Consider the following 57,671-nt stretch of genomic DNA (forward strand, 5'->3'; position numbering starts at 1 on the left):
GGCGCGGGGGACATCTTCGGCGGCAGTGCGATGAGCCAGTTCCTGCGGCTCGGCAAGGCGCCCGAGGCGCTCAGCGTCGAGGAGATGCGGGCGGTGACGCGGTTTGCCTGCTGCGCGGCGAGCCTCTCGACCCAGACGCACGGCGGCATCAACAGCGTCGTGCCGGAGGATGAGGTCCGCGCGATTCTTTAATTACGGAACAGAACAACCGCCCCCGGGACATCAGTCCGGGGGCGGTTTTGCGGTGATCGGGACTCTCAGCGCAGGCGGTCCTCCTCGGTGCAGTAAAAGGCGGTCCAACGGCCCTGATAGACGCGGCAGGGCAGGGTCGGATGGGGTTCGCTGGGCAGCCGGCCCGCCTGCAGGGCCTCGGCGTCCTCGAGGTTGCGGCCGATCCAGACCGGGTCGATGGGGCAGTCGTGGTGGCAGGGCAGGACGGTGTCAAACTCGCCGGCCATCGTCAGCAGCCGGCGCTGGCTCTCGAGGTACAGCGAGACGCTGCGGTGCTTGCCGAAGAGGTAGATCGGCCCTTCCTTCTGCACCGAATCCCCGGCAAACAGCAGCCGCCGGCTGCGGTCCGCAAAGGCCACGCTGCCGTAGGTGTGGCCGGGAATCTCCACCGTTTCCAGCCGGAAACCGCCGCAGCAGAAGGTGTCGCCCTCCCGCAGCGGATGCAGCCGCACCGGGGCCTGGACCAGCGGCCAGTCCTTCTCGTTCAGCCAGGCCTCCTCAAAGTCCGCCAGACCGCCGGCATGGTCGGGGTCGCCGTGGGTCAGCAGAACGGTCAGCGGCGCGTCGGTCACGGCGCGCACCGCCGGCAGCAGATGGCTGTCCGCAAAGCCGGTGTCGAGCAGCAGGGCCCGGTCCTCGCCGGTGATGAGGAACTGACGGACCCGGCCGTCGTCCAGCAGATACAGATGATCCTGAATCTTTTGTGTCATACATACCTTCCTTTCTTAGGAACTGGTTTTTTCGGTTTTTGGAAAAGTTGCCCGCCGGGGCGCGGCTGCGGTATACTGGTAGGCGGGGGCGTCAGGCCGGGCCGCTGTGGGGCAGGCCGTACATCCGGGCGTATTCCCGCACGATGGTGCTGCATACAAAGGAAATCTGGTGGGGATGCCGCCGCTGCTCAAAGTCCGTGTCAAAGCGGATCACCGTGTCCACGCCGGGCGGCGGCGGGGCCGCAGAGCCGGTGATCAGGCAGACCCGCGGCGCCGCCAGCAGCCGGCCGATGTCCTGCTGCGGCAGATAGTCAAAAAAGATGCCGCGGTAGCTCAGCAGAATCACCAGATCCTCCGGCCCGGCGCGGCGAATCCACTCGAGCTGCCGCACATGGGGCACGACGGTGAAGAGGTTGCGCCCCAGCGCGGCCATCTCGTTCTGCATGACGAGGGCGGCGGTCTCGGATTTGAGCATCCCGAACACTCCCACCCGGTCGCGGTCGTGGATGTCCCGGCAGAGGCTGCGGATCGGCTCTTCGGGCAGCGAGCGGACCACCAGGTCCAGGCTGTGCAGGATGTCGTCCCGGTGGGCGGCCATCCGCTCGGCGAAGGAGCCTTCGGGGTCGGCGCTGACCTGGAACCGCACATCGGCCACGAGTTCGCGCAGCTCAAAGAAATCCCGCAGCCCGATGCGGCGGCAGAACCGCGAGATGGACGCATTGCCCACATGGCAGGCCTGCTCGATGTTCTTCATGCTGATCGCCCCGGCGTCCCCGAGATGGTCCATGATGTACTGCGCAATGCGCTGGTCCAGCGAGTCGGGCGGTTCGCTGGCAACGGTGCCCAGCAGCACCGCGAGGAGTTTTCCGTACTGCAAATGCCCATCCCCTTCAAAAGGTAATTCCTGATTGGATTATACACGCAGCGGCCCCGCCCTGACAAGGGCCGCATCCCCGGGAGGAAGGAAGTTATGAAGGAACCAACCCAGAACGAACTGTTTGAACGTCTGCCGGTGCCGGTGGCACTGCGCCGCATGATCGTGCCGGCCGCAGTCAGCCAGATCATCGTGCTGATCTACAACATGGCCGACACCTTTTACATCGGCCGCACCGGCAACCCCTACATGCTGGCCGGTGCGTCGCTGATTCTGCCGGTCTTCAATATGCTGCTCTGCCTGTCGTCGCTGGCGGGCATCGGCGGCGGAACGCTGATCTCCCGCCTGCTGGGCGGCGGCAGCGAACAGGAGGCGCGCCGGGTCAGCGCCTTCAGCATCTGGCTGGCGGTCGCGCTGTCGCTGGCCTTCTCGCTGGGGCTGGGATGCTTCATGGGCCCGGCCCTGCGGTTCCTAGGCGCCGGCGAGACCATCTTCCTCTATGCCCGGCAGTACTCCTTCTGCGTCATCGTGCTCGGGGCGGTGCCCACCGTGCTGTCCAACGTCATGGCGCATCTCGTGCGCAGCGTCGGCCTCTCGCGGGAGGCAGGGCTCGGCATCACACTGGGCGCCGTGCTCAACATCCTGCTGGACCCCGTCTTTATGTACCTGCTGCTGCCGGACGGCCAGCAGGTCCTGGGCGTCGGCATTGCGACGCTGTTCTCCAACTGCGTGGCCTGCGGGTACTTCCTCGTCATCCTGTACCGCATCCGCCGCACCACCGTGCTGACCGCCGACCTGCGCGACGGGCTGCCCTGCCGCGCCAACATCGCGGCGGTGTTCGCGGTGGGCATCCCGTCGGCGGTGGCCAGCCTGCTGTTTGATCTGGACTATGTCGTCATCGACAAGCTGATGGTCGCCTACAGCGAGGTCGCCCTCGCGGCCATCGGCATCGTGCTCAAGGTGGAGCGGCTGCCCCTCAACGTCGGCATCGGCATCTGCCAGGGCATGGTCCCCCTCGTCGCCTACAACTGCGCTTCCGGCAACGAAAAGCGGATGAACCGGGTCATCCGGCTCTCGCTCGGCGTGGGGCTTGCCGTGGCCGCCGCCAGCATCCTGCTGTATGAGATCTTCACCCCCTGGATCATCCGGGTCTTTCTCTCCGACGCGCCGACCATCGCCCTCGCCACCGTCTTTCTGCGGGTGCGCATCCTCGCCACGCCGCTGATGTTCCTCAGCTTCTTCACGGTCTATCTCTTCCAGGGGTTCGGCAACGGGCGGATCTCGCTGCTGCTCGGCGTCGTGCGGTGGGCCGTCTTCAACATCCCGATGCTCTACCTGCTCAACGCCTGGGTCGGCATGTACGGCATCGTCTGGTCCCAGATCGCCGCCGATGTCCTGACCGTCGCGTTCTCCCTCTACATCTACCGCACCAGACGCCCGGCCTTTGCCGGACGGTAAAACCGCAAGGGGCAGCGCCGGAACCTCCCGGCGCTGCCCCTGTTTCCTCCCCGGACAGACCGCTCAGCCCTGCCGGATCTGCCGTACCAGCGTCACGGCTTCGCGGGTCATCTCCTCAATCCTGTCAAACCGGCCTTCCCGGATCAGCGCATCCTTGACCATCCAGCTGCCGCCGCAGCAGAAGATCTTGTCACAGGACAGATACTGCGCCAGATTCTTCTGGTTGATGCCGCCGGTCGGCATGATGCGCACCGAGGTGTAGGCCGCGCACATCGCCTGGATCATCGGCACGCCGCCGCCCGCCTCGGCCGGGAAAAACTTCAGCCGGGTCAGGCCGCGCTTGACGCCCTGGGCCATCTCGGACGGGGTCATGATGCCCGGGCAGACCTCAATGCCCTTGCTGAGGCAGTAGTCCACGATCTCGGGGTCAAAGCCGGGGCTCACAATGATGGAAGCCCCCGCCGCCACGGCGCGGTCCACATTCTCGGTGGTCAGCACGGTGCCCGCGGCAATGACCATCTCGGGATAGGCCTCGTGCATCCGCCGGATGGATTCCTCCGCCGCATCGGTGCGGAACGTCACCTCGGCGCAGGGCAGACCGCCCCGCACCAGCGCCCGGGCCAGCGGCAGGGCGTCGTCGGCGTTGTTCAGAACGACGACCGGCACCACGCCCAGCTCTTCAAAACGATCGGTTACCATGTTCGTTTTCCTCCTTGGCCGCGCCGCGCTCCGCCCGGCAGGCAAAGTACGCTGTGCGGTATTTTTGTACACAGCATACCAGAGGCCGACCGAAAAATCCACGCTTTTCCACAATCTGGAAATCTGCGCGCCGGTTGACAGATGCCCCCGCGCAGAGTACGCTGTAACCGGGGGCCAGCCCCCCTATAAACCAGAAAAGAGGGATTGTTATGCAGCCCGAACAACTCATTGACCGCCTGACCCAGGCCATGCTGGAATTTGACCGCGGGGACCCCAAACGCATCCAGCATTTCCTCAAGGTCCACCGCTTTGCCCAGCTCATCGCCCGGCAGGAGGGACTGGACGACCACACCCGTCTGGTGCTGGAATGTGCCGCCGTCGTCCATGACATCGGCATCCACCCGGCGGAACAGAAGTACGGCCGCTGTGACGGCAAGCTCCAGGAACAGGAGGGCCCGGCCTGTGCCCGCCCCCTGCTGGAAGCGCTCGGCCTGCCCGCGGCGGACGTGGACCGGATCTGTTACCTGGTGGGGCACCACCATACCTATGACGCGATGGACGGCGCGGACTACCAGATTCTCGTCGAGGCGGATTTTCTCGTCAATCTCTACGAGGACGGCGCCGGGCCGCAGGCGGTCCGCCATGCGCGGGACCGCATCTTCCGCACCGCCTCGGGGCGGCGGCTCTGCGATCTGCTCTACCCGGCGTGAGGACTATTGCAGCCAGTCCTCCCACGAGGCGGCAAACAGATTGTCCCGCAGACAGACAAAATAGAACGCACCGGACATCGGCGCATCGGCCAGCGTGAAGCGGGCCAGCGTGCCCTCGGCGAGTTCCCGCTCAACGACCGGAGCATACAGGAAGGACACCCCCAGCCCCTGGGCGGCCAGTGCCTTGATGGTGGCAAAGTCGCTGATCGTCGTCACCCGGCCAAAGCTGTGCAGCGTGCGGCAGCAGCGGTGCAGCGCGTCCTCCAGGATCGCCCGGGTGCCGGACCCGCTCTCCCGCACCAGCAGCCGTTCCCCCGCCAGCTCGGCGAGCGGCACCGACCGCCCCGCCAGCCGGTGATCCGGCGCACAGACGCCGAAAAAGGCTTCCTCCCGGAACAGCCGGGTGTCGTACCGGCTGCGGTCAAAAAAGCCCTCGACCAGCGCAAAGTCCAGCCGGCCGTCCTCCAGCGCGCGCAGCAGGATCTCGGTGTTGTCCACCATCAGCGACAGGTTGGCGTCGGGGTGGCTGCGCAGGAACCGCGCCGCCATCGGCGCCACCAGGTACTCCCCGATGGTCTTGGAGGCGCCCACCCGCAGCGACGGCGGGGCGGACGCCGCCAGGCTGCGGGTGATCCGGCGGCTGTTGTAGGCCATTGAGCGGGTGTATTCCCGCAGCCGCTGCCCCGCCTCGGTCAGCCGCAGCACCTTGCCCTCGTAGGAGAACAGCCGGCAGCCGTAATACTGCTCGAGGTACTGGATGTGGTGGGTCACGGCCGGCTGCGTCAGACAGAGCCGCTGCGCCGCCCGGGTGTAGTTCATCGTCTCGCACAGAACCAGAAACGTGTTCCAGCGTGGGTCCAGCATACCGCATCACCTATAATTCCAAATTATGGTTCCATTACAATTCTTCATTTTATTTTATCGCCGACAGGGAGTATAATCAAGCCCGGTTCAAAAACTATGTCGGAAAAGAGAGAGGATCGTCATGGAACATATCAAGAAAACCCTGCCCGGACTGCTGCTCTGTCTGGTGCTGGCCGTGCCCAGCTGGCTGCTGGGGCATCGCTTCCCCGTCGTGGGCGGCCCGGTGTTCGCCATTCTGGCGGGCATGATCGTCGCGCTGGTGCTGCGGGACCAGACCCTGTTCCGCCCGGGCATCGCCTTCACCTCCAAAAAGATTCTGCAGTATGCGGTCATCCTGCTGGGCTTCGGGCTCAACCTGTCCCAGATCGCCCAGGTGGGGCTGCTCTCGCTGCCCATCATCTGCACGACCATCACCATCTCGCTGGTCATCGCCTTCCTGCTGCGCCGGCGTCTGGCCATGCCCAACAACATCTCGGTGCTGATCGGCGTCGGCTCCTCGATCTGCGGCGGGTCGGCCATCGCGGCCACCGCCCCGGTCATCGGCGCCGACGATGAGGAAATCGCCCAGTCCATCTCGGTCATTTTCCTCTTCAACATCCTGGCGGCGCTCTTCTTCCCCACGCTGGGCGGCCTTCTCGGCATGAGCAACGAGGGCTTCGGCCTCTTTGCGGGCACCGCCATCAACGACACCTCCTCGGTCACGGCGGCAGCCTCCACCTGGGACACCCTGCACGGCACCGGCGGCTCGGTGCTGGCCTACGCCACCATCGTCAAGCTGACCCGCACGCTGGCCATCATCCCGATCACCCTCGTGCTGGCCTTCTGGCGCACCTGGCAGGTCAAGCGCGGCGGCAAGGTCTCCAACGGCTCCTTTGAGCTGCGCAAGATCTTCCCGTTCTTCATTCTCTTCTTCGTGCTGGCCTCGGTCATCACGACGGCCGCCACGATGGGCGGCGTCAGCCCGGACTTCTTCCAGCCCTTCAAGGAGCTGTCCAAGTTCTTCATCATCCTGGCCATGGCGGCCATCGGCCTCAACACCAACCTTGTCAAGCTGGTCAGAAACGGCGGAAAACCCATCCTGATGGGTGCCTGCTGCTGGTTCGGCATCACCTGCGCCAGCCTGCTGATGCAGCACCTCGAAGGTCTGCTCTGATCCAAAAAAAACGCCCCGCCGGGGGGACGCGGTCATGCCGGAAGCATCCGGCACCGCAGCCCTTCGGCGGGGCGTTGTGCATTACAGCGGCAGTGCGCCGCATTCCTGCCACAGCTCGGGCAGGAGGGAGGCCAGGTTGGTGAACTCCTTGATGTTGTGGGCAAACAGGCCCTTGGGAACCGCATCGGGCACCCGGACCCCCTCGGGCAGAATCCGGCGGAATTCGCCGTCCGTCAGCGCGTAGCCAATCCAGAACCGCGAGCGCAGCCGCACGCCGTCCCGGTAAGGCGCCCAGACATGGGTCATGGCGGCGGGGCAGCCCCCCTCGCCGATGGCGCAGACCAGGCCCTGGCAGACATCGCTGCCGACGGCCGCCGTGTCATACCCGAAATCGGCCGGGCTCTTGAAACAGAGCTTGAGGAACTCCGGTCCGGGGCCGACATCCTCCATGATGTAGTGGTTGACGCCCCAGGTCTTGCGGTTCATCGGCACGGCGGGGTCGCAGACATAGGCGCAGTTGTCGGCCCGGGCAAAGTAGTGGTCCTCGGGGTCCCAGATCTTGTAGCGCAGGTCGGACCCCACGCTGTGCCAGGGGAACCACCAGTCCAGCATCTCGCCGGTCACGCCGGGCATGTAGGTCTCGTTGCAGACAAAGGCGGTGCCGTCCTCGGCCACACCGTAGCCGATCTGGCAGAAATCCCCGTCCTGCCCGGTCAGAAAGAGGTTGCGCTGCGCAAACGGGACGGCCCGCACGCGGCTGGGACCGCCGGCCAGCACGGCCAGCTTTTCGGCCGGGACCTCGGCCAGCGGCCGGGTGAAAAAGTGATAGTACGGCAGCGTCGTCTCCTCACGGCTGACGCCGACTTTGCGATTCATACAGACCTCTCCTTTCGGTCAGGGGAGCGGCGCGTCACCAGACGCAGCAGCCGTCCCCGCACAATGTTGAGAAATACCCCCACATACCACACGCCGGCCAGCATCGAGACGCCGATCTGCACCGGCAGCGAGCCGATCTGCGCCAGCCCGACGGGGGAGAGCACCGTCAGCCCGATGGCCCAGCCGCACAGCCAGGCGGGGCAGAAGATCCACCGCGGCAGCGACCCCGCGATCAGCACGGCCAGACCGCCCAGCACAAAGAGCGTCACAAACAGTTCGGCGTCGGGGGCAAAGGACATCCGGTCCATCAGGACCAGCGCCAGCCACGCCCAGAAATCCCCCAGCAGGAATCCTGCCGAGATGCGCGGCGCGTCGGCGGCCTTGTCGCCGTTGGCGGCGCACAGCCCCGCACAGATCAGCGCCACCGCGCCGGTGGTCACGTTCAGATACGGCGCCGCCACGGCCCACAGCGGCGGCAGCAGCGCAATGCAGAGCGCCAGCGTCCAGGTTTCCGCTTTTCTGCTCATCGGCGGCCCCCGTTACTGGCAGTCGGCAATGTACTGGGCCATGCTCTCGCCGGCCATCCGGCCGGAGTTGACCGCAAAGCCCATCGAATTGCCGGGCAGCGTGAAGTTGTAGCTGTCGCCGTACAGCGTGTTGGCGTCCGAACCGGCGCTGTACAGCCCCTCGATCGGCAGATGGTCGGGGCTCAGCACCTCGCAGTACTTGTTGACCCGCACGCCGCCCACCGTACCGTAGGCGCCCAGATAGTATTTGCCGACCAGGTACTTGCCCTTGCCGGTGATGGGGTGCAGGTACTTCTGCGGCTTGTGGAACAGGCTGTCCACGCCGCAGCGGCACATCGCGTTGTACTCGTCCAGCGTGGCCTGCAGCTTGTCGGCGTCGATGCCGAGCTTGCCGGCCAGTTCGGGGACGGTCTCGGCCTCAAAGTAGGCCTCGTACCCCTGCTCAACGGCCAGCTTGGCCTGCCCCTCAAAATCCAGGAAGGCTTCGGCGGGATGGACAATGTCCACAATGTCGGGGCCGTTTTTCTTGTACTGTTTCAGGATGCCCTCGTCCATGATGCAGTAGCCGTAGTTGCCGGGCTGCAGGGCCAGCGCGTTGCCCGCATAGGTCGTGTTGCCCAGGTCGCCCTCGTTCATGAACCGGTCGCCCAGCTGGTTGATCATCAGGTTGGGCTGGCGCAGCACGGCGTCCAGCAGGAACCAGTTCAGGTTGTCCGGCAGCTGATAGATCGCCTCAATGTTGGCGCCGAACTTCTCGGCTCCGGCCTCCCACATCATCTTCAGGCCGTCGCCGGTGATGCCGGGAATTCGGAAGGGGAAATAATCCTTGCCGATGTGCAGGCCGAACTCCTTCTCGATCATCTCGGGGTTGTTGCCGAAGCCGCCGGTCGCCACCAGCACCGCCTTGCCCCGGACCTCGATGCCGTTGCCGTCCTTGTCCACGGCCACAGCGCCGCAGACCTTGCCGTTCTCGACAATCAGCCGGGTCGCAGGGGTCTCGAGCAGAATGTCACAGCCCAGTTCCCGGGCGCGCTGGGTCAGGATCTTGACCATCGCGCCCGCGGCCCGCGGCCCGATGACGCCGTTCTCCGGCTTGACGATGTGCCAGGTCGCTTCGGATTCCTTGAAGTAGCGGAAGGCGCCCGCAAACTCGACGCCCATCTCCTGCAGCCACTCGATGGTGTCGGCGCTCTTGTGGAAGTAGGCCTGGACCAGGTCCTCATCCACCCGGTAATGGGTGTATTCCATGTGCATCTGCAAAGCCTTCTCAACGCTGATGTTGCTGAAGGCGGCGCGCTGGATCTTGGTGTCGATGCCGAGCGGGCCCATGCCCATGTTGGCGGCACCGCCCGTCGTGCCGGACTTTTCCAGAATCACGGATTTCAGGCCGTGTTCGCCCACCGTGACGGCGGCGGCCAGGCCGGCAGGGCCGCCGGCCACAATGACAACGTCGGTTTGGATGGTTTTCATGATCTTCACCTCAACAGGTTGGGACTGCCCGGCCTCGGCGGCGGGGGCAGCGGTTTGGGCGGGCTGCGCCTTGCCCGGAACGGCAAAGACGCGCTTGCGTCGGACGGCCGGACGGCGGACTACTTCCTCGGCCGCAGGTCCGGCGGGGGCGGCGCCCTTCACGGGGACCGGCGCGTCGGGCAGCTTGGGCAGCCGGCCCGAGGTGCGCTTGATGGCCCCGGCGGTGCAGACCGACAGACACTGACCGCACCGCGTGCAGTCAAAGGTGTCAATGACGGCCACAAGGCCCGGGCCGCCCTCGATGCAGCGGGCCGGGCAGGCGTCCACGCAGGCGCCGCTGCCCCGGCAGAGCGCGGGGTCCACATAGAACTGAGTCAGCGCCAGGCAGGCGCCGGCCGCACACGCCTTGCGGCGGACATGGGCCTCGACCTCGCTCTCAAAAGCGTCCAGCGCGGTCAGCACGGGCAGCGCGGCCTCCTCGCCCAGCGTGCAGTTGCAGGAGGTGGTCATCGCCGTGCCGATCTCCCTGGCCAGCGCCAGATCGCCGGCTTTGGCGCGGCCGGCGGCCACATCCTCCAGCAGGCAGCTGAGCTGATACAGCCCCTCCCGGCAGAAGGTGCATTTGCCGCAGCTCTGGCGCCGCAGCGCGGCCAGCTGGGTCTGCGCCTCGTGCACGGGGCAGTGGGACTCGGTCAGGCGGTGCAGCACGCCGGAACGCCCGGCCACCTCCCCCAGGGACAGCCCCGCCAGCCCGGCGGCACTGTACAGCCGGTGGCCGGCCAGCACGCCGCGGCACGCCCCGACCCACTCGGTCACCGGGCGGGCCGGGTCCTCCTCGGCGGGCAGCTCGCCGTCCAGCGCCACCAGCACGCCGGGTTCGCGGCCCAGCAGCCGGTCGGCCAGCGCGGCCAGCTCGTCCAGCGCCAGCAGCCGGGCGCCCGGATAGGCCATCTTGTTGACCAGCGCGGCCCGGGTCACGGTCAGCGGCAGGTCCACGATGCCGGCGTCGGCCAGCAGTTCCTGGGTGTCAAATTCCTCCCGCACGACGAGCACCGCGTCGGCGGCGCCGGTCAGCAGGGCCGCAATCTTCAGCCCGGCCACCACCCCGGCGGGGTTGGCGTGCAGCAGGATGTTCTTCATGCCGTCGGTGTCGGCATTGTACAGGGCGCCCACCACCCGGGGTGCGCCCGCCCAGCAGCCGAACCGCGCTTCCAGCGCGGCCTTGTCCAGCCCGCGCAGCCGGTTCAGCGCTTCGGTATTGTTTTGCAGAAGGCTCATTGTGCGGCGTCCTCCTTTCCTTCCTGGATGTAATCGCTCCACAGCCGGTGCCCGGTGATGCGGAACCGCAGATCACATTGCAGGCAGCGGCCCGCTTCGCCGCAGACCTCGCTGTCGCACAGGCCCGCGCTGATCGGGGCAAAGGTGTGTTCCCGCGCCTCGGGCTCCACAAACTGTTCCGCGGCGCGCGGCAGACCGGCAAAGCCCTCGACCTTGCCGATGCGGGCATCCGGCTCCTCGACCGGGGCCAGTACCTCGCTGATGTCGCCGTCGCCGCCCAGCGCGCGGTCCATCTCGGAGGCGGCATCCCGGCCGGCGGCCACCGCCTGGATGACCGTGCGGGTGCCGTAGACCGCATCGCCGCAGGCATAGATGCCCGCCACGCTGGTGCGGCAGCTGCCCGGCTGCACGGCGATCGAGTTGCCGCGGCCCAGCTCCAGCCCCGCCTCGGGCGTGATGTCGGTGCGCTGCCCCGTCGCAAAGATCACCGTGTCGGCCCCGATGACATAGTCGGAGTTCTCCTCCTTCTCGATGATGGCGCGGCGGTTCTCGTCAAAGGTGAAGGACTTGACCCGGCAGAACCGCACGCCCTCGGCGCGGTCGGTGCCGACAATCGCCTCAAAGGTGTGGGCGGGGTGAATCCGGATGCCCTCCTCCTGAGCCTGGGCGATCTCCTCCTCGTCGGCCGTCATCTTGTCGCGGGCTTCCAGGCAGGCCAGGTCAATCTCCTCGGCGCCCAGACGGCGGGCGGTGCGGGCGCAGTCAAAGGCCACGTTGCCGCCGCCCAGCACGATGACCCGCCTGCCGATGCCGGTGGGGCGGCCCATCGCGGCGTCGCGCAGGAAATCGCTGTTGACGAGCACCCCCGGCAGATCACTGCCCGGGATGGGCAGCCGGACCCCCTTGTGGGTGCCCAGCGCCAGCAGCACGGCGTCATAGTCCTGCCGCAGACCCACAAAATCCGTCACGCGGCAGCCGGTCTCGACCTGGACGCCGGCGTCGTTCAGATACCCGGCCTCCTTCGCCACGACATCCCGCGGCAGCCGGTAGGACGGGATGCCGTAGGCCATCTGACCGCCCAGCGTCGGATAGGCCTCCTTGAGGGTCACGGCGTGGCCCTGCTTGGCCAGATAGTAGGCCGCCGTCATGCCGGCGGGACCGCCGCCCACGACGCAGACCCGCTTGCCGGTGGCGGGCAGATGCTTGCTGTTGCGCTTCCACAGCTCGTTGCTGCCGTGCTCGGCGGCATACCGCTTGATGTTGCGGATGGACACCGGCTCGTTGACCTCACCGCGGCGGCACTGGCTCTCACACGGGTGGGCGCAGACATGGCCCAGACATTCGGGGAAGGGCAGCTTCTCATGCACGACGGCCAGCGCCTCGCTGAACTTTCCCTCCTTGACGTACCGCACATACCGCGGCACCTCGGTGCGGGCCGGGCAGGTGGCCTGGCAGGGGATCAGGGTATCCTTCTTCTCGACGGGAGAATACTCCAGCAGATCCCGGATCGTGCCGGTCGGGCAGACCTCGGCGCAGGCACCGCAGAACCGGCAGCCGCTGTCCTTGAGCAGACGGTCCTGCAGGGTGCCCACATAGGTTTCCAGATCCTTCTTGTTGTACTGCAGAACGCCCACGCCGCGCAGATCGCCGCAGGCCCGCACGCACCGCCCGCACAGCACGCAGCGGTTCATATCGTGCAGAAAGAGCGGATTGCGGTCGTTCTGGGCAAAGCCCTTGACCCGGGTGTGCATCCGGGTGGCGGAAACGCCCATGTACTGGATCAGCGTCTGCAGTTCGCAGCGGCCGTACTTGGGGCAGGTCGAACAGTCCTCGGGATGGGCCGCCAGCAGCAGCTCCATCGCCAGCTTGCGCAGCGGCGCAATGCGGGGGCTGTCCGTCGTGATCTTCATGCCGTCCCGCACCGTCAGCTTGCAGGCGGGCCGGACGCCCTCCTCCCCGTCAACCTCCACAATGCACAGCCGGCAGGAACCGATGTCGGGCAGGTCGGGGTGATGGCAGAGATGCGGGATGTAGATTCCGTTTTGCAGCGCGGCTTCCAGCACGTTCAGCCCGGAGTCCACCTGCAGCGGTTTGCCGTCAATCTCAATGGCAACGCGCATCGAACATTCTCCTTTCTGATGGGATGGCAACGGACACTCAGTCAATGCCCTTGAAGGTCTTGGCGGCATAGGCGGCCTTGCGCTGCTGCACCAGCTTGACCTTCTCGGGGTCCGAGAAGAAGCCGCCCTGGGTCTGGGCGATCTCCTCCAGGTGCTTGGCGCGGCCCGCCACCGTCGTGCGGTCCTTGAGCAGGCCGTTCTTCTGGATGACGAACTTCCACTTGCCGTCGGCGGTCTGTTCCAGCGTGCCGCCCGCACCGCAGACCTGGCACTCGACGGGATAGTGCACCCCGTCCCACTGCATCTCGCCCAGCACCAGAGCGTTGCTGTGGCAGTTCGGGCACCAGCCCATGTCCTCCTCGCCCAGCCAGCCGCGCTGCTCGGCGGGGGTGGCCACCGCCTGCATGATGTGCTCGCCCAGCGTGCGGGCGCGGGCCATCAGCTTGTCGTCCAGCAGGCACTGGCCCGGCGCCGGGACCCGGGTGGCCAGCAGCATATCCACCACCTTCATGTCGGTGGTGAACATCGTGGCCTGCAGCCCTTCCAGCGCCATGGACTGCCACGCGCGGGTCGAACCGCCCACCGAGATCAGCCCCGCCACCCGGTCGCGGTGCTCGATGGCGCCGATCGTCTCCAGGAAGGAGGTCTCATAGCTCAGGCTGCGGTGCGCAAAGGTCAGGTAAGCCGAGGCGGGCATCAGGTCGTAGGTGGGAACCGAGAAGATCACTGCGTCCTGATCGAGCATCACGTCCATGATCTTCTTCTTGTCGTCCTTGCCGTCCAGCGTGCAGCCGATGTGCTTGCCCTGGGACATCGCCTTGGTGCAGGCCGTGCAGCCCGTGCAGTCCAGCAGATGGAAGTCCCGCAGATTGATCATCGTCACCTCGGCGCCCTGCGCCTCGCAGACGGTCAGCGCCTCCTTGAGCAGAATCTCACTGTTGCCGTTTTTCCGCCCGGCGGCGATGCCCATAACCTTGTATGCCATACTCAACAAACCTCTCCTTTTTTCGGTGTGAAATTGTGCGCCGCCCTCAAATGTGATACAATGGAAACAACACAAGAAGGCACAAAACGCTTTGCTATCATTTTAACAATCACGGTGCCGCGTGACTATCATCAACATTCGGGATTTTGCTGCTTATCCAACAAAACCGGCCCGGGTGTTGTTTATCTCAAAAAACGTCGGAAAACAGCGGAAAGGAAGGCGAAGGCCATGCCCCAGACGGATCTCCGGGTTGTCAAGACGCTCCGCCAGATTGACAGGGCGCTGCTGGAATGTCTGGCCGAAACCCCCTTTGAAAAAATCACGGTGGAACAGCTGTGCCGTGCCGCACTCATCAACCGTTCCACCTTCTACAAGTACTATCAGAGCAAATACGACCTGATGGAACGCTACCTCCAGCGCACGCTGGACGCCTTCCGCCGCCAGGTCAATGTGGCGTTTGTCAACGCCTCGCCGGACCGGATTCACCACCTGATCTACCAGAAAAACTTCGAGACCGTCCTGCGCTTTCTCTACAAGCACCGCGAGGAGTACATCATGCTCTGGAGCATCCCGCTGGAGCAGGGGGTGTTCGGCCGGATGGTCCAGGTCGTCCACGATGCGATCCTGGAAACGCTGCCCACCCCGCCGGAAGGCCCCACGCTGTATGCCGACCTCTATGCCCGGCTGTTTGCCTCCGACATGATGACGATGGTGCGCTGGTGGCTGCGCTACGAGGACCAGGTCACCGCCGCCGAGGTCCAGGAGCTGATGAACCGCAACATGAAGCAGGGCATGTTCCGCACCTTCCGGGAACTCATGAAATGAAAACAGGGCCGGAACCCAAAACGGGTTCCGGCCCTGTCGGCTGTCAGCGATGCGGTGCGGTCATCCGGCGCTGTTCGCGCAGGATCAGCCCCAGCGAAAGCCCCGTGGCCAGCAGATCGCTGATCGGCTGGGCAAAGAAGATGCCGTTGATGTCCAGCACCAGGGGCAGCAGATAGAGGAACGGCACGAGGAACACCACCTGCCGCAGCAGCGAGATCAGCACCGACGGCACCGGCCGGTTGATGGACTGGAAGAAGGTGGTGGCGAGCATCACAAAGCCGAGCACCGGCGTGATGCAGAAGTTGATGCGCAGCCCCGTCACACCGATGGCGAACATCTCCTCGGTGCCGCCGAAGGCCGCCAGAATCTGCCGCGGGAAGAGCAGCACCAGCACCCAGATCACGCAGGTCACCCCGACGGACAGCCCGGTGGCCAGCCAGAAGGTCTGCATGACGCGGCGCGGATGCCCCGACCCGTAGTTGTTGCCCAGAATCGGCTGGATGCCCTGGCTGATGCCGCTGGCCGGCATGATGACAAAGGTCATGATGCTGGACACCACCGCATAGACGCTGATGGCGATGTCGCCGCCGTACCGGCCCAGCTGGCTGTTGTACACGAGGCTGATGAAGGCCATCGCGATCTGGGCCACCCAGAAGGCGAACCCGCAGGAGAGGATGCGCAGGCAGAGCCGCCGTTCGGGGCGGAAGATCGGCGCCGACACCTGCACCTGGGTCCGGCCCGAAAAGACCAGGAACGCCCCGAACGCCGCCGACAGGATCTGCCCGATCACCGTCGCGGCCGCCGCACCGGCCACGCCCCAGTGAAAGACGATGATGAACAGCGCGTCCAGCAGCAGGTTGGTCACGGCGCCGATGCCGGTCACGCACATGCCCAGCACCGGCTTGCCGGACACCCGCACAAAGTCGCAGAACAGCTGGGACAGCCCCTGGAACACGCATCCGAGCGCCACGATCCGGTAGTAGGTCAGCGCAAACGGGTAGGAGGTCTCGGTCACGCCGAAGAGCTGCAGCATCGGGTCGGGCAGGAGCAGCAGAAAGACGCTCAGCAGCACCTCGAACCCGCAGACGAGGACCATCGCATTGCCGAAGGCCCGGTTCATCCGGTCGTATGCCTTCTGGCCCGAGAACAGACTGAAAAAGGTGGACCCGCCGGCGCTGCACATCAGCCCGAAGGCCATCATCATGTAGGAGAGCGGAAAGCAGACCGACAGCCCCGCCAGCGCCGAGGTGCCGACGAAATTGCCCACGAACATCCGGTCCACAATGTTGTACACCGCCGTGATGAGCAGCGACACCGCTGCCGGGATGGAAAACCGCAGAATCATCGGAAAAAGTCTGCCGTTGAGGTAATCAACGCTTGTCTGGTTCATGGAACCCCTCCTGATTGTTAGTTTCCTAAGAATTTGCCCCGAAAGAAGGCCGCCGGCCAGAGACCGGCAGCCCGCAGATTCAGGAAAGATTGGAAAGCATCCGGCGGATGACCCGGAAAAACACCGCCATATCCTCGGCGGAAATGCCCCGGGTCAGTTCCTCCTCGAGGTTCTCGATGTCGGCCATGACCTCCTGCCGGTAGCACTGGGCCTTGTCGCTGACGATGATGCGCTTTTTGCGCGCATCGCCGGGCAGGGCCTCGCGGCGGATCAGGCCGTTGCGCTCCATCGATTTCAGCAGTTCGCTGGCCGTGGACGGGCGCAGGCTGTACTCCTCCTCGATGTCCTTCTGGAAGATATCGCCGCGCTGCGCCAGCAGAAAATGCAGCACCTTGCCCTGGGACCCGCTCATGTGGTCCCGGGACGAGAAGGCGTCAATCCTGCGGCGCAGCTTGTTGGACAGCTTGCTCACATACCGGGCAGCGTGTTGATCGTGTTGCATGGGAACCTCCGATACTTAGCAGCCTAAGTATACCCCGCCCACCCCCGCCTGTCAAGGGGGGCGCGGTCACCGCAGATCCAGTGCGGCGGTGGGGCCGACAACGATGACGGCGGGGGCCTCGATGCCGGCGTCGCGGGCCGCGCGGGCGATCCGGTCCAGCGGGGCGCGCAGGGCGGCGGGGTGCGGCGCGTTGCCGCCGCTCAGTACGGCGGCGGGGGTGTCGGGGGCCATGCCGCCCGCCAGCAGGTCGTCGGCCAGGCGGGGCAGCCGTTCCAGCCCCATCAGAAAGACCAGCGTGCCCTGCAGTGACGCATAGCGGCGGTAATCGGGGGCATCGCCGGTGCCGGTGTGGGCCGTGATGATGTGGACCTCCCGGCTCAGGCCGCGGTGGGTCACCGGGATGCCGCCCTCGGCCGGAATCGCAATGGCCGACGAGATGCCGGGCACCACCTCAAACGGAATGCCCGCCTGCTGCAGGGCCAGCGCCTCCTCGCCGCCGCGGCCGAACACATAGGGGTCGCCCCCCTTGAGCCGCACCACCAGACCGCCCTGCCGGGCCAGGTCGATCAGCAGGGCGTTGATCTCCTGCTGGGCGGCGGCGTGCCGGCCGCTGCGCTTGCCCATGTAGAGCCGCCGCGCCTCGGCGGGGGCCTGGTCGAGCAGCGCCGGGTCGATCAGATCATCGTAGACGAGCGCCCGGCACTGCCGCAGCAGCCGCAGGCCCCGCACCGTGATCAGGTCGGCGCGCCCGCAGCCCGCCCCCACCAGCGCCACCCGCCCGGGACCCGGCGCGGGGGCCGGGGCATCGGGCAGGGCCAGCTCCAGCTCGAGGGCGCGGCGGTTGCGGTCGGCGCGCTCCCGGCTGTCGGGGCACTCGGTGCGCAGCCGCGCCCGGCACCGGTCCAGCCGGTCCAGCATGGCCTCGATCCCGGCGGGCAGCAAGGCGTCCAGCCGGTCGCGCAGCCAGGCCGCCGCCGTGGGGCTGGCGCCCTGGGTGGAGATCCCCGCCGACAGCTTGCCGCGCAGCAGCAGCGCCGGAAAGAAAAAGCTGCACGCCTCCGGGTCATCCACGACGTTGACGGGGATGCGCCGCTCGCGGCAGAGCGCGGCAATCCGGTGGTTGAGCGCCCGGTCGTCGGTGGCGGCCACCACAAAGCGGGGCGGGCCTTCGAGGTCGCGCTCCTCAAACGGACGGCGGCAGAACACCGGGCCCTCGAGGGCGGCCAGCTCGCCGCAGATCTGCGGCGCCACGACGGTCAGCCGCGGACCGTAGGCCAGCAGCTTCTCGGCCTTGCGCAGCGCCACCGTGCCGCCGCCGACCAGCAGCCCCGGCGCGCCGTCCAGCTCGACAAAAAACGGAAACCAGGCCATCAGCGTTCCTCCTTTCGGGGCAGGCGGCAGAAATACCGCCAGCCGTCCGGTGCGGCGGCGCGCTCCTGCCGGACGCCGAACACCGGTTCCAGCACGCCGCTCTGATAAATTTCCTCGGGGGTGCCGGTCCGGACCAGCCGCCCGTTCTGCAATACCGCCAGCCGGTCGGCGCTGCTCAGCGCCAGCGGCAGGTCGTGGAGCACCAGCACGACTGCCTTGCCCTCGTCGGCCAGGCGGCGGGCCAGCTCCATGACGCCGAGCTGGTGCGCAATGTCCAGAAAGGTCGTCGGCTCATCCATCAGGATGGTGGGGGTCTGCTGGGCAATCGCCATCGCCAGATAGATCTTCTGCCGCTGGCCGCCGCTCAGCTCGTTGACGGGCCGGTCGGCCAGATCGACGGCATCCGCGGCGGTCAGGGCCTGCTCGACCAGGCGGAAATCCTCGCGCCGGTAGCGGCGGGGAAATCCCAGATGGGGGAACCGGCCGTGCAGCACCATCCGGCGGGCCGTGATGCGCGGCGCCGTGCGGTTCTGGGACAGAAAGGCCGCCTGCAGCGCCACCTGGCGGGGCGTCAGCCGGTCGAGCGGCACCCCGTCGTAGAGCACCGTTCCGCCGGTGCAGGGGATCAGCCCCAGCGCGGCGCGCAGCAGCGTGCTCTTGCCGCTGCCGTTGGGCCCCACGAGGGCCAGCACCTGGCCGGGACGGAAATCCAGGCAGACGCCGTGCAGCACCGGGCGGCCCCGGTAGCCGGCGTCCACATCATGCAGTTCAATCATGGGTACGACCTCCTCGGTTGCAGACGAGCAGCCACAGGAAGAAGGGCCCGCCCACGATGCTCAGCACCGTGCCGACCGGCAGCTCGAAGGGGGCGGCGACCGTCCGGGCCAGCAGGTCGCAGAGGGTCAGGAACCCCGCCCCGCCGAGCGCCGAGCAGACCAGCAGCGGCCGGCTCTCCTCGCCGACGACGGCGCGCACCGCGTGGGGGACCAGCAGCCCCACAAAGCCCACCAGCCCGCAGAAGCTCACGGCCGCGCCGGCCAGCGCCGCGGCCAGGCCCAGAAAGACCAGCCGCATCGGCCGGACCGACAGGCCCAGGCTCTGGGCGGTCTCGGGGCCGAGGGCCAGAATGTCCAGCTGCCCGGCCAGCGCGACGGACGCCGCCAGCGCCGCGGCGATCAGCAGGGCCGGCAGGCCCAGCCGCGCCATCGTGACGCCGGCCAGCCCGCCCATCCGGAAATCCGCATAGCCGAGCAGCGCATCCGGCCAGATCGTCGTGACGGCGTCGATCAGCGCCGTGAAGAGGTTGGAAATCGCCACGCCGGCCAGCACAAGGGTCAGCCGGGACGCGCCGGTGCTCTCGGCAAACAGCAGCACGAGCAGCACGCCGGCCATTGCGCCGCCGAACGCCGCCACCGGCTGCAGCGAGGTCATCGGGGCCAGCGCGCAGCAGAGCGTCACGGCCAGGCCGGCGCCCGCGTTGACGCCGATGATGTGGGGCGCCGCCAGCGGGTTGGCCAGCACGGTCTGGATCAGCACGCCGGCCACCGCCAGCGCGGCCCCGGCCAGCAGGCTGCCGCAGGTGCGGGGCAGCCGGGAATACAGCACAATGCGGGCCGACACGCTGTCCGCACCGTGGCCGGTCAGGGCGTCCAGCGCCTCGGCGGGCGTGACCTCGACGGCACCCAGACAGAGGCTCAGCGCCGCAAGCACCGCCGCCAGCACCGCCAGCACCGCCACGGCGGCCGCCGGATGGTTACGAGGCCGGGTACAGAATGTCCGCCAGTTCTTCATAGGCCTGCCCCCAGCGCGCGTTCGGTTTGAGATTGTAGAGTTTCTGGTCCAGCACATAGCAGTGCCCTTCCTGGACGGCGCGCAGCGAGTTCCAGGCCGGGTTGTCCCGCAGCATCCGGTCCGCCACCTCGGCCGCCACCGACGGGTCGGCGCTCTGGTAGACGAGGAACAGGTAGTCGGGGTCCTCCTGCAGAATGACCTCAAAGCTCAGGTCCTCCAGCAGGCCGGTGTTGCTGTCCGCAATGTTGCGGCAGTCCAGCGCGGCCAGCATCTCGCCCAGGACGTTGTTCTGGCTGTTCTTGACCTTGCAGCCCGAACCCGATACCCGGATGTACAGCACCGACGGCCGGCTGCCGTCCGCCCGGGCCTTGGCGGCCTCGACCTGGTCGCGGACCTTCTCGCCGTTTTCCTCGTAGGCGTCGCGGTCGCCGGTCAGCTGGGTGCAGCGGTCCAGCATGGACAGGTATTCCTCAAAGGTGCTGACCTGGAAATAGGCCACCGGAATGCCCATCTGTTCCAGCGTGGGTTTCAGGTCCAGGTCGGCCTCGGTGTTGCAGCTGGCCAGCACGAGGTCCGGCTCGCTGGCAATCAGCGTTTCCAGGCTCACTTCCTTGGTGGCGCCCAGGTTCACCACCCCGTCAAGGGGCAGCCCGTCAAAGGAGGTCCAGGCGTCGTTGGCGGCGGCGGTCAGGGTGTCCGACCCGCCGGCCAGGCACCAGATGTCGGCAAAGCTGCCGATCAGCGCGGCCACCCGGGTGGGCGGGTCCAGCGTCACGGTGCGGCCCAGGTCGTCCACAATGGTCACCGACCCCGTGCTGCCGGCCGCCGTGCCGGTGCCGCAGCCCGCCAGCATCAGCAGGGCGGCGGCGAGAATGAACAGTCGTTTCATGGCAATTCCTTTCACACAAAAAACGGGCCGCCGGGCAAAACCGCCCGGCGGTCCGGCAGATACAGGGAACTCAGCAGGTCGCGCCGCCCACGACCTTCTTCTTCAAGGCGGCAGATTTGTCCATCGGCGCGGTCAGCAGCTTGTCCTGGACATAGTCAAAGCCCAGACGGTCGATGGTATCGGCAAAGCGCTCGCCGGTGATGCCTTCGCTGCGGAAGAACAGGATGGCGCGCTCCACCACGTCGAGAACCTCCTCCTCGGAGGTGAAGATCTTGTCCAGCGGATGGCCGTGCGCAATCCGCTTGCCCCAGCGGCCGCCGATGTAGATGCGGTAGCCGTCCTGGAACTCCTCGGTCACGCCGAACGGGCACTTGCTGCGGCAGCGTCCGCAGTGGTTGCAGGCGTCGGGGTCGATGTGCAGCACGCCGCCCTCCAGCTTGGCAACGTGGATCGGGCAGTTCTGCTCGACCTGGCACTTGGTGCAGCCGCGGCACTTGGACAGGTCCGGCATCGGGACGCGCTGGCCCACAATGCCCAGGTCGTTCAGGTCGGGCTTGACGCAGTTGTTCGGGCAGCCGCCCACCGCAATCTTGAACTTGTGCGGCAGCGTGACGTTGTGGTAGCCCAGATAGAACCGCTCGTGGATCTTCTCGCTCAGGCCGAAGGAATCCAGCAGGCCGTACTGGCAGGTCGTGCCCTTGCAGGACACCACCGGACGCACCAGCGATCCGGTGCCGCCGGTCTGCAGGCCGGCGCGGTTCAGATCCTCCATCAGGTCATCCAGCTTGGCGTAGGGAACACCCTGGATTTCCAGCGTCAGACGGGTGGTCATCGTGACCTCGCCCGAGCCGTACCGCTCGGCGGCTTCGGTGATGGCGCGCTGTTCCTGCGCCGTGATCTTGCCGTTGCGGGTGATGACGCGGACGTTGAAGACGTCGGGATACCGCTTGTCCTGCAGGCAGCCCAGACCCTTGACCCGCTTGATCTCCTCGGGGGTCAGCACCGACTTGACGGGCACCTTGACCTTGTTGAAGAAGGCGCCGCCCTCCAGCACCCGGGTGTTGGTGTAGCCGAAGGACTTCAGCCGGTTCTGCAGGAAGTAGCCGCGCTTGCCCTTGGCGCAGACCAGCAGCAGCTTGGCGTCGGGGGCCAGCCCCTCGATGGGTCCGTGGACCTGGGAGAGGTTGATCCACCGCGCGCCGGGCAGCTTGGGCTCGGGCTGGACATCCAGCACCTCGTAGCCCGCGGCCTCGCCGGCGGCGTACTGGGCCGGGGTGAAGGTCTCAAACGCGCCGGCGAGCTTGTTCTCGAGGATATAGCAGGCCTGCACAAAGGGATGGATCGCCGTCGAGAAGGGCGGCGCATAGGCAAAGTCCAGCGTGTCGAAGGTTTCCAGCCGGGCGCCCGTCGCAATGCCGGTCACCGCGATGTCCACCATCTTGTCCACCGCGCCGGCGCCGAACACCTGGATGCCCAGCAGGCGGTGGGTGGAACGGTCGGCGATCAGCTTGGTCACAAAGCTGTCCGCGCCCGGGTAGTAGTGCGCCTTGTCGTCGGTCACGCAGACCACCGACACCGGATCAAACCCGGCGTCGCGGGCCTGGGCCTCGGTCAGGCCGGTGCGGCCGCCGTTGAGGTCCTCGGCCAGACGCACAACGCCGGTGCCCAGGCAGCCGCCGTAGACGGCGTCCTCGTGGCCGGCCAGGCTGCGGGCCAGGCAGCGGCCCGTCAGGTTGGCGGTGGAGCCCATCGCGGACCACTGCGGCGCGCCGGTCAGCTGGTTGTGCACCATCGCGCAGTCGCCCACCGCATAGATGTCCGGCAGGTTGGTCTTCTGCTTCTCGTCCACCCGGATCGTGCCCTTGAAGAGGTCCAGCCCGCTGTTCTGCAAGAAACCGGTGGCCGGACGGATGCCGATGGCCAGCACGACGAGGTCGGCGGGGATGTCGCCGGTATCGGTCGCAATGCCGGTCGCACGGTCGGTGCCGTTGATGCCCTTGAGCGCGGTGCCGGTCAGGATGCGCATGCCGGCGGCGGTCAGACGGCGGCGGGCATAGTCCGCCATTTCGGGGTCAAAGATGTTGGGCATCAGCTGGGGAGCCATGTCCACGACGGTGACCGTCAGGCCCTTGGCCATCAGGTTTTCCGCCACCTCGAGGCCGATGAAGCCGCCGCCCACGACGACGGCGCGGCGGCAGTTGTTCTGCTCGATCCAGGCGCGGGTGTGGATGGCATCGTCAGGGGTGCGCATCGGGAAAACGCCGGGCAGCGCGGTGCCCGGCACATTGGGCACAAAGGGCTCGGCGCCAACGGCCAGAATCAGCTTGTCGTAGGTCTCGCCGCTCTCGGCGCCGGTCTCGGTGTCGCGCAGCGTCACGGTGTGGGCGGCGGCGTCCAGCGCCACAGCCTCCCGGCCGGTGAACACCTGCACGCCGGTCAGGCCCGCATACTTCTGCGGGGTGTTGACAATCAGGTCGTCCCGGCTCTCGATGCTGCCGCCCACATAGTAGGGCAGGCCGCAGCCGGCATAGGAGATGTCGTGGCCCTTGGTGTAGATGACCACCTCGGCGCCGGGCATCTCACGCTTGAGCTTGGCGGCCGCCTTGGTACCGGCGGCCACGCCGCCGATGACAATGATTTTCATACGAATCCTCCTGAAGATGGGTGGGGCCGGCGGCACCCCGCAGCTGCGGTCCGCGGTTCCCGCCGCCGAACGGGAACCCTTTCGGAATTCTGACTTTATGATACTGCAATGCCCGGCAAAACGCAACGGAAATCCCCCAAAAAGAGAACCCTGCGCAAAAAAAGATACCCGACACCCGCAACGGGTGCCGGGTACAGGGGGAAAACCTTATGGTGCGGCAGAGCCACTGGCAGCAAAAGGGGGAGCGGCGCCGTGCGGCACCGCGGTCCTGGCTTGACAGGCACCGGAAAAGACGCGCTGTTCCGGCGGCAAATCGGGACATCGCGGGGTGTCCCGGGCAGGGGTTCGGGGGAAATCCCCCCCTGCCCGGGGTCACCCCCCGATGCCGGACGGGAAGGGCACCGGCCCTTCCGTGAGAAAACCCGGTCCGCCGCCCCGGCCCGCAGGCCGGAGCGGCCCCCTTCTGCACATTCACCGCATCGCACTGCGGCCTTCTGACCTCATCATCCAAATCCATACCCTCAGAAATGGCGGTCAGCCGGAGGAAGGGGAGATCCGGCCGGCCGCGCGGTGCATCAGGCCCGCGCTGCCGCGTCCGCCAGGCGGACAAGGTGCATCTGTACGCTGGGATAATCCCCGAACAGCTGCGGCAGGGTGTAGCCTGCATACATCAGTGTGCTGCCGCTGAACACGGCGCCCAGACGGGCCGGCGTTTCCTCCGGCACCGTCTCGTCGCAGACCCGTGCACAGCCGTGCAGGTCCAGCCGTTCCACCCGGTACAGGGCATCGGGGTCCAGCCCGCGCAGCCAGAGATGCAGCGGCCGGGCGTTGGCCTCGGGGTGGGTGACGACCAGGTTGATCAGCGCCTGGTCCGGCGCCGCGAACTCCCACGCCACAAAGCGGGGTTCCTCGGCGGGGTCGGTCAGGCGGTAATAGTCGCCGTCCTGAATCAGACGGTAATCGCGCTTGAAGGTCTCGATCTGGGCCGTGACCTCGGCGGCTTCCTCCTCGCTCAGGCGGTTCAGGTCCAGCTCATAGCCGAAGGTGCCGGACATCGCCACCACCGCGCGGGTCCACAGCGGGGTGGAGCGGCCGGTCTGGTGGTTGGGGCAGGCCGACACATGGGCGCCCATCGCCGACACCGGATACCCGAAGGAGGTGCCGTACTGGATGGTCAGCCGCTCGATGGCGTCGGTGTCGTCGCTGCACCAGATCTGCGGGAAGTAGGCCAGCATGCCGGCGTCAAACCGGCCGCCGCCGCCCGCGCAGCCCTCGAACAGCACGTCGGGGAACTCGCCAGTCAGCGTCTCCAGCAGGCGGTAGACGCCCAGCATATACCGGTGGGCCGCCTCGCCCTGGCGGTCGGGCGGCAGCACCCGGCTGTATACGTCGGACATGTTGCGGTTCATGTCCCACTTGACATAGTTGATCGGATTGTCGCGCAGCAGCGTGCGGATGCGCTCGGCCAGATAGTCCACGACCTCCGGCCGGCCCAGGTCCAGCACCAGCTGGTTGCGGCCCATGGCGGGGGCACGGCCGGGCAGCGCCAGCGCCCAGTCGGGATGCGCCCGGTACAGGTCGGAATCCTCGCTGACCATCTCGGGCTCAATCCAGATGCCGAACTTCATGCCCAGCGCATTGATCCGCGCAATCAGCGGGCGCAGGCCGCCGGGCAGCTTGTTCTCGTTGACATACCAGTCACCCAGGCCGCTGTTGTCGTCGTCCCGCTTGCCGAACCAGCCGTCGTCCAGCACGAGCATCTCGACGCCCAGGGCAGCCGCCTTCTCGGCGATATGGCAGATCTTTTCGGTGTTGAAATCAAAGTAGGTGGCTTCCCAGTTGTTGATGAGCACCGGGCGCCGCGCAAAGCGGAACTGGCCGCGGCAGATGTTGCGGCGCAGGAAGCGATGATAGATCCGCGACAGCGCCCCCAGGCCGTCCGCCGAGCAGGCCAGCAGCACCTCCGGCGCATCAAACTGCGCGCCGGGCTCCAGCGTCCAGGAGAATCCCTGGTCCTGGATGCCGCTGACCAGGCGGACCAGACCGTTCTGGTCCACCTCGATGTCGGTGCGGTGGCTGCCCGAATAGACCGGCATGACGCCGTAGCACAGGCCGTGCTCCTCGGTGGCCTGATGGTCGCAGAGAATCACGAAGGGGTTGTGGTGATGGCTCGACGCGCCGCGCGTCGAGGAGACCGTCTGGATGTCGTTGGACAGCGGCACCCGCTGCATCTGGCGCTCCATCGCATGGCGGCCGTGGAAGTGGATCAGGTCCCACCGGCCGAACGGCAGGTCGAGACACAGCGAGGCGGCTTTCTCAAGCCGGATGACGCCGGCGCCGCCGTTGGTCAGCCGGGCGGCCCGGGTGATCACGTCCTGATCGGCAAAGACGCCGTAGAACAGCGTCAGCTCCAGGCCGTTGATCGGGTCGCGCAGCCGGATGCAGAGGGTTTCGGCCTCGTTGTCCTCGTCGTGGGCGGCGGGCAGACCTGCCAGCGAATATTTGCCGGGCAGGATCTCATGGCTTTCATACAGGAAGTCCGCGCCGGCGGCGCCGTTTGCGTCGCGGGCAATCACACAGCAAAGGCGGAAATCACCGACATTGAAGCCGGTGTATTCCAGCGGCAGCACGTCGGGCGACACGCCCCGCATCAGCCGGAAGGGATACCAGTCCGGCGAAAACCCGTGATCGGCGGGCGGGTAGAGGCCCACCAGATCTCCGGTCCCGATAGCACGGCCGTAGTACAGGTGCAGCAGTCGTCCGCGCCCGTCCACCTGCATCTGGTAGGTGGTGTTCCGGGTACGCAGAACGAAGGTACGCGTGCCGGGATCAAACTGAATGGCCATAGATAAGGTCCTCCTGAATTATATATTTCCAAGCGCGGGACCGCAGTCCCGACACTGAATCTCCCAAGAAAGGCGGCAGCCGGGCGGACGGTCTTGCCGCCGACCGTCCGACTGCCGCGCTGTGACTCCCCGCGGGAGCCTATGAGGGCCGCCTGGCGCTTACCGGAGCGCGGCGGCCGGGGCCGGACTCCCCGCAGGGAGCGGCCGGATCACGAAGAAGGGGCAACCGGCTGTTATTTGCCGCCGGTCATGGCAATGCCCTGGATGAACTGCTTCTGGAACAGCAGGTAGAGAATGACCATGGGGATCATGGCCAGAAGGCTGCCGGCCATCAGGACCGGGAAGTTGGTGGTGTACTGACCGTTCAGGGTGGACAGACCGGCCGACAGGGTCATCATGTTCAGGTCGGTGTTGCAGATCAGCGGCCACATCAGGTCGGAGTAGGCAAACACGGCGGTGAAGATGGCCAGCGCGGCGCAGCTGGAACCGGTCAGCGGGAACATGACCTTGGTGAAGGTCTGCCACTTGTTGCAGCCGTCCAGATAGGCGGCCTCGGCAATCTCATTGGGGATGCCGAGATAGGTCTGCCGCAGGAAGAAGGTGCCGAACGCCGAAACCAGGCCCGGGAACACCAGCGCGAAGATCGTGTTGGTCAGGCCCATGCGGGCGAGCATCAGGTACTGCGGGGTGATGAAGATCTGGCTGGGCAGCATCATCTGAACCAGAACGATGCCGAACAGCAGCTTCTTGCAGGGGAACTCCAGCTTGGCGAAGGCATAGCCGGCCATCGAGCTGAAGATGACGGCGCACAGAACACGGAAGAGGATGAGCAGGCCCGTGTTGATGTACAGGTTGACGAAGGGCAGGCTCTGCAGCGCGGTGACGAAGTTGTCCAGATCCCAGTGGGAGGGCAGAATCTGCGGCGGAATGGCCATGGACTCGGCCTGCGTCTTGAAGCTGGTCAGGATCATCCACACGAAGGGGAAGATCATCAGGACGCTGCCCAGGATCAGCACGATGTACGTCAGCGCAGTGGAAAGCCGCTGATTGCTTTTCATACTAGTAGTATTCATACCTTACACCTCGTAATTGACCCACTTTTTCTGGCCGATGAACTGGAAGATCGTGACAATGCCGATCAGCAGGACGGTCCAGACAACGATGGCGGAGGCATAGCCCTTGTCGCCGGCGATGAAGCTCTGGCGGTAGAACAGGGACATCAGGCTCTGGGCATCGTTGAGCGCGGGGTTGGCATCATCCACCATCATGTAGATCAGGTCAAAGACCTTCAGCGAGGACATCAGACGCATGATCATGACGACGAACAGCGTGGGAGAGACCATGGGCAGCGTGATGGAGAAGAACTGCTTGACCTTGGACGCGCCGTCCAGGTCGGCGGCCTCATACAGGGTGGCGGAGACGTTCTGCAGACCGGCGAGCAGCAGCACGGCATCATAGCCGATGTTGCTCCAGATCTGCACAATCGCGCAGGTGAACAGTACGAACCGGGCGTCGGTCAGCCAACCGATGTTGGCACCGAACAGCGTATTAATAATACCATACTGGGTGTTAAAAATCCACTTCCAGACCATGGCCACGGCGGCAGGCGCCACGACCATCGGCAGGAAGAAGATGGCGCGGAAGGTCGTGCGGCCGCGGATCTTGCTGTTGAGCAGCACGGCGACCAGCAGCGCCAGGAAGATGCCGACCGGCACCGTCAGGATGCAGAACAGGATGGTGTTCCACGTTGCCTTCCAGAATTCAACATTCTGGAACATTTCGACGTAATTGTCAATACCCTCGAACTCAAACATGCCGAAGGGCAGGGACTTGGAAAAGCTCATGTAAATGGCCTGAATGAAGGGCCAGATATTCAGAACCAGCAGACCGATGATGGTAGGCGCCACCATGATGAGGCCCCACTTTGCACCGTCGCGGGCAAGCTTCGATGTCTTTTGCATTACGCATCCTCCTCGTAATATTCGGCACTGGCCTCATCCACGATCTGCTGCATGGTCTGCAGGCCGGTGTCCAGATCCAGCTGGCCGGTGTAGATCTTGAGCAGCGTATCGCTGACCGGGGTCTTCCACTCGGGGCGGGCGGCGTTGTTGACGCTCTGGACGCAGTAATCAAACATATCAATGAACGGCTGGACGTTGATCGGATAGTCGTCAAAGACGCCGACCCAGGTCTCTTCGAGGCCCTCGTAGGCGGGGATGGCGGCGCCGCTCTCGCCCTGGATGCGCTGGCCTTCCTCGCTGCCGAAGAACTTCAGCACGTCCTTGACCACGTCAAGGTGCTTGTTGGTGGCGCTGGTGGCGTAGCTCAGACCGTTCGAGATGGAGGCACGGCCCTCACCCTTGACGGGATCGGGGCACTTGGGCAGAACCGCAACGTCCCACTTGCCGACCATGTCGGGATAGTTCTGCAGCTCGCTGAGGATGTTCCAGTCACCTTCCAGGAACATGGCGCCCTTCTCGGAGAAGAAGGCGGTGCCGGGCGCGGTCTCGGCAAAATAGGTCTGGTCGGGGCACCAGTCATAGCTCTGCAGACCGATGTAGAATTCCATGCCCTTGCGGGTGCCGGGATCGGTGAAGTTGCCGTGGGTCTTGTCCTCGGTCAGGATGCTGCCGCCCGCCTGGTACACGAAGTTCCAGTAGCCCAGCTGATCGTCGCCGTAGGCCATGTAGCCGTATTTGCCGGTCGCGTCGTAGATCTTCTGCGACGCATCCACCAGGTCGTCCCACGTCCAGGTGTCATCCGGGTAGGCCACGCCCGCCGCATCGAACATCTCCTTGTTGTACACAAGGCCGACGGTGTCTTTGTCCTTGGGAACGGCGTAGAGGTTGCCGTCCGAGCCGCTGGCGTTGGCCAGAGAAATATCGGAGAAATGCTCGGTTTCCACAATGTCGGAGCAGTCTGCCAGCTTGCCGTAGTCGGCATACTTCAGGATTTCATTGGTGTGCATCCAGAAGATGTCGGGCATCTGGTTGGAAATGGCGGCCGCTTCCAGCTTGGTCCAGTACTCGTCCCAGCTGGTGACCTGGACTTCGATATGGACATTGGGATGCTGCTCGGTGTAAGCCTCGCACATCGCCTCCATACCGGCGCGCTGCGCCACGTCCCAGATCTGGAAGGTCAGGTTGATCTCGCCATCTGCGCTGTCGGACCCACACCCGACCAGACCGGCCGCCAGGCATGCTGCCGCCATGCCGGTTGCCAGTTTCCATTTGATGTTCATAAGATATTTTCCTCCTGTTAGATCTTTCGCAGTGGATCGGCTGCCAGCCCGGTCGGTGCGGCAGCGGGGCGAATTTGACTCTCGCCAAAGTGCTGAAAAATCCGGGAAAGTTTTGTGCAATGTGCACTATGCACAATAGCTTTCCCTTTCTGACGGCATTATTATACAATTTGACGGACAAAGGGTGAATATCCTGACACAACTTTTTATATCTCAATTTAGAGGTTGACCCCATTTTTTGTTGAAGTCGGGCAGCATTTTGGTATATAATAAGAAAAAAGTGTGAAGGGGGCTGTATCATGCAGAACCTCAGCGATGTGCAGACCGACAACAAGCTCAAATTCCATGTGTTTCAGGACGAACGGTTCGTGGATCTGAACCTGTATCAGTTCGGCTGGGAGCGCACCGAACCGATGCATTCCTACGGGCCGTACACACGCAATCACTACCTGTTCCACTATGTCATTGCCGGCAAAGGCACGCTGTATGCCGACGGCAACGAGTACCCCGTCACAGGCGGGCACGGCTTCCTCATCGTGCCGGACCAGCCCACCACCTATGTGGCGGACCGGGAGGACCCGTGGGAGTACACCTGGATTGAGTTCGACGGCCTGCGCGCGCGTGAGACGCTGACCCTGGCCGGGCTGAGCCGCAAGAAGCCGGTCTACACCCCGCAGAACCGCGAGGCCGGACGCCGGCTGCAGGAACAGATGCTGTACATTGTCAACCACGCCCAGGCCAGCCCGATCCGCCAGATCGGCCAGGGGTTCCTCTTCCTGGACCAGCTGGTGGAATCCTCGGCCGGCAAGCGGCAGCAGAGCCAGCGGCGGCTGCGGGACTTCTACACCAAGGAAGCGCTCTCCTTCATCGAACAGAACTACCAGCGCGACATCTCGGTGGAGGACATCGCGGCGTTCTGCGGGCTCAACCGCAGCTATTTCGGCAAGCTGTTCCGCGACACGATGGGCGAAAGCCCCCAGACCTTCCTGCTGCATTACCGGATGGCCCGCGCGGCCCAGCTGCTCAAGGAGAGCTCGCTGCCCATCGGCACCATTGCGGCGATGGTCAGCTACAACAACCAGCTGCATTTCTCCCGCGCCTTCAAGGGGGTGTACGGCATGGCGCCCCGCGCCTACCGGCAGACCCACTGCATCCGGTCGGAGTGAGGCTCAAATTGCCTCTTGCGCAAACGCGGCGGGTATGGTATAGTAACCTGCGGGAATGAAGTTCTCCCTTGGCCGCGCGCCTGAATTGCTGATTGAGCTGATGACTTCTGCAAGAAACCTTGTGGAGTCATCAGCTTTTTTTGTCTGCGCGGCCGCCATCACTCAAACCGGAGGAATCTGCCAATGTTGACAAGTCTTGCACTGATCTTTCTGGTCGGGCTGGCGCTGGGCAGCCTGTTTGCCCGGCTGCGCCTGCCCGGGCTGCTGGGAATGCTGCTCACCGGCATCCTGCTGGGACCGTCGGTCCTCAACCTGCTGGACAGCTCGCTGCTCGGCATCTCGGCCGACCTGCGCCAGCTGGCCCTCATCATCATCCTGACCCGGGCCGGGCTCTCCCTCAATCTCGACGACCTGCGCCGGGTCGGCCGCCCCGCCGTGCTGCTCTGCTTTGTGCCCGCCTGCTTCGAGATCGCCGGCATGCTCATCCTGGCGCCCCGGCTGCTCGGCCTCTCGCTGCTCGAGGCGGCCATCCTCGGCGCCGTCGTGGCCGCCGTGTCGCCCGCCGTCATCGTGCCCCGGATGCTCCGCCTGATGGAGCAGGGCTACGGCACCGCCCACAGCATCCCCCAGATGCTGCTCGCCGGCGCCTCGGTCGATGATGTCTTTGTCATCGTGCTCTTCTCGGCCTTCACGGGGCTGGCCCAGGGCGGCACGGTCAACCCCGCCACCTTTGTCCAGATCCCTGTCTCCATCCTCACCGGCGCGGCGGCCGGCGCCGGCGTCGGGCTGCTGTTCGGCGCCGTCTACCGCCGCCTCCATGTCCGGGACTCCGTCAAGGTCATCGTGCTGCTCAGCCTGGCCTTCCTCGCCGTCGCGCTGGAAAACGCCCTCAAGGGCATCTTCCCGTTCTCCGGCCTGATCGCGGTCATGAGCTGCGGCATCGCCGTCAACCGCTGCCGCCCCGAGGTCGCGGCGCGCCTGTCGGCCAAATTCTCCCGCCTGTGGGTCGCGGCCGAGATCGTCCTCTTCGTGCTGGTGGGCGCCACCGTCGATGTGCGGTACGCGGCGGCGTCCGGCGCGGCGGCGCTGCTCGTCATCCTCGGCGCGCTGGTCTTCCGGATGGCCGGTGTTTTCTGCTGCCTGCTCGGCACCGGCCTGCCGCGGCGGGAGCGGCTGTTCTGCATGATCGCCTACACCCCCAAGGCTACCGTCCAGGCGGCCATCGGCGGGGTGCCCCTCTCGATGGGGCTGGCCTGCGGGTCGGTCGTGCTCACCGTGGCCGTGCTGGCCATCCTCATCACGGCACCGCTCGGCGCGCTGGCCGTGGACGGCAGCTACCGCCGCCTGCTCGACCGGGAAGGAGACTGCCATGCTGCCTGAACCGCTCACCGTCCGCCCCGCCGTCCCGGCCGACCTGCCGGCCCTGCTGGCCGTCTATGACAGCGCCCGGCGGTATATGATCCGCTGCGGCAACCCCACCCAGTGGGGCACCGACTACCCGCCCGCCGACCTGCTGGCCGGCGACATCGCGGCGGGGCACCTCTATGCGGTCTGCCGCGGCGGCACCCTCTGCGCGGCCTTTGCGCTGATCGCCGGGGCGGACCCCACCTACGCCGAGATCCGCGGCGCCTGGGGCAGCGAGGCACCCTACGCCACCATCCACCGGCTGGCCAGCGACGGCACCGCCCCCGGCGTCTTTGCGGCGGTGCTGGCCTTCTGCCTGCGCCGGTCGCCCCATCTGCGGGCCGACACCCACGCCGACAACGCCGTCATGCAGCGGCTGCTTGAGGACAACGGCTTCCGCCGCTGCGGCATCATCCGGGTGTCCCACGGCGACGGGAGCCGCGGGGAACGCCTGGCCTACGAGCGCCTGCCCGGATAAACACAAATCCCCCGGAGCCGAAACTCCGGGGGATCTTGCATGTTCAGAGGCAGCGGCCGTTGTCGGCGGCCACACGGGCATACCAGCGGGCGCTGTCCTTGGGCAGACGCTGTCCGGCGGCATAGTCCATATAGACCAGGCCGAACCGCTCGCTGTATCCGCTGTACCATTCAAAATTGTCGATGAGCGACCAGTGGAAGTAGCCGCGCACGTCGGCGCCCTCCGCGATGCCCCGGGCCAGTTCCCGCAGATACCGCGTCGTGAAGTCGATGCGGTCGGCATCGTGAACCTGGCCGTCCAGATAGATCTTGTCGTTGCAGGACAGGCCGTTCTCGGTGATATAGAGCGGCAGGCCGTACCGCTCCCCGATGAACCGCGGCCCCCAGCGCAGGCTGGACGGCTCGATCGGCCAGCCGATGGCGGTGCGGGGCCAGCCGGTGGGACGCCGGACAAAGGCCGGACCGTCCGCCTCCATCCGGGCGGGCACCGAGTTGTAGATGTTCAGGCCGATCACGTCGGGCTTGCCGAAGGCCAGCGCCCGGGTCAGCGCGGGGTCGGTCCGCGCAAAGCAGGCGCGCAGCCGCGGGCCGGCGTCCTGCGGCCAGTGTCCCAGACACAGCGGGTCGAGCAGCATCTGGTGGGTGAAGGTCCAGTCCTCGTCCGGGCAGGCAAAGGTCAGCCGGCGGGCCGCCTGCAGGTCGGCGGGGTCCTCGGTCACCGGGTGGCAGATCCGCCCCGTCGAGGCCAGCCCCACGATGTTGGCGGGGTCCGCCTCGTGCAGCGCCTGCTCGGCCAGGCAGTGGGCCAGCATGACGTTCTGCCAGCAGCGGAACTGCCCTTCCAGCGGCAGCCGCAGCCCCGGGGCGTGGTTGCCCCGGCCGTAGCCCATGCCCACAATGCAGGCAATCTCGTTGATCGTGAACCAGTGGGTCACCCGGCCGCGGAAATGCGCCGCCAGCCCCGCCGCATACCGGCCGAACGCGCGGGCGGTGTCGGCACTCTGCCAGCCGCCGCGGTCCTCCAGCGCCTGGGGCAGGTCCCAGTGGTACAGCGTGATGTAGGGCTCGATGCCCGCCGCCCGCAGCGCATCCACAAGGCGGTCGTAGTAGGCCAGGCCGTCGGGGTTCCAGTCGCCGTCGCCGTCGGGCAGCACCCGCGGCCAGGAGATGCTGAACCGGTAGGCGCTCAGATGCATCGAGCGCAGCAGCCCGACATCCTCCTGCCAGCGATGGTAGCTGTCGCAGGCCACGTCGCCGGTCTCGCCCCGGGCCACGTTGCCCGGCGTGTGGGAGAAGGTGTCCCAGATGCTCGGCCCGCGGCCGCCGTCCCGGGCGCCGCCCTCAATCTGGTAGGCGGCGGACGCCGCGCCCCAGACAAACGTTTCGGGAAAATGCGCCATCGTCCTTACCTCCGCATCCAGCCGGCCGCCGCCCCGGCCAGCTTCTCGTTGATCGCATCGGCGGCCTCGGCGCTGTCCGCCACCGCGGACAGATACACCTTGATCTTGGGTTCGGTGCCGGAGGGGCGCACCATCAGCTTGGCGCCGTTCTCCAGCCGGTATTCCAGAACGTCGGCCCGGGGCAGACCGGTTCCGTCGGCGCGGTAATCCGTCACGCCGGTTACCGCGTAGCCCGCAATCTGCCGGGGCGCGCTGTCCCGCAGCCCCGCCATGATCGCCTGCATCGTGTGCATGCCGCTCTCCCCCTCAAAGGTGAAGCTGTGCAGCGCGTTGCGGTACCAGCCGTATTCGGCGTACAGCGCGTTGACGGCGTCCAGCAGGCTCATACCGCGGGCGGCGTACCAGGCCGCGGCCTCGCAGGCCAGCATGACCGCGTTGACGCCGTCCTTGTCCCGCACATGGCCGCCCGACAGATACCCGTAGCTCTCCTCAAACCCGAAGAGGTACCGCTCGGCGTGGCCCTCGGCCTCCAGCAGGCCGATCTGCTCGCCGATGAACTTGAAGCCGGTCAGCGTGCGGCGCAGCTCGACGCCGTAGTGCGCGGCGATGGGGGTGGCCATGTCGGTCGAGACAATCGTCGTCACGGCCACCGGGTTCTCGGGCATCGTGCCGTTGGCCTGCCGGGTGCGGCAGATGTAATCCAGCAGCAGCACCCCCATCTCATTGCCGGAGAGCAGCCGGTAGCCGCCCCGGCCGTCCGGCACCGCCGCGCCCATCCGGTCGCAGTCCGGGTCGGTGCCGATCATCAGGTCGGGATGGACGGTGTCGCAGAGCTTCAGGCCGGTCTCCATCGCCTCGCGGATCTCGGGGTTGGGGTAGGGGCAGGTCGGAAAATCCCCGTCGGGGGCTTCCTGCTCGGGCACCACCGTGACATGGGTCACCCCCATCCGGTCCAGCAGCATCCGCACCGGTTCCAGGCCGGTGCCGTTGAGCGGGGTGTAGACCAGCTTCAGGTGGGATACGTCGTTGCCGGGGCGCAGCGCCAGCACGGCGTCCACAAAATCCGACAGGCAGCGGTCGTCAATCGCGACGATCCGCCCCTGGGCCACCGCGCTGTCGTAGTCCATCAGGCGGGGGCTGTCAAAATAATCGTGTTGTTCCATCGCGGCCAGCACCCGGGCGGCGGCGTCCAGCGTGATCTGGCAGCCGTCGGCGCCGTAGACCTTGTAGCCGTTGTACCGGGCGGGGTTGTGGCTGGCCGTCACGCAGATGCCGGCGCCGCAGCCCAGATACCGCACCGCCCAGGAGAGCGCCGGCGTGGGCTCAAGGCGCGGGTAGAGGTAGGCGGTGATGCCGTTGGCGGCCAGCACGCGGGCGGCCTCGCGGCAGAACAATTCGCCCTTGTGGCGGCTGTCGTGCGCCAGCGCCACCTTGCGCGGCAGGCCGGACGCATTCAGGTAATCGGCCAGGCCCTGGGTGGCCCGGCGGATCGTGTACAGGTTCATCCGGTTGGTGCCGGCGCCCAGCACGCCGCGCAGCCCGCCGGTGCCGAACGCCAGATCCCGGTAGAACCGGTCGGTGACCGCGGCCTCGTCCCCGGCAACGGCCTCCAGCTCGGCGGTCAGGTCGGGGTCCTCGACGGCGCGGGCACGCCAGAGGTTCAGAACATCTTGGTATTGCATCAGGGAATACTCCTTTGCGGTGAAGAATTCATCGGACCCGGCGGGGGTCCGATACCCGCCGCAGGGCTGATTCCATTATGGACTTCTGCGCCGCGGATTGCAAGGCTTTGCGGCCGGAAAACGCGACACGGAGCTTTTTTCTCGCCCGAAACCCTTGCGCACGGCGGCGCGGTGGTATATAGTAAGTATACCGCCCGCCGCCCGCCCGGGACCGCACCAGGCCCCGGACGGCCCGAAACAAATGAGGTGAAACAATTTCCATGCCAGCTTATAAACTGATCCCTGCCTGCAAGGATTACCTGTGGGGCGGCGACAGACTGCGCACCCGGTTCGGCGTGCAGAGCGATCTGCACCCGCTGGCCGAAGCGTGGGTGCTCTCCTGCCATCCCGACGGGGCCTGCCGGATGCCGGACGGCACGCCGCTGCCCGACTACCTGGCCGCCCATCCCGAAGCGCTGGGCACCCACGGACGGCAGTTCTCCTATTTCCCGGTCCTCATCAAGCTCATCGACGCCCACGGCGACCTGTCCATCCAGGTCCATCCCGGCGACGACTACGCCCTGGCCCACGAGGGCCAGCACGGCAAGGTGGAAATGTGGGTGGTGCTGGAGGCCGAGCCGGGCGCCTTCCTTTATTATGGCTTTGACCATGAGATCAGCCGCGAGGAATTCGCCGAGCGCATCCGCAGCCACACCCTGACCGAGGTGCTCCACGTCGAGCCGGTCAAGCGGGGCGATGTCTTTTTCATCCCCGCGGGCACCCTGCACGCCATCTGCCACGGCATCGTGGTGGCCGAGATCCAGCAGAGCTCCAATGTGACCTACCGCATCTACGACTACGGCCGCCTCGGCACCGACGGCAAGCCCCGTCAGCTCCACATCGACCAGGCCCTCGACGTGACGACCCGCGGCCCGGTCCGCCAGCCCGCCCCCACCGGGCACCTGGGCAGCTGCCGGTACTTTACCTCGGACGACCGCACCGCCCCCTTCACCGACACCGCAGACGACACCAGTTTTGTGCATCTGCTCGTCATCGAGGGCACCGGCACCCTGACCGCCGACGGCGACACCGCCCCGCTGGCCCCCGGCGACAGCTATTTCCTGCCTGCCGGCAGCGGCACCTTCCGGGTGGAAGGCAACTGCCGCGTCATCGTCACCCGCATCTGAACCCCGCACCCCCGCTTCCCGCCGCCCGGCGGGGCGGGGGTCTTTTGCGTTGTGCGCAAGAAAGTGCGAAAATCGCCCCGTCCGCGCAAAAAAGTGCAAGTCCCCGCCGCCGGAATGTGGTAGCATGGCGGTAGAGGGGCGCGCAGTTCTTTTTGCCGGCATCCCGCCGAAAGGGCATGACAGACGGACCGTTTGGCGGTATAATAGGCAAAAGGGCCCGGCGCCGGCATCTCCCTCCCGCCGACGGACCGGGTCCCGTCCGCGGGCGTGCCGACGGCCGCCCTCTGCGCGCCGCCCCACCGGCGGCTTCGTCGAAAGGAGTTCCGGATGGAGACCCGGTCGCTTCACAACCCGGTTAGCGGCGACAGCACACTGTTCTGCCGCCGGCGGGACGGCATCCTCCTCGAGGAGATGCGCCGGCCCTCCCACTACGATATGCGCAGCAGTCACTTCCATCAGGAGTACGAGATCTACCTGCTCGTGCAGGGACGGCGGCAGATCTTCTTCGACAACCGCGCCTATCTGGCCGAGGCCGGCAGCCTGATCCTGGTGGACAGCGGCCAGATCCATATGTCCCATTCGGTCCTCAACGACCCCGACCCCGCCTATGAGCGGATCATCCTCTACCTGGACCGCGACAAGGTCCGCCGCTACGACGAGATCTTCCCCGAGCTGCATCTGGCCGAGTTCCTGCACAGCCATTACGGCATCTATGCCCTGTCCGCTGCGCAGTTCTCCGAGCTGTGCGGCACGCTGCGCCTCATCATGCGTGAGATGGAACAGCCGCTGCCCCGCAGCCGCACCCTCGTGGACCTCAAGATCCTCGAGTTCTTCATCGCCTTCTGGCGCGAAAAGACCCCCGTCTCCTGCCTGCGGGACGGCGGGACCGATGCGCCCGGCAAGTACACCGCGGTGTATGCGGCGGCGGATTACATCTCGGACCATTTCACGGCGCCGCTGACCCTCGACGAACTGGCGGCCCGCACCTACCTCAGCAAGTTCTATCTCAGCCGCTCCTTCCGCGAGGTCACCGGTGTGGGCATCCGCACCTACATCAACCTGCTCCGTCTGCAAAAAGCCCGCGGCCTGCTGCTCGAGACCGCACTGCCGGTCTCCGCCGTCGCCGAGGCCGTCGGCTTTGAAAGCCTGTCCTATTTTGAACGCATCTTCAAGCGGCATTTCGGAACCGCCCCTGCGCAGTTCCGCAAGAACCCCGCACAAGACAATGAACGGAGGGAACCTGATGAATCCACCATCCGAGACCGAGATCCGCGCCAAACTGGATCTCGTCATTGACAAACTGCTCCACCTCGGCGGCCCGGAAAACGAGGACGAACTCAAGAACGGCGGCGAGGCCGTCGGCTTTTTCCGCCGCGATTTCGGCATCACCGAGTGGGACTGGCCCCAGGGCGTCGGCCTGTACGGCCTGCTGCGGATGATGCAGTACACCGGCTCGCGCCAGTATGTGGACTTCCTCAACGACTGGTTCGCCGGCAACCTGCGCCAGGGCCTGCCCAGCCACAACATCAACACCACAACGCCGCTGCTCACCCTTGCGGATTTCAACCTCTGGGTCCACAACCCCGAGTTTGAAAAGCTCTGCCTGGACTGGGCCGACTGGCTGATGACCTGCCTGCCCCGCACCCGGGAGGGCGGGTTCCAGCATGTGACCAGCGCCAACGGCGACCGTCAGGGGGTCCGCCTCAACGAGAACGAGATGTGGATCGACACCCTCTTCATGACGGTGCTCTTCCTCAACCGGATGGGTCACCGCTACCACCGCGATGACTGGGTGGACGAATCCATCCATCAGGTGCTGCTGCACATCAAGTACCTGTACGACACCCACACCGGGCTGTTCTACCACGGCTGGAGCTTCAACCGGATGGACAATTTCGGCGGCGTTTTCTGGTGCCGGGGCAACAGCTGGTTCACGCTGGGCATCCTGGACTGGCTCGAGGATTTCCGCGGCACCCTCAACCGCGGCGTCAAGACGCTCGTCACCGATACCTACAAGGCGCAGGTCTCGGCACTCTGCCGTCTGCAGAGCGAGTCCGGCCTATGGCACACCGTCCTGGACGACCCCACCAGCTACGAGGAGGTCTCGGGCTCGGCGGCCATCACGGCCGGCCTGCTCAAGGGCATCCGGACCGGCATTCTGGACGACGGCTGTCTGCCCGTCGCAGCCCGCGCGGTCCGCGCCATCCTCGACAACATCGACGAGGACGGCACGGTGCGCAATGTCTCGGCCGGCACCGGCATGGGCATGAACGCCGACCACTACAAGAACATCCTCATCGAGCCGATGGCCTACGGCCAGTCGCTGACCATCCTGGCCCTGGCCGAGGCCCTCGCCGCCTGGTACGGAAAGGGAGGAACGCTGTGAGAATCGGTGTCCGCGCGCATGATTTCGGCTGTCTGCCGCCGCAGGAACTCGCGCGCATCCTGCAGCAGGGCGGCTACAACACCGCCCAGCTCGCCATCCCCAAGGCCATCGCGGGCGCCGGCGACCTGCTCCGCGTCACGGACGCCCAGCTCGACGAGATCCGCACCGCCTTCTCGGACCACGGCATCCAGATCGCGGTGCTGGGCTGCTATGTGGATCTCAGCAACCCCGACGAGGCGGTCCGCACCGACGCCGTGAACCGCGTCTGCCGCAGTCTGGCCCAGGCCCGGCGCCTCGGCGCGCTCTGCGTCGGCACCGAGACCTCCTACGACCATCTCGATGCGGCCGGCAAGGCGGCCCGCCGCCCCGCCATGATCCGCAGCGTGCGGCAGATCGTCGCCGAGGCCGAGCGCCTGGGCCAGGATTTCGCCGTCGAGCCGGTGGACTGGTACCCGCTGGACAGCATCCCCGTCATGCGGGAGCTGCTGGACGCCGTGGACGGTTCGCCCCGCCTGCGGATGATCTTTGACCCCGCCAACGTCATCACCCCCGCCGCCATCGGGCGGCAGGGCGAGGTCTGGCGGGCCTGGCTCGAAGCCTTCGGGAACCGCATCACTGCGCTGCATATCAAGGATTTCGTCTGGGACGACACCGGCACCTACTGTCCCAGGCTGCTCGGCGAAGGACGGATGGACTACACCGTCATCGCCGACTGGCTCCGTGCCGGTCATTCCGATCTCCCGCTGCTGCGGGAGGAAACCATCCATTCCGGCGCAGCCGCCGACCTGGCGTTCCTGCGCGGTCTGGTTCAGTGAACAGGGAGGTACTGTACAATGGAACGCATGGCATGGAAAGGCCGCATCAAACCCGGCTGCAAGGCGGAGTATGTCCGCCGTCACAATCAGATCTGGCCCGAGATGAAACAGGTCCTCAAGGACGCCGGCATCTGCAACTACACGATCTTCGCCAACGGCGACGAGCTGTTCGGCTACTACGAGTGCGAGAAGGGCATTGCCTTTGCCGAGCGCACCCAGGCCGAGAGCCCCGTCGTGGACCGCTGGAACGAGTACATGAAGGATGTCCTGGAACTGGAGATGGACCCCGAAACCGGCGCCCAGCCCAAGCTGGAACCGGTCTTCCGTCTGGATTGATCAACAAACCCCGCCGCCGCGGCCCGACCGCGGCGGCGGGGTTTTTGTCATCTGCGGGTCGGCGGTGCCGTACAGCGGACGGACCACCGGGACCGGCATCTTCGGCGCAGCTCCGCAATGTGCGGCCAGACTTCCCGCGCCCGCTCCGCGGGGCAGGCCCCCCTTGCGCCGCCGCCCGGGAAATCCCGGCTTCTCCGGCGCGGCAGCCGCCAGCGTCACGCTGCCCGGATTCAGATACAGTGCCTGCCCTGCGTGATGCCCGCCTCGGCACAGGCTCGTTGGATGTACAGGCACCCCTGCTCCGCCACGACAACCGCCAGCGTCACGCCGTCCGGATTCAGATACAGTGCCTGCCCTGCGTGATGCCCGGCTCGGCACAGACCCGCCGGATGTACAGGCACCCGGTCCGGAGGCCTTGCGGTAGACCGGTAACCGCTGGACAGCCCCTGGATGCGGTTTCCCTCCCTGCGCGTGCAATAAAATTCCTCGGCTGGACAAGATTGGCAGCGCCCTGCGGCGATTGCCGCCCCGCCGTCCGGGCAAGACTTGTGGGGAAGGAGGGAGAACCATGTGCACCTGCATCGAACTGACGACCCGCGACCACTATTTCGGCAGAAATCTCGACCTGGAACAGGGGTTCGGCCACAAGGTTGTCATCACGCCCCGGAACCATGACCTGCTGCTCTGCAGCGGCAAGGTCCTGACCACCCGCTATGCAATGATCGGGATGGCCGCCACCCGCGACGACCGCCCCCTCTATGCCGAGGCCGCCAATGAGCGCGGCCTGGCCATGGCGGGACTGTACTTTCCCGGCTCGGCCCGGTACTTCCCGCCCGATGCCACCCACCTCAACCTCGCCGCCCATGAGCTGATCCCCTGGTTCCTCGGCCGGTACGCCTCGGTCGCCGAACTGCGGGACGATCTGTCCCGCCTGCGCATCACCGACGTCCCGGCCGCCCCCGACCTGCCGGTGGCCGCGCTGCACTGGATGCTCTGCGACGACCGGGAATGTCTGGTGCTTGAGCAGATGCAGGACGGCCTCCGCGTGTCGGAAAACGACGTGGGCGTGCTGACCAACAACCCGCCGTTTGCCTATCACCGCATCAACCTCGATACCTACCTCAACCTGACGCCCCGCTACCCGGCCAACCGCTTCGCCCCCCAGACGCCGCTGCACCCCTACGGCCTGGGCATGGGCGCCGTAGGCCTGCCCGGCGACTCCTCGCCGGCCTCCCGCTTCGTCCGCGCGGCCTTCCATCGCCTGAACTCCCGCTGCGAGGAGACCGAGCCCGATTCGGTGGCGCAGTTCTTCCACCTGCTGGACGCCGTGGCCGTCGCCCGCGGCATGGCCTATACCGCCGACGGCTGCCCCGAATACACCCTTTACAGCAGCTGCATCAATACGACCCGCGGCGTCTATTATTACAAGACCTACGAAAACAGCACCGTCACCGCCGTCCCCATGACCGAGGCCGAGATGTCCGCCCCGGGCCTGTCCGTCCACCCGCTGCACACCGCACCGTCCTTCACCGTGCTCTGACGCGCCTCCCTTGGCCGGGACCTTCTCCACCCACCACGTCTTTTTGTGCCCGGCCCCTGGCCAAGGCCCTCTCCGCCCGCCACATTTTTGTGCCCGACCCGCCTCCCGCCCGGCCCCGCCCGGCTCTTCCCGGGTCACGGCTCGCTGCTCGGCCCGCACCCTGTCCCCATTCTCCGCCCACCTCAGCCACTGCCGCGCTTTGCGCCCGGCTCCGTCCTTTGCCGCATCTCCGCCCGGCCCCGCCGCTTCGGGAACCTTCGGAAATGTGATAATTTCGCTGACAAGTCTTGTCAAAAAAGACGGAAATCACGGACCATCGACAAACATGGACCGTCAAGGGGGCGAAAAGAATTTGGCAAACACCAAAGAGCGTGCTATAATAGATAATTGGGAATTTATATTATCTCGCTGGGCTTCCGCGCCGGTCAATCCGGCCCCGGCCCGGCACCCCGCCCGCCCCGGCGGCGGACAATCTTTGGCATCGCCCCCGGCGGATGCGGAAATTGAGGAAGAGAAGATGACCCTTACAAATTACTGGTGGCTGCTGATCTGGCTGGCAGTGGCAGGAATTGCACTCACAATGCTGTTTCCCAAAAAAGCAATGCTTTTGCCAGGACAGACGAGTTCGGTGGGACAGTGGGGTTGGCCGGCCTGTATCATTCTTGCACTGCCCTATGTTGTCTGGGCAATGAACCGGACCAATTTTGGCGATACCGAGGTATACCGCCAAATCTTTGCGGATGTTCCGTCAAATCCCGTCCAGCTCCCAGAGTACTTGATGGGACATACTAAGGATCAGGGATTTTCTGTTTTAACATGTATCGTGAAAATATTTGTTGGACAGAACGATCATTTTTTCTTTTTCCTGATTGCAGCATTCCAAATGTTTTGCGTAATCTGGTTCTTTCGCAGATATTCTAACTATTTTTTACTTACTTTCTTTATGTTTGTGGCGTCAACGGATTATCTGTCGTGGATGTTTAACGGCATCAGACAGTTTATTGCAGTCTGTATAGTTTTGCTCTCCTATAAATTGATTCTGAGAAAAAGATATCTTCCGGCAATCCTAGTTATATTGCTCGCAGCTACAATCCACGGCTCGGCCCTGTTGATGATCCCGGTTATATTCGCAATCCAGGGAAAAGCTTGGAATAAAAAGACACTTTTGATTCTTGGCGTAATTCTGATAGCGACATTGTTCATTGATAATTTCACATCTATTTTGGACACAGTGCTGGCAGAGACACAGTACAGCGATATGATTACCAACGAGATTTGGACAACAGATGATGGAACCAATGTTTTCCGGATTCTGTTTTATTCCATTCCGGCCGTCATTGCACTGGTGGGAAAACGATATCTTGATGAAGCAGATGACCCGGCAATGAATATATTTGCCAACTGTGCAGTGGTAACTTCCGCGTTTTATATTCTGTCAGGGGCAACTTCCGGAATTTACATTGGACGTCTGCCGATCTATACGACATTACCGGGATATGTTGTTTGCCCTTGGCTGATTGACAGAATGTTTACCAAGGACTCGGCACGACTTGTCAGATTTGGGCTTGTGGCAGGCTACCTAGCGTTCTTTTATTATCAGATGCATATGGCATGGAATCTTATTTGAGGTGGGAATATGTCTGTCAGGATTTTGCAGATTGTAACATATATGGGACGCGGCGGGCTTGAGACGATGCTGATGAATTATTATCGGCATATTGACCGGGAAAAAGTCCAATTTGATTTTTTGGTGCATCGTGACTTTGAAGCAGACTACGATCAAGAAATCCGGCAACTCGGAGGCAGAATCTTTCATATTTCCCGACTCATTCCCTGGAGCCGATCGTATCGAACAGAACTGAAAACTTTTTTCTTGGAGCATCCTGAATATTCTATTGTTCATGTTCACCAGGATTGTCTGAGTTCGGTTGCGCTACAATGTGCTGAAGAGTGCAATATCCCGATTAGAATTGCGCACAGTCATTCTAGCGGGGCAGTTAAAAATTTTAAATATCCTATTAAAAGATACTACATGACAAAAATTCCAAAGTATGCAACGAATTTATTTGCATGTGGACAACAGGCAGGAAAATGGATGTTTGGTGGAACCCCTTTTCAAGTTGTACCCAATGCAATTGATGTGCAGGCATATCGTTATTCAGCCGAATGCGCACTAAAAATTCGAAAAGAACTTGGGCTCGAAGATAACATCGTGATTGGACATGTCGGAAATTTTACACCGGCCAAAAATCATGAGTTTTTGCTGGAGATATTCCAAAGTATATTGGCAGCAGAACCAAGAGCTAGGTTACTACTGGTGGGAGGAGGAGCAGAGCGGGAACACATTCGAGAAAAGGGACGCACATTGGGAATAGGAAACAAGGTGATTTTGACAGGAGTACGATCAGATGTGAATGAACTTATGCAGGCAATGGATGTCTTTGTGTTCCCATCACACTATGAGGGTCTTCCCGTTACAATGGTAGAGGCTCAGGCGGCAGGATTGCCTTGCGTTATTTCCGACCATGTCCCCAAAGAATGTGTTGTGACCTCAGATCTGGTCACAACCATGGATTTGTGCAGCCCAGCCAGGCAGTGGGCAGAGCACATTTTAAACAGAATTGAAACACCGAGAACAGACCATAGCCGAGAAATTGCAGCTGCGGGCTATGATATTGTTTCTGCAGCCCGAAAACTGGAAAAATTTTATTTGAAAAAAGCGGGAGTGGAATAACGATGGAATTCCTGACGGTTTTTACGCCTGCATACAATCGGGCACATACATTGCCGCGGACCTATGAAAGCTTGTGCGCCCAGGATTGCAAAGAATTTGTGTGGCTGATTATAGACGACGGATCTACCGATGATACGGCACCACTTGTCAGAAAGTGGCAAAGTCGAAACAACGGTTTCGAAATCCGATATATCTACAAGGAAAACGGTGGAATGCATACAGCACACAATACTGCTTATCAGAATATTGACACAGAATTGAATGTTTGCATAGATTCTGATGATAAAATGGCGCCGGGGGCAGTGTCGAAGATAAAAGCCGCTTGGGCGAAGGTGAAAGATCAAGGATATGCAGGATTGATCGCACTGGATGCGGATTTCTCCGGACATATTATCGGAAAAGGATTCCCGGTAGGAATGCGGGAAACGACCTTGACAGGATATTATGCCACAGGGGGATATGGAGACAAAAAGTTGATCTACCGGACAGATATAATCAACAGTGTTCCACCCTATCCGGTGTTTCCGGGCGAAAAATATGTAGGATTGGTTTATAAGTACACCCTGGTTGATCAAAAATATTCTCTTTCCGTATTGAATGAAATAGTCTGTGAGGTGGAATATCAGGCGGACGGATCTTCCAATACCATGTGGAAGCAGTATTTAAGAAACCCGAGAGGATTCGCATTTTTGAGAAAGACTGCCATGCAGTATCCGGTCAGTAAAAAAAGGCTGATCCGGGATTGCATTCACTATTGCTCCAGCAGCCAGATTGCTCATAATTCCAGATATATACAGGAATCACCAAGAAAGGTTCTGACAGTTCTCTGCACGCCGTTTGGATGGCTGCTCACCTATATTGTTAAAAAGAAAGCACAGGAGAAGCAGTTATGAGCAAAAGACAGGAAATGAAAGATCTGTATGCCAGTGATTACTATCGGATGACAGGACAGCCGTATCATTCTGGTATAAAGAGTTTCGTTAGAAAGTGTTTATTCCACAATCTTCGGTATATGTTCTGGTACAGAAAATATCAGGCAAACAGAAGCTGGGTTGCAAGAGGAGTGTTGTACTTTCTTTCGCGCAAGTATGGCCTGGAGATATCACCAAAGGCAACAATTGGTGAAGGGCTATATTTGGGACATCCGTATAACATTACTGTCGGAGAAGGAGTAGTCCTTGGGAAAAATGTGAATTTACATAAGGGCTGTACAATAGGAAAGACGAGCAGAGGAACGGTCGGTTCACCACAAATAGGAGATATGGTGTGGATCGGGATTAATTCAACGGTGGTCGGCAATATTCAGGTGGGGAATGATGTGCTCATCGCACCGAATGCCTATGTGAATTTTGATGTTCCGGATCATTCTGTGGTTATTGGAAACCCCGGCGTTATACATTTTCGTCTGAAGGCAACAGAAGGATATATCAATTTTTGCTGCGATGATGCAATAAATGGCGGAACTCTAAACTAGCAATAAAAAACTCCCGGAAAGCTTTTTCTGAGAATTTGTTTTTCCGGAGGCTGTTTCCAATTGGGACGGAAAGGAAGAAAAATATGCGAGGGGAAAATTGCGGCAATTTTGATAGGAAGATAATAGTAATTATACCAGTGTATAATTGCAAAAATTATTTGTGTCAGGCGGTAGATTCTGTATTATTGCAACCATATTCAGCCCTTCAAATTTTGTTAATTGATGATGGATCTACCGATGGCTCTGCGGTATTATGTGATGAGCTGTCGCATCGAAGTTCTCAAATTACAGTCATACATCAGCAAAATGGTGGGGTGTCACAAGCTAGAAATGTGGGTATGGAGTACCTGTACACAAATAAAAATAAAGAAAGCGATTATATTACATTTTTGGATGCAGATGATGCATGGTCGACGAATTGGATAGACACTCAACTCATTGGGTTGTTAAAGCAGGGGTATGACCTGATTGGATTGCAATCTTGTACTTGTAATACTTCTCTGACAAGAAGATCAGACTGCATCCCTATGCAAGAAGGAGAGTACAGAGGAGGAGAAAGGGCGGTATGGTTGCACGCTGGTCACATGGGAGCAATGCTATATCGGATTGGACTGGTTAAAAAGTTTAAAATCTATTTTTATAAGATCAAAGCTTCAGAAGATAAGATATTTTCGATGCAATGCCTTTACCTTGCGGATAAAATTTATCTCACAAATCGTCTGATGTATCTTTACCGGCAGAACGCAAAATCAGCAATGCATACAAGAGAAAAAGGAATTCCATATTATATGCCGATTATTGATGCATATATACGATCAGATAAGGAGATGTTACAGTGGAAGAATCCCGTTCGCGGAAGTCTTCATGAAGGGAACCTGTTAGCTAAGATTTATATTATGGATATGATAGAAGAAGAGTGGAGTAAAAAATCTGGGGTGAAGAATATTGAAAAATTAATGAACCGCAGACAGGACTATTGCGAAATTCTAGAAAAGTCAACAAATAGCAAACTGGTAGATGAAAGATGGTTAAAGATGCAGAGACACAAATGCAAATACATACTTAAAAACAAGGTATATCGAATCTTGTCTGCTGTCGCGAGAAAAATATTATATTTCCGACAGATAAGGGCATATGTGGACAGAAAACGATATCCGATTTCAATCTGATGATTCAGGAGGCGGCGTTATTGTGAAAAAAATCCTTTTTCTGATTCATGATTTGGGTCAGGGAGGCGCAGAAAAAGTGCTGGTAAACCTTGTCAACAATATGGATCATTCAAAATTCGATATCACGGTAATGACGCTTTTTGACTGTGGGGAGAATCGCCGGTTTCTGAGAGCAAATGTAAGGTATAAAACTTGGTGCCCCAAAATGATTCCCGGTAATTCTCATCTCATGAAATTGTTTCGACCGCAGATACTTCATGAACTTATCGTGAGAGAGCATTATGATGTTGAAGTGGCATATCTGGAGGGGCCCAGTGCCAGAGTAATCAGCGGGTGTACGTCGCCAGATACAAAACTGGTGTGCTGGATTCATATAGAGTTGCACTCCGCCAAGGCGGTAGCAGCATCTTTTCGAAGCATAGAAGAGGCCAGACATTGCTATGGAAAATTTGACAAGATTATTAGTGTTTCACAGACAGTGGAGGATGCTTTTCGCAAATCATTACGGGTAAAGTCCTCGTATGGAGTACTCTACAATACGAATGAGAGCGAAAAAATTTTAGAACTGGCAAGACAACCGGTTAATGTTCAGATGGAAGAACAACAGGTCAAATTGATTGGAATAGGAAAATTGCTGAAAAGCAAAGGATTCGACCGTGTTCTGAGAATTATTAAAAGACTTGTTGAAGAAGACTATTCTGTGCATCTCTATATTCTTGGTGAAGGACCAGAACATGCGAGTTTGCAAAATTATATCTGCCAAAATGGTCTTGAAAATAATGCAACTTTGCTTGGCTATGAGTTGAATCCTTATAAATATTTAGCGAAGTGTGACCTGTTCGTCTGTGCGAGTTATGCGGAAGGCTTTTCTACCGCGGCGACCGAAGCACTGATCGTTGGAACACCGGTCTGCACCGTGGAGGTTTCCGGGATGCGGGAAATGCTGGGAGAGGACAGTCAATATGGACTGATCGTTCCCAATGACGAAGAGGCGCTGTATCAGGGAATCAAGTCTTTGCTGGATCAGCCGGAGCGTCTGGCAGAGTACCGCCGCAAAGCCGCTGTGCGGGGGAAAACCTTCAGTACGCACGAGACGGTGGAAGCGGTGCAGGAGATGCTGACGCAGCTCGTTTCGGAAAAGAGCGAGGAATAACAGGATGAACGATCTCAAAGAACCTTTCTACCGTATTCGAGGAGAATATATGACAGAAAAACTGATCTCGATAGGGATGTAAAGTTAGAAGAAAAAGCAACGGATGGTTGTCTTGCTCTATTATAGAGAAGAATATATACTCCGGAAAGACGATTCGATGGATCAGAAAGGGAAAATCGGGTACATTGACTGATGAACGATGATTTGATTTCTGTTGTAGTGCCGGCCTACAATATTGAACGGTATATCGAACGATCGCTGGAAAGCCTGCTGCGGCAGACGTACCCGTTTCTGGAAGTGGTGGTCGTGGATGACGGCTCCACAGACGGGACAGCTGCCCTGATTGACCGGATGGCCGAGAAAGAGCCCAGGCTGATTGCGGTGCACAAACCCAACGGCGGGGTCTCCAGTGCACGCATCGAGGGAATCCGCAGAGCGTCCGGGCAATGGATCGGCTTTGCGGATGGGGATGATTTCGTCGAACCGGAAATGTTTGAACATCTGCTGCAAAACGCAATCCGGTGTCATGCGGATATTTCCCACTGCGGCTGTCAGATGGTGTTCCCGGACGGCCGTGTCGATCTGCATTATGGGACAGGCCGGTTTGTAGAGCAGACAAACGAGCAGGGCGTGAAGGACCTTGTCGAAGGAACGTTTGTTGAGCCGGGACTTTGGAATAAACTGTTCCGGCGCGACATTGTGGAAGATTTTGAACAGTCCCCGCTGTGGGACCCGGAAATCAAAATCAATGAAGATCTGCTGATGAACTATCTGCTGTTTTCAAGAGCGGAAAAGTCGGTCTATGAGGATATTCCGTATTATCATTATCTTATCAGAAAACATTCGGCATCAACTTCAAGGACTAAACCGCATGTTACAGATCCTTTGCGAGTTATGGATACGATCCGAAACGATCTGAAGGGAAAGAATGTTCTTTACCCGGTTGCCTATACCCGATATCTGCGTGTTCTCATCAGTGTGGCAAACCAGAAACAATGGGCAGAAGAAAGCAGAAAGGCGCAAAGGCAGCTACGGCAGGAAATTCAATCCGGAAACCTTACTGTATGCACATCTCAAAAACTTCGTCTTATGGCACTTGCAGCAGCATATTGGTTGTCAGCATATCGCCAAGTACGAAAAATCCATGATAACATTACAGGCATTTCCCAAAAATACGACGTGTAGAATGCCGCGTTCAAAGAGAGGGCAGTTATGGATCTGATCAGTGTGATCGTACCGGTGTATCGGGTAGAACCCTATTTGAACCGATGCGTTGAGTCTCTGGTTGCGCAGACATATCGAAATCTGGAAATTATTCTCGTGGATGATGGATCTCCGGACAAATGTCCGGAAATTTGCGATGTCTGGGCACAAAAAGATGCAAGAATTCGCGTGATCCACCAAAAAAATGGAGGCGGGGGGAGTGCCAGGAACGCTGCGTTGGATATCGCACAGGGAGAATATCTAGCGTTTGTGGATAGTGATGATTTTATTGCTCCGGACATGATGATGTATTTGCATAACCTGTTCTCTGATGGAGTTGACGTTGTGGAATGCGGCTATTGCCTTACAGAAGATGATACAGCGACCTTCGACGCAATATCGGCTTCCTGCAATATAAAGACCTATACAAGACAGGAAGCAATGAGAGAGCATATCCATGATCAAATATTCAGACAACTGATCTGGAATAAATTATATCGCCGACAGGCAATCGGGGAAATAAGGTTTCCGATTGGCAAACAGATCGACGACGAATTTTGGACATATCGTGTCATTGGAAATTGCAATAAGTTGATTTGGTCGGATAAAGTTCTCTATGCATATCGACAACAGTCAAACTCGGTCATGCATTCTTTGAGCAAGGAAGGTAGAATGCATGCCATTGAAGCAAAAGTGGAGCGGCATAAATATTTAAGCAAAGTTATGCCAGAGCTCACTTATGAAAGCGCACAGGATCTTTGGCTTTCATGCCTGTACCAAGGACAGAAGTTGTTGAAAGAGAACACTGATTCCGAGAACAAGCAAGCATGGAATTATATGAAAACATGCCTGAAACGGTATCCTATACCGGTCGCAACGAGAAAAAATCCGATGACTTTAAGGATATGGCTGAGCATGGAAAAAATTTCGCTTGGAATTACCTGCAGAATCAGAAATATGCTGAAAATAGGAGAATGACCGGTGGCGAAATGGATGCAATATCCCAGAAATATCTTGAAAAAAATACAAAAACTAGGAATGAGCCCGGAACAATCAGAGATAAAATATCTTCTCTCTCATGGATTGAGGTTGGGAAAGAACGTCAGAATCCATGCGGAAAATGCGTTTGACTCGGTATTCCCGTGGTTGATTGTAGTAGGAAATAACGTGTGCATCTCATCTGATGTCAAAATTTTGGCCCATGATACAAGTACGGAGTATGTCTGTGGATATACGAAGATTGGACAGGTTGTGATTGGTGATAACGTGTATATCGGTTACGGTGCAATTATTCTGTGCAACACCCGGATCGGAAATAATACCATTATAGGAGCAGGAAGCGTTGTATCTGGCAATATCCCGCCAGACTCCGTATATGCGGGAGATCCGGCTCACTTTATCTGCTCATTGGAAGACTTTAAAAGAAGGCACCAGGAGCAGCTGGAAAACGCACCGCGATTCGAAGGACCATGCCAAAAGTGGCGGGAGGCACCCCCTGACCAAAAGCAAGCCATGTATGAAAAGCTAAACGGACGCCTGGGATATATGAAATAGCAGGGCAGTGAGAAACTTACTTCCGGAGGATACATTAGACATGAATGGAGAACACTTGATTTCGGTGATTGTTCCTGTCTACAATGTTGCAATCTATTTGGAAAAGTGTATCGAAAGCATTGTGGGACAAACCTATCAAAAACTCGAAATTATCTTGGTGGATGATGGCTCAACAGATACTTCGCCTGAGATATGCGAACAATGGAAGCAGCGCGATCGGAGAATCGTGGTATGTCACAAGAAAAATGGCGGTCTTTCTGATGCCAGAAATGTCGGAATGCAAATGGCGAAAGGAGATTACCTTGCATTCGTCGACAGCGACGATTCTATTTCAGAAGATACACTCCAATCCATGCTAAACTGCGCTATAACAAGCGGAAGTGAAATTGCGGTTTGCAATATGATTCGGGTTACAGAGGATGGCAGGGAAAAACCATTTTATTCTCCGGCTCACGAAATGACGGTCTTGTCAGGAGAACAAAGATTTCAAACACTGAATCAGCCATCGGTATGCAACAAATTGTTCCGGAAAGAGCTGTTTGAAGGCGTGAAGTTCCCAGTAGGAAGATATTACGAGGATACGTTTGTATATCATGAGCTGGTGTATCGTGCACACAGTGTAGCTTTGACCGGCAAGGATAGTTACAGATATCTGCAGCGAAAAGACAGTATTGTGGGAAGGCCGCAGTATACTGATCGCTATTTTGATTTTATCAGTGCCGTATCGAAGAGAGTGGAATTCTTGCTGAGCCATCATGTGACAGGGTACGCGGAAGACGCCTGCCTGAGTCTGTATGCGGCACTGGCAAATGCAGAAAAATATATCAAGAAAACCCCTCAGAATAAGGACAAATTCCGAGAGGCTCACCGGCAATATGAGCAGGCCTATCAGGCCTTGATGAGGCCGGAAGCCAAAATTGGTGGCAAACAGAAAATAAGATTGGTTTTGCTGAAATATTTGCCGAAATTGCATGTGAAAGTATACTGAGGTAAATTGTATGAACGCTTTTCAGCGATTAGAATGGCGAATTTATAAAGAACGGAAAAGACTACGGCTGCGTAACAGGACGCCTTCCATTATCTCCTCAAACTGTAATGGTGAATTCTGGTACTATGATATGCGGCTCCGGTTTCTCACGCCCACAATCAATTTGAGCTTTGACATGAATGATTATGTTAAAATGCTCGAAAATCTGCGCTGGTATATGGAACAGCCGATTCAATTTTTTGAAGATCCGCGATATGACTACCCTACGGGGATGCTCGGAGATATTGAAATCCGCTTCAACCATTATTCCTCTTTTGAGCAGGCTGTCAATAAATGGGAAGAAAGAAAAAGAAGAATCAATTGGGACAATCTGTTTGTGCTGGGAATTGACGGAGATAACTGTACCTATGAAACGCTCCAGCGCTTTGACGCCTTACCTTACCAGAACAAGGTCATTTTCACACATATACCGTATCCGGAAATCAAGTCCGCATATTATATACCGGGATTTGAAAAAGAGAAAGGCGTTGGAGTCCTTATTTATTTCAAAAAGCAGTTTTTCGTGCGCAGATATCTGGATGATTTTGATTATGTTTCATTCCTAAACGGAAAGAATATTCTTCAAAGAAGGGAAAATCGATGATTCCGAAGATAATCCATTACTGCTGGGTAGGAAATGCTACGAAACCATCATCGGTCTTGTACTGCATACAAAGCTGGAAAAAATATTGCCCAGACTATGAAATCCGAGAGTGGAATGAATCCAACTATGATTTTTCCAAAAACAAATATATGAAACAGGCATACGATGCTCATAAATGGGGATTTGTGCCGGACTATGCGCGTTTGGATATTATTTATCAATATGGAGGCATTTATCTTGACACGGATGTGGAGCTCATCAAGAGTTTTGATGAGCTGTTGGAACAGCCTGCGTTTATGGGATTTGAAAATACGGGAGACGGCGAATTCTTTGTCAATTGCGGACACGGATTTGGTGCCGAACCGCATCATGAAATTGTAAGAGCTGCCCGAGATTTGTATGAGGACCTCGAGTTTCTCAGGAAAGATGGGTCCTTTAATATGCTCCCGTCTCCGCATTATACAACAAGGACCTTGAAAAAGTATGGCCTGGTCCAGAAGAATGAAGACCAAAGGCTTCCTGGTATGATGGTGTACGCTTCGGATGTGCTGTGCCCTAAAAATTTCCGTACAGGGAAACTTCATAAAACAGAACGGACTGTCTCTATCCACCATTTTACCGCGTCCTGGCTGGACGAAAAAATTCGAAAAGAACTGGAGCATACGCAGAAAATAAAGCGTATTTTCGGCTCTCGGCTTGGACATACGGTTCTGTTGGGAGAAAGTGTACTTGAAAAATATTCCCTTACGGAACTTGTCACGAAATTGCCTGGTCGTCTGGTCGGAAAAGCAAAACGAAAGATTGTATCTCAACTGGAGATGATGCCATACTATCAGGGGCTTTGGAAGGCGGGAAAACAACCCAACGGGAAAGAACCCCCAATTCTGTTGGATACGGCATTGGAAAGCGATAACTGCGGCGATCAAATTATCATGGAATGTTGTGGCAACCACCTGCGCGGTATTCTGGATATCGAGCAGGTCAAGCATATTCCGACTCATCGCTTCGCAACCCGGCAAGAACAGGACGAACTGAAAAAGGCAGCTTATAAAATACTGTGCGGAACAAATATTCTTTCTGGGAATATGAGATCTTACGGTTTGTGGAAACTGGGTCCGGATGTGTCGGCTTACAAGAATACTGTTTTGATGGGAGTCGGATTTGATTCAGAGTCGGAAAAATATGACAGATATACCAAAGCGCTCCTTCATACCATTTTGCACCGAAATTTTCTTCACTCTGTAAGAGATCGTTTTTCAGAGCAGAAGCTGAAGTCTATGGGAATTAGCAATGTGATATATACCGGCTGCCCGACGATGTGGAGCCTGACGCCCGAAGTGTGCCGGTCGATTCCGGAGCAAAAAGGTACGAAGGTGGTCTGCACCGTTACGGACTATAATCGAGATCCGGACATGGATACCAGGATGTTTGAAGTTTTATTTGAAAATTATCAGACGGTCTATTTTTGGATTCAAGGAAAAGAAGACTTGGTATATCTTCAAACATTGGGCTTGGAATCCAAAGTAACCTGTATTCCGTCAAGTCTGCAGGCATATGATGCCATTTTGCAACAGGAAGATCTGGATTATGTGGGAACACGTCTGCACGCAGGCATCCGTGCACTATCTTTGGGACATCGAAGCGTCATTATAGCGATTGATAACCGAGCAAGATGCATTTCTCGTGATACGGGATTGCCTGTCATCGAAAGGTCGGAATTACAAACGGAGCTGGAGGAAGCGATTCGGAATAAATTCTCCACAACGATTCAGATGCCTTGGGAGAATATTGACAGATGGAAAAAACAATTTCAGTAAGAAACATACAGGGGAAAGAATATGCATGAAAGATCAAGAACAGAATATTCACTACTGAATATATTCGTTGGAATAGGCGGATATATTTTGAACACTGTCCTTGGATTTGTTTGCCGGATGGTTTTTGTGCGCTGCCTCTCTGCAGATTATCTTGGAGTCAGTGGGCTTTTTACCAATATTCTTACGATGCTTTCCTTGACGGAGCTGGGAATCGGAAGCGCGATCGTTTATGCATTATACAAGCCGCTGGCCGAGCATGATGAAGAAAAAGTAGCTTCATTGGTTCAGCTGTACAGCAAAGCATACCGAATGATTGGATTGGTGGTAGCTGTTGTCGGTGCGCTTATAATGCCGTTTTTGAGCGTTATTATCCAAGAGCCGCCGCAGATCAAAGAAAGTATTTATTTGCTGTATCTCATCAATTTGTTCAATACATCAAGCACATATTTCTTCAGCTACCGCAGTTCACTACTTTCGGCCGCGCAGCAGAACTATATTGTTATCGGTGTTAATTATATTATTACGATTGTGCAGAGTATTCTGCAGATGGTTTGGCTTGCGGCAACAAGAGATTATCTGGGGTATTTATTGATTCAGACAATTGGAACTTTTGTGTACAACATCACAATTTCGTATATTGCGGCTCGAAAGTATCCCTATATCAAGAGGAAAGATCCAAAACCGCTGTCCAGAGAAGAAACCAAAGATCTGTTTAAAAATATACGGGATCTTACGGCATACAAAATCTCAGGGCTTCTGGTTAACAGTACCGATAATATTTTGATTACATTTTTCAAGGGATTGGCAACGACAGGCGTAGCCTCGAATTATACATTGCTCGTGAATACCTTAAACTCTCTTCTTGGGCAGATTTTTAATGGGTTGACGGCAAGTGTTGGAAACCACAATACTCTTGAAAGCTCACAAAAAAGATATGAAATGTTTTCGTTCCTCAATCTGATGAATTTCTGGATTTTTGGGTGGGCAACTTTGGGGATCATCTTTTGCTCTACGGATTTGGTAGAACTCTGCTTTGGAACGGAGTATACGCTTCCAATCAGCATTCCCTTGGTCATGGCTTTAAATTTTTACACTGTAGGACTTCAAAATGCAGTCTGGACCTACAAACAAACAATGGGTTTGTTCCATTACGGACGATTTTTGCAAATTGTCACGGCAATTCTGAATGTATTTTTCTCTGTAGTGCTAGGATATCGATGGGGCGTTTTCGGAATCCTGTTTGCAACATTTCTCGCCAGACTATGCACCAATCTCTGGTATGACCCGTATGCGGTGTTTGTCCATGGATTTCGAAAATCTCCCGCACTCTATGCACAAAAATATTTTTATTATCTGTTGACTCTGGGAATTGCAGCTGCAATCTGTTATCCGTTGATGAAATGCGTCGAGATCCCGCTTGTCAAAGTCCCTGCCAAAATTTTGATTTGTAGTGTGGTCTGTAATGTCGTGTTTTACCTCATGTTCCAGAAGACAAAAGAGTTTCAAAAGTTAAGAGAAGTGTGGAAAAATGTTCTGAGGATATTCCTCCGAAAAATAAAAGAAAAATGAAAGAAAATATGGATAAAGAAAGACGGTCTGTGGTAAAGAGGATTTCGCTTCCGAGGAAGAAAAAATCAGCTGTGCCGATCCTCTATCTTGCAGGTTCTTTTTTTGCTATTGACGCACTTTTGCGTATTGAGAGAAGATGGTTGGGATTTTACAGTATCTATCGTCTTCCTCCGTCGCTCTTTACGCTCTGCTGGGTTTGCATCATTCTTGGTGGGCTTTCACTGCTTTCAAAACGCGTAGGAAGAATTCTGTATACGGTTTTGTACAGCTGTTTTGCTATATATTCTATGGTATATATTATCTGATTTTTAATAAATTCTTGTTTTTGGCGGATTTACAGAATGCGACGGAGGGAGCGGCTTTTTTTCAATATGTATGGAGTGTGATTGATCCGAACCTTGTCTTGTATATTCTCGCTCTGATCGGTATCGGAATACTAGGAGTTGCCATTTATCCGGAATTTCCGAAGTGCCACGCATTGAAAGCCATTGTGGCACGGTGCCAGATTTGGGGAATTTCCCTGCTGGGCATTATGTGCATTCCGAATCTGTATCGCTATGATTCCAATGCGGCTATGAACACGGCGGTGGAGTATCAAAGCTTTACCAGCTCCGGGTTTGACATGGAAATCGCGGGATATTATCAGTTTTTGGCCAGGGATTGCTGGTTGTCTTTTCTGAAGCCAAAGGCTGATATGACGGAATACTATGATGAAATTGATGAATATCTGGAAAAAAGGAGCCATCTGCTACAAATAACTATACAGGCCTACTCAAAGGGAAAAATATCATTTTGATACAGATGGAAAGCATTGATGATTGGATGGTCAACGATGAAAATACACCAACAATCAGTAAAATGATGAGGGAAGGAATCAACTTCCTGGATATGTATACACCATGTTATGGGAGCGGCTGGACGTTTGGCACAGAGTTTGCGTTTCAGACAGGTGTGTATCAAGGAGCCACTACTATGGCGGGAGGAAGATTGGCAAGGAATGCGTTCCCTTACAGCATTGCCGATCTTGCAGGATCTTTGGGATACTCCTGCAAGTCTTTTCATGAAAATACCGGAAACTATTACAACAGAACCAGTATGCACAGTGTATTGGGATACACCTACTATTGTACGGCGGAACTTGTTTCCGATGGAAATCCGATGGATGATACGACGCTTGTTACAAGTGACGAGGTCTGGAATCTTTTGACGGATAAAATGGGAAAGGAAAATTTCCTGAGTTTTATCATAACGTACAGTCCGCATTTGCCTTATAGCACAGAAGACGAACTAGGAAAGTATGCTTTGTCCCGATATCCGCAATATAATGTCGAAGGACGAGATTCTGAAATCAATATCCTCTGTGCAAAGGCAAGGCTAACAGACGATATGTTTTCGCAAATGCTGATTCGATTGGAAGCGGCAGGATTATTGGATGAAACGGTTATTATTGCATATACGGACCATTATAGCTATGGAATAACGGATCAGGAGCAGGTGAAAGAGCTATCCCGTAACAATGGAAACGAAATCTTGGAACGTAC

51 protein-coding genes, 1 pseudogene and 1 riboswitch (1 of these 53 running past the window's edge) are annotated in these 57,671 nt (G+C 60.0%); of the genes and pseudogenes, 29 read left to right on the forward strand and 23 right to left on the reverse strand.

Going from position 1 to position 57,671, the window contains the following annotated elements; translation table 11 throughout:
• Window positions 1-192 (forward strand): annotated as a pseudogene (locus U0L91_RS01105) (carbohydrate kinase family protein); the annotation flags it as partial.
• A 65-nt stretch (window positions 193-257) separates the two neighbouring features.
• On the opposite strand, the gene U0L91_RS01110 reads toward U0L91_RS01105, so the two are convergent.
• Both U0L91_RS01110 and U0L91_RS01115 read right to left on the reverse strand, forming a co-directional pair.
• The gene (locus U0L91_RS01110) at window positions 258-941 is read right to left on the reverse strand and encodes an MBL fold metallo-hydrolase (protein WP_330044143.1); all 684 of its coding nucleotides are present in this window, start codon (window positions 939-941) and stop codon (window positions 258-260) included.
• Between the two features lie 91 nt (window positions 942-1,032).
• On the reverse strand, window positions 1,033-1,818 hold the full coding sequence (locus U0L91_RS01115) for a MurR/RpiR family transcriptional regulator (RefSeq protein ID WP_330044145.1): 786 nt from the start codon (window positions 1,816-1,818) through the stop codon (window positions 1,033-1,035).
• A 93-nt stretch (window positions 1,819-1,911) separates the two neighbouring features.
• On the opposite strand from U0L91_RS01115, the gene U0L91_RS01120 reads away from it, so the two are divergent.
• On the forward strand, window positions 1,912-3,273 hold the full coding sequence (locus tag U0L91_RS01120; protein WP_330044146.1) for an MATE family efflux transporter: 1,362 nt from the start codon (window positions 1,912-1,914) through the stop codon (window positions 3,271-3,273).
• Between the two features lie 63 nt (window positions 3,274-3,336).
• On the opposite strand, the gene U0L91_RS01125 is transcribed toward U0L91_RS01120, so the two are convergent.
• The gene (locus U0L91_RS01125) at window positions 3,337-3,972 is read right to left on the reverse strand and encodes a bifunctional 4-hydroxy-2-oxoglutarate aldolase/2-dehydro-3-deoxy-phosphogluconate aldolase (protein ID WP_330044148.1); all 636 of its coding nucleotides are present in this window, start codon (window positions 3,970-3,972) and stop codon (window positions 3,337-3,339) included.
• Window positions 3,973-4,181: 209 nt separating this feature from the next.
• Between U0L91_RS01125 and U0L91_RS01130 the strand changes: the two genes are divergently transcribed.
• Window positions 4,182-4,682 carry an HD domain-containing protein gene (locus U0L91_RS01130; protein ID WP_330044150.1) on the forward strand — a complete coding sequence of 167 codons (501 nt, stop codon included), beginning with the start codon at window positions 4,182-4,184 and terminating at the stop codon, window positions 4,680-4,682.
• A gap of 3 nt (window positions 4,683-4,685) precedes the next feature.
• Here U0L91_RS01130 and U0L91_RS01135 read toward each other — a convergent pair whose 3' ends face one another.
• Complete coding sequence (locus U0L91_RS01135; RefSeq protein WP_330044152.1) at window positions 4,686-5,546, reverse strand: LysR family transcriptional regulator; 861 nt, start codon at window positions 5,544-5,546, stop codon at window positions 4,686-4,688.
• A gap of 121 nt (window positions 5,547-5,667) precedes the next feature.
• Between U0L91_RS01135 and U0L91_RS01140 the strand changes: the two genes are divergently transcribed.
• Window positions 5,668-6,699 carry a YeiH family protein gene (locus tag U0L91_RS01140; protein WP_330044154.1) on the forward strand — a complete coding sequence of 344 codons (1,032 nt, stop codon included), beginning with the start codon at window positions 5,668-5,670 and terminating at the stop codon, window positions 6,697-6,699.
• An 81-nt stretch (window positions 6,700-6,780) separates the two neighbouring features.
• Here U0L91_RS01140 and U0L91_RS01145 read toward each other — a convergent pair whose 3' ends face one another.
• The 5 genes from U0L91_RS01145 to U0L91_RS01165 are packed head-to-tail and all read right to left on the reverse strand — an operon-like array spanning window position 6,781 to window position 13,955.
• The gene (locus tag U0L91_RS01145) at window positions 6,781-7,575 is read right to left on the reverse strand and encodes a DAPG hydrolase family protein (protein WP_330044156.1); all 795 of its coding nucleotides are present in this window, start codon (window positions 7,573-7,575) and stop codon (window positions 6,781-6,783) included.
• A complete protein-coding gene (locus U0L91_RS01150; protein WP_330044157.1) occupies window positions 7,572-8,102 on the reverse strand; it encodes a DUF1097 domain-containing protein in 531 nt (176 codons plus the stop codon). Before U0L91_RS01150 ends, U0L91_RS01145 begins: the two co-directional genes overlap by 4 nt.
• A gap of 12 nt (window positions 8,103-8,114) precedes the next feature.
• Window positions 8,115-10,850 (reverse strand): FAD-dependent oxidoreductase, encoded by a 2,736-nt coding sequence (locus U0L91_RS01155; protein ID WP_330044159.1) that lies wholly within the window; start codon window positions 10,848-10,850, stop codon window positions 8,115-8,117.
• Window positions 10,847-12,970 carry an FAD-dependent oxidoreductase gene (locus tag U0L91_RS01160; RefSeq protein ID WP_330044161.1) on the reverse strand — a complete coding sequence of 708 codons (2,124 nt, stop codon included), beginning with the start codon at window positions 12,968-12,970 and terminating at the stop codon, window positions 10,847-10,849. The genes U0L91_RS01155 and U0L91_RS01160 overlap by 4 nt, the downstream gene beginning before the upstream one ends.
• A 37-nt stretch (window positions 12,971-13,007) precedes the next feature.
• Complete coding sequence (locus U0L91_RS01165) at window positions 13,008-13,955, reverse strand: flavodoxin family protein (RefSeq protein ID WP_330044163.1); 948 nt, start codon at window positions 13,953-13,955, stop codon at window positions 13,008-13,010.
• A gap of 228 nt (window positions 13,956-14,183) precedes the next feature.
• Between U0L91_RS01165 and U0L91_RS01170 the strand changes: the two genes are divergently transcribed.
• A complete protein-coding gene (locus U0L91_RS01170; RefSeq protein ID WP_330044165.1) occupies window positions 14,184-14,780 on the forward strand; it encodes a TetR/AcrR family transcriptional regulator in 597 nt (198 codons plus the stop codon).
• A gap of 43 nt (window positions 14,781-14,823) precedes the next feature.
• On the opposite strand, the gene U0L91_RS01175 is transcribed toward U0L91_RS01170, so the two are convergent.
• The 11 genes from U0L91_RS01175 to U0L91_RS01225 all read right to left on the reverse strand — a co-directional run bounded on the left by U0L91_RS01175 (window position 14,824) and on the right by U0L91_RS01225 (window position 29,454).
• Window positions 14,824-16,170 (reverse strand): MATE family efflux transporter, encoded by a 1,347-nt coding sequence (locus U0L91_RS01175; protein WP_330044167.1) that lies wholly within the window; start codon window positions 16,168-16,170, stop codon window positions 14,824-14,826.
• A 79-nt stretch (window positions 16,171-16,249) separates the two neighbouring features.
• Window positions 16,250-16,672, reverse strand: coding sequence for a MarR family winged helix-turn-helix transcriptional regulator (locus U0L91_RS01180; protein WP_330044169.1), 423 nt, complete (start codon window positions 16,670-16,672; stop codon window positions 16,250-16,252).
• Window positions 16,673-16,738: 66 nt separating this feature from the next.
• Window positions 16,739-18,043 carry a uroporphyrinogen-III C-methyltransferase gene (cobA, locus tag U0L91_RS01185; RefSeq protein WP_330044171.1) on the reverse strand — a complete coding sequence of 435 codons (1,305 nt, stop codon included), beginning with the start codon at window positions 18,041-18,043 and terminating at the stop codon, window positions 16,739-16,741.
• Window positions 18,043-18,819: an ABC transporter ATP-binding protein gene (locus tag U0L91_RS01190; RefSeq protein ID WP_330044172.1), complete on the reverse strand. Its 777-nt coding sequence runs from the start codon at window positions 18,817-18,819 to the stop codon at window positions 18,043-18,045. The genes cobA and U0L91_RS01190 overlap by 1 nt, the downstream gene beginning before the upstream one ends.
• Entirely contained in the window at window positions 18,812-19,834 is a 1,023-nt protein-coding gene (locus tag U0L91_RS01195; RefSeq protein WP_330044174.1) for a FecCD family ABC transporter permease, read from the reverse strand. Before U0L91_RS01195 ends, U0L91_RS01190 begins: the two co-directional genes overlap by 8 nt.
• Window positions 19,797-20,723: an ABC transporter substrate-binding protein gene (locus tag U0L91_RS01200; RefSeq protein ID WP_330044176.1), complete on the reverse strand. Its 927-nt coding sequence runs from the start codon at window positions 20,721-20,723 to the stop codon at window positions 19,797-19,799. Before U0L91_RS01200 ends, U0L91_RS01195 begins: the two co-directional genes overlap by 38 nt.
• Before the next feature lie 70 nt (window positions 20,724-20,793).
• On the reverse strand, window positions 20,794-23,367 hold the full coding sequence (locus U0L91_RS01205) for an FAD-dependent oxidoreductase (RefSeq protein ID WP_330044178.1): 2,574 nt from the start codon (window positions 23,365-23,367) through the stop codon (window positions 20,794-20,796).
• 575 nt (window positions 23,368-23,942) lie between these two features.
• Window positions 23,943-26,213 carry an alpha-galactosidase gene (locus tag U0L91_RS01210; protein ID WP_330044180.1) on the reverse strand — a complete coding sequence of 757 codons (2,271 nt, stop codon included), beginning with the start codon at window positions 26,211-26,213 and terminating at the stop codon, window positions 23,943-23,945.
• A 233-nt stretch (window positions 26,214-26,446) separates the two neighbouring features.
• The gene (locus U0L91_RS01215; RefSeq protein ID WP_330044182.1) at window positions 26,447-27,286 is read right to left on the reverse strand and encodes a carbohydrate ABC transporter permease; all 840 of its coding nucleotides are present in this window, start codon (window positions 27,284-27,286) and stop codon (window positions 26,447-26,449) included.
• Window positions 27,287-27,289: 3 nt separating this feature from the next.
• On the reverse strand, window positions 27,290-28,174 hold the full coding sequence (locus tag U0L91_RS01220; protein WP_330044183.1) for a carbohydrate ABC transporter permease: 885 nt from the start codon (window positions 28,172-28,174) through the stop codon (window positions 27,290-27,292).
• Entirely contained in the window at window positions 28,174-29,454 is a 1,281-nt protein-coding gene (locus U0L91_RS01225; protein WP_330044186.1) for an ABC transporter substrate-binding protein, read from the reverse strand. Before U0L91_RS01225 ends, U0L91_RS01220 begins: the two co-directional genes overlap by 1 nt.
• A 299-nt stretch (window positions 29,455-29,753) precedes the next feature.
• On the opposite strand from U0L91_RS01225, the gene U0L91_RS01230 reads away from it, so the two are divergent.
• From U0L91_RS01230 to U0L91_RS01240, 3 genes are all read left to right on the forward strand, one after another.
• Entirely contained in the window at window positions 29,754-30,620 is an 867-nt protein-coding gene (locus tag U0L91_RS01230; RefSeq protein ID WP_330044188.1) for an AraC family transcriptional regulator, read from the forward strand.
• A 42-nt stretch (window positions 30,621-30,662) separates the two neighbouring features.
• Window positions 30,663-30,737: riboswitch (Fluoride riboswitch) on the forward strand.
• Window positions 30,738-30,803: 66 nt separating this feature from the next.
• The gene (locus tag U0L91_RS01235; RefSeq protein WP_330044190.1) at window positions 30,804-32,000 is read left to right on the forward strand and encodes a cation:proton antiporter domain-containing protein; all 1,197 of its coding nucleotides are present in this window, start codon (window positions 30,804-30,806) and stop codon (window positions 31,998-32,000) included.
• Window positions 31,990-32,502 (forward strand): GNAT family N-acetyltransferase, encoded by a 513-nt coding sequence (locus tag U0L91_RS01240; RefSeq protein ID WP_330044192.1) that lies wholly within the window; start codon window positions 31,990-31,992, stop codon window positions 32,500-32,502. Before U0L91_RS01235 ends, U0L91_RS01240 begins: the two co-directional genes overlap by 11 nt.
• Before the next feature lie 43 nt (window positions 32,503-32,545).
• On the opposite strand, the gene U0L91_RS01245 is transcribed toward U0L91_RS01240, so the two are convergent.
• Entirely contained in the window at window positions 32,546-33,901 is a 1,356-nt protein-coding gene (locus U0L91_RS01245) for a GH1 family beta-glucosidase (RefSeq protein ID WP_330044193.1), read from the reverse strand.
• Between the two features lie 5 nt (window positions 33,902-33,906).
• Window positions 33,907-35,583 (reverse strand): phospho-sugar mutase, encoded by a 1,677-nt coding sequence (locus tag U0L91_RS01250; protein WP_330044195.1) that lies wholly within the window; start codon window positions 35,581-35,583, stop codon window positions 33,907-33,909.
• 260 nt (window positions 35,584-35,843) lie between these two features.
• Between U0L91_RS01250 and U0L91_RS01255 the strand changes: the two genes are divergently transcribed.
• From U0L91_RS01255 to U0L91_RS01275, 5 genes are all read left to right on the forward strand, one after another.
• Window positions 35,844-36,749, forward strand: coding sequence for a type I phosphomannose isomerase catalytic subunit (locus U0L91_RS01255; RefSeq protein WP_330044197.1), 906 nt, complete (start codon window positions 35,844-35,846; stop codon window positions 36,747-36,749).
• A gap of 327 nt (window positions 36,750-37,076) precedes the next feature.
• The gene (locus U0L91_RS01260; protein WP_330044199.1) at window positions 37,077-38,045 is read left to right on the forward strand and encodes a helix-turn-helix transcriptional regulator; all 969 of its coding nucleotides are present in this window, start codon (window positions 37,077-37,079) and stop codon (window positions 38,043-38,045) included.
• Window positions 37,993-39,135, forward strand: coding sequence for a glycoside hydrolase family 88/105 protein (locus U0L91_RS01265; RefSeq protein ID WP_330044200.1), 1,143 nt, complete (start codon window positions 37,993-37,995; stop codon window positions 39,133-39,135). The genes U0L91_RS01260 and U0L91_RS01265 overlap by 53 nt, the downstream gene beginning before the upstream one ends.
• The gene (locus U0L91_RS01270; RefSeq protein WP_330044202.1) at window positions 39,132-39,950 is read left to right on the forward strand and encodes a sugar phosphate isomerase/epimerase family protein; all 819 of its coding nucleotides are present in this window, start codon (window positions 39,132-39,134) and stop codon (window positions 39,948-39,950) included. The genes U0L91_RS01265 and U0L91_RS01270 overlap by 4 nt, the downstream gene beginning before the upstream one ends.
• 18 nt (window positions 39,951-39,968) lie before the next feature.
• A complete protein-coding gene (locus tag U0L91_RS01275) occupies window positions 39,969-40,286 on the forward strand; it encodes an L-rhamnose mutarotase (RefSeq protein WP_330044203.1) in 318 nt (105 codons plus the stop codon).
• A 230-nt stretch (window positions 40,287-40,516) separates the two neighbouring features.
• On the opposite strand, the gene U0L91_RS01280 is transcribed toward U0L91_RS01275, so the two are convergent.
• Window positions 40,517-40,687, reverse strand: coding sequence for a hypothetical protein (locus U0L91_RS01280; RefSeq protein WP_330044205.1), 171 nt, complete (start codon window positions 40,685-40,687; stop codon window positions 40,517-40,519).
• Window positions 40,688-40,854: 167 nt separating this feature from the next.
• Here U0L91_RS01280 and bsh point away from each other — a divergent pair, with 167 nt between their 5' ends.
• From bsh to U0L91_RS01360, 16 genes are all read left to right on the forward strand, one after another.
• The gene (gene bsh, locus U0L91_RS01285) at window positions 40,855-41,826 is read left to right on the forward strand and encodes a choloylglycine hydrolase (RefSeq protein WP_330044207.1); all 972 of its coding nucleotides are present in this window, start codon (window positions 40,855-40,857) and stop codon (window positions 41,824-41,826) included.
• A 352-nt stretch (window positions 41,827-42,178) separates the two neighbouring features.
• On the forward strand, window positions 42,179-43,453 hold the full coding sequence (locus U0L91_RS01290; RefSeq protein ID WP_330044208.1) for an EpsG family protein: 1,275 nt from the start codon (window positions 42,179-42,181) through the stop codon (window positions 43,451-43,453).
• A 9-nt stretch (window positions 43,454-43,462) separates the two neighbouring features.
• Window positions 43,463-44,560, forward strand: coding sequence for a glycosyltransferase family 1 protein (locus tag U0L91_RS01295; RefSeq protein WP_330044209.1), 1,098 nt, complete (start codon window positions 43,463-43,465; stop codon window positions 44,558-44,560).
• Window positions 44,561-44,562: 2 nt separating this feature from the next.
• The gene (locus U0L91_RS01300; protein ID WP_330044211.1) at window positions 44,563-45,453 is read left to right on the forward strand and encodes a glycosyltransferase family 2 protein; all 891 of its coding nucleotides are present in this window, start codon (window positions 44,563-44,565) and stop codon (window positions 45,451-45,453) included.
• Window positions 45,450-46,034 (forward strand): serine O-acetyltransferase, encoded by a 585-nt coding sequence (locus U0L91_RS01305; protein WP_330044213.1) that lies wholly within the window; start codon window positions 45,450-45,452, stop codon window positions 46,032-46,034. Before U0L91_RS01300 ends, U0L91_RS01305 begins: the two co-directional genes overlap by 4 nt.
• An 83-nt stretch (window positions 46,035-46,117) precedes the next feature.
• Entirely contained in the window at window positions 46,118-47,203 is a 1,086-nt protein-coding gene (locus tag U0L91_RS01310) for a glycosyltransferase family 2 protein (protein ID WP_330044215.1), read from the forward strand.
• Between the two features lie 22 nt (window positions 47,204-47,225).
• A complete protein-coding gene (locus tag U0L91_RS01315; RefSeq protein WP_330044216.1) occupies window positions 47,226-48,356 on the forward strand; it encodes a glycosyltransferase in 1,131 nt (376 codons plus the stop codon).
• A 192-nt stretch (window positions 48,357-48,548) separates the two neighbouring features.
• A complete protein-coding gene (locus U0L91_RS01320) occupies window positions 48,549-49,541 on the forward strand; it encodes a glycosyltransferase family 2 protein (protein ID WP_330044218.1) in 993 nt (330 codons plus the stop codon).
• Window positions 49,542-49,568: 27 nt separating this feature from the next.
• Window positions 49,569-50,537 carry a glycosyltransferase family 2 protein gene (locus U0L91_RS01325; protein ID WP_330044220.1) on the forward strand — a complete coding sequence of 323 codons (969 nt, stop codon included), beginning with the start codon at window positions 49,569-49,571 and terminating at the stop codon, window positions 50,535-50,537.
• A 3-nt stretch (window positions 50,538-50,540) separates the two neighbouring features.
• Window positions 50,541-51,113, forward strand: coding sequence for an acyltransferase (locus tag U0L91_RS01330; RefSeq protein ID WP_330044222.1), 573 nt, complete (start codon window positions 50,541-50,543; stop codon window positions 51,111-51,113).
• A gap of 40 nt (window positions 51,114-51,153) precedes the next feature.
• Window positions 51,154-52,101, forward strand: coding sequence for a glycosyltransferase family 2 protein (locus U0L91_RS01335; RefSeq protein ID WP_330044223.1), 948 nt, complete (start codon window positions 51,154-51,156; stop codon window positions 52,099-52,101).
• 10 nt (window positions 52,102-52,111) lie between these two features.
• Window positions 52,112-52,744 (forward strand): DUF1919 domain-containing protein, encoded by a 633-nt coding sequence (locus U0L91_RS01340; protein WP_330044225.1) that lies wholly within the window; start codon window positions 52,112-52,114, stop codon window positions 52,742-52,744.
• Window positions 52,741-54,561 carry a polysaccharide pyruvyl transferase family protein gene (locus tag U0L91_RS01345; protein ID WP_330044226.1) on the forward strand — a complete coding sequence of 607 codons (1,821 nt, stop codon included), beginning with the start codon at window positions 52,741-52,743 and terminating at the stop codon, window positions 54,559-54,561. Before U0L91_RS01340 ends, U0L91_RS01345 begins: the two co-directional genes overlap by 4 nt.
• Before the next feature lie 87 nt (window positions 54,562-54,648).
• The gene (locus U0L91_RS01350; RefSeq protein ID WP_330044228.1) at window positions 54,649-56,130 is read left to right on the forward strand and encodes a lipopolysaccharide biosynthesis protein; all 1,482 of its coding nucleotides are present in this window, start codon (window positions 54,649-54,651) and stop codon (window positions 56,128-56,130) included.
• Between the two features lie 382 nt (window positions 56,131-56,512).
• Window positions 56,513-56,926, forward strand: a complete 414-nt coding sequence (locus U0L91_RS01355; protein ID WP_330044230.1) for a hypothetical protein — start codon at window positions 56,513-56,515, stop codon at window positions 56,924-56,926.
• A gap of 5 nt (window positions 56,927-56,931) precedes the next feature.
• Window positions 56,932-57,671 carry the 5' portion of an LTA synthase family protein gene (locus tag U0L91_RS01360; protein WP_330044236.1) on the forward strand. The gene runs 334 nt beyond the window's last position, so 740 of the gene's 1,074 nt are visible here — the first part of the coding sequence; the start codon lies at window positions 56,932-56,934; its stop codon lies off the right edge, out of view.

Source organism: Gemmiger sp. (assembly GCF_036306485.1).
GTDB lineage: Bacteria > Bacillota > Clostridia > Oscillospirales > Ruminococcaceae > Gemmiger.

Coding starts and splice junctions, on each gene's coding strand:
- U0L91_RS01340 (WP_330044225.1), top strand. CDS start 52,112: ATGAACGCTTTTCAGCGATTAGAATGGCGAATTTATAAAGAACGGAAA.
- U0L91_RS01230 (WP_330044188.1), top strand. CDS start 29,754: ATGCAGAACCTCAGCGATGTGCAGACCGACAACAAGCTCAAATTCCAT.
- U0L91_RS01235 (WP_330044190.1), top strand. CDS start 30,804: ATGTTGACAAGTCTTGCACTGATCTTTCTGGTCGGGCTGGCGCTGGGC.
- U0L91_RS01155 (WP_330044159.1), bottom strand. CDS start 10,850: ATGAGCCTTCTGCAAAACAATACCGAAGCGCTGAACCGGCTGCGCGGG.
- U0L91_RS01250 (WP_330044195.1), bottom strand. CDS start 35,583: ATGCAATACCAAGATGTTCTGAACCTCTGGCGTGCCCGCGCCGTCGAG.
- U0L91_RS01140 (WP_330044154.1), top strand. CDS start 5,668: ATGGAACATATCAAGAAAACCCTGCCCGGACTGCTGCTCTGTCTGGTG.
- U0L91_RS01220 (WP_330044183.1), bottom strand. CDS start 28,174: ATGCAAAAGACATCGAAGCTTGCCCGCGACGGTGCAAAGTGGGGCCTC.
- U0L91_RS01130 (WP_330044150.1), top strand. CDS start 4,182: ATGCAGCCCGAACAACTCATTGACCGCCTGACCCAGGCCATGCTGGAA.
- cobA (WP_330044171.1), bottom strand. CDS start 18,043: ATGGCCTGGTTTCCGTTTTTTGTCGAGCTGGACGGCGCGCCGGGGCTG.
- U0L91_RS01120 (WP_330044146.1), top strand. CDS start 1,912: ATGAAGGAACCAACCCAGAACGAACTGTTTGAACGTCTGCCGGTGCCG.
- U0L91_RS01180 (WP_330044169.1), bottom strand. CDS start 16,672: ATGCAACACGATCAACACGCTGCCCGGTATGTGAGCAAGCTGTCCAAC.
- U0L91_RS01260 (WP_330044199.1), top strand. CDS start 37,077: ATGGAGACCCGGTCGCTTCACAACCCGGTTAGCGGCGACAGCACACTG.
- U0L91_RS01175 (WP_330044167.1), bottom strand. CDS start 16,170: ATGAACCAGACAAGCGTTGATTACCTCAACGGCAGACTTTTTCCGATG.
- U0L91_RS01265 (WP_330044200.1), top strand. CDS start 37,993: ATGAATCCACCATCCGAGACCGAGATCCGCGCCAAACTGGATCTCGTC.
- U0L91_RS01335 (WP_330044223.1), top strand. CDS start 51,154: ATGAATGGAGAACACTTGATTTCGGTGATTGTTCCTGTCTACAATGTT.
- U0L91_RS01170 (WP_330044165.1), top strand. CDS start 14,184: ATGCCCCAGACGGATCTCCGGGTTGTCAAGACGCTCCGCCAGATTGAC.
- U0L91_RS01125 (WP_330044148.1), bottom strand. CDS start 3,972: ATGGTAACCGATCGTTTTGAAGAGCTGGGCGTGGTGCCGGTCGTCGTT.
- U0L91_RS01210 (WP_330044180.1), bottom strand. CDS start 26,213: ATGGCCATTCAGTTTGATCCCGGCACGCGTACCTTCGTTCTGCGTACC.
- U0L91_RS01320 (WP_330044218.1), top strand. CDS start 48,549: ATGAACGATGATTTGATTTCTGTTGTAGTGCCGGCCTACAATATTGAA.
- U0L91_RS01300 (WP_330044211.1), top strand. CDS start 44,563: ATGGAATTCCTGACGGTTTTTACGCCTGCATACAATCGGGCACATACA.
- U0L91_RS01240 (WP_330044192.1), top strand. CDS start 31,990: ATGCTGCCTGAACCGCTCACCGTCCGCCCCGCCGTCCCGGCCGACCTG.
- U0L91_RS01225 (WP_330044186.1), bottom strand. CDS start 29,454: ATGAACATCAAATGGAAACTGGCAACCGGCATGGCGGCAGCATGCCTG.
- U0L91_RS01145 (WP_330044156.1), bottom strand. CDS start 7,575: ATGAATCGCAAAGTCGGCGTCAGCCGTGAGGAGACGACGCTGCCGTAC.
- U0L91_RS01255 (WP_330044197.1), top strand. CDS start 35,844: ATGCCAGCTTATAAACTGATCCCTGCCTGCAAGGATTACCTGTGGGGC.
- U0L91_RS01160 (WP_330044161.1), bottom strand. CDS start 12,970: ATGCGCGTTGCCATTGAGATTGACGGCAAACCGCTGCAGGTGGACTCC.
- U0L91_RS01295 (WP_330044209.1), top strand. CDS start 43,463: ATGTCTGTCAGGATTTTGCAGATTGTAACATATATGGGACGCGGCGGG.
- U0L91_RS01275 (WP_330044203.1), top strand. CDS start 39,969: ATGGAACGCATGGCATGGAAAGGCCGCATCAAACCCGGCTGCAAGGCG.
- U0L91_RS01165 (WP_330044163.1), bottom strand. CDS start 13,955: ATGGCATACAAGGTTATGGGCATCGCCGCCGGGCGGAAAAACGGCAAC.
- U0L91_RS01205 (WP_330044178.1), bottom strand. CDS start 23,367: ATGAAAATCATTGTCATCGGCGGCGTGGCCGCCGGTACCAAGGCGGCC.
- U0L91_RS01135 (WP_330044152.1), bottom strand. CDS start 5,546: ATGCTGGACCCACGCTGGAACACGTTTCTGGTTCTGTGCGAGACGATG.
- U0L91_RS01190 (WP_330044172.1), bottom strand. CDS start 18,819: ATGATTGAACTGCATGATGTGGACGCCGGCTACCGGGGCCGCCCGGTG.
- U0L91_RS01325 (WP_330044220.1), top strand. CDS start 49,569: ATGGATCTGATCAGTGTGATCGTACCGGTGTATCGGGTAGAACCCTAT.
- U0L91_RS01305 (WP_330044213.1), top strand. CDS start 45,450: ATGAGCAAAAGACAGGAAATGAAAGATCTGTATGCCAGTGATTACTAT.
- U0L91_RS01215 (WP_330044182.1), bottom strand. CDS start 27,286: ATGAATACTACTAGTATGAAAAGCAATCAGCGGCTTTCCACTGCGCTG.
- U0L91_RS01310 (WP_330044215.1), top strand. CDS start 46,118: ATGCGAGGGGAAAATTGCGGCAATTTTGATAGGAAGATAATAGTAATT.
- U0L91_RS01110 (WP_330044143.1), bottom strand. CDS start 941: ATGACACAAAAGATTCAGGATCATCTGTATCTGCTGGACGACGGCCGG.
- bsh (WP_330044207.1), top strand. CDS start 40,855: ATGTGCACCTGCATCGAACTGACGACCCGCGACCACTATTTCGGCAGA.
- U0L91_RS01200 (WP_330044176.1), bottom strand. CDS start 20,723: ATGAAACGACTGTTCATTCTCGCCGCCGCCCTGCTGATGCTGGCGGGC.
- U0L91_RS01345 (WP_330044226.1), top strand. CDS start 52,741: ATGATTCCGAAGATAATCCATTACTGCTGGGTAGGAAATGCTACGAAA.
- U0L91_RS01195 (WP_330044174.1), bottom strand. CDS start 19,834: ATGAAGAACTGGCGGACATTCTGTACCCGGCCTCGTAACCATCCGGCG.
- U0L91_RS01245 (WP_330044193.1), bottom strand. CDS start 33,901: ATGGCGCATTTTCCCGAAACGTTTGTCTGGGGCGCGGCGTCCGCCGCC.
- U0L91_RS01150 (WP_330044157.1), bottom strand. CDS start 8,102: ATGAGCAGAAAAGCGGAAACCTGGACGCTGGCGCTCTGCATTGCGCTG.